The organism is Nonomuraea sp. NPDC050547, assembly GCF_044457345.1.
Lineage (GTDB): Bacteria > Actinomycetota > Actinomycetes > Streptosporangiales > Streptosporangiaceae > Nonomuraea.
In genome coordinates this window covers 110,143-165,922 of record NZ_JBITGW010000001.1, presented here as the reverse complement: position 1 = coordinate 165,922, position 55,780 = coordinate 110,143, and the positions used below count along the sequence as shown (strand labels likewise).

The following is a 55,780-nucleotide window of genomic DNA, read 5'->3' as shown; positions in this document are numbered from 1 at the left end:
GCCCGCCCGGCCATCCGGTGGAAGCCCACGCCGGGATCGGCGCGCAGCCCCGTCCTGCGGGCCCAGTCGAGGACGGCGGCCTCGATCGCGTACACCGACGGATGCATGCGGCAGGGCGCGGCCATCGCCGGGACCCGCTCGACCAGCGGCAGCAGCGCCTCGGCCGGAATGCCGCCGCGGCGGGGCGCGGGAAGCACCGGCTTCCTCGCGAGCACGGAACGCAGCGCGTCCCTCATCGAGGCGATCACCATCACAGGGGCCCGAAGAGCCAGTTGCCGCAGGCGTGCGGGTCCTCGCCGGTGTAGTACTCCTTGGCCGCCTCGACCAGGTCCGTCACTGAAAGCACCCCCTGCCCGGCGCGGTCGAGGCGGTCGAAGGCCTCGTCCACGTCGTCGTAGGCGGTGCCGAAGGCGCTCAGCATCGTGCGGAACTCGCCCGGCCTGACGAACCCGTCGCCGTCGGCGTCGCAGAGTTCCGCCACCGCCTGGATCGCCGGACGGAAGACCGGCTCGTAGCGCTCCCCGTCGATGAACGCCGCCGCCATCGCCTTGTGGAAGTCCTCCCGGGTCATGCGCGCGTCCGCGTCGCGGTCCAGCGCCCCGGACAGGGCGGCCCAGATCCCGTCGAAGCTGTCGACGAGCTTGGTGCCGGTCGCCGAGGTCGGCGACTCGCCGAAGCCCACCAGGATGCGCGCGCCCAGACCCAGAAGGTCCGCACGCTCGATCTCGCCGCCGCCACTCACGTCGATGTGGTCGAAGGCGCGGTCGAGTTTGTGATTGCGCAGGTCGATAGCCACGAAATGCCTCCCCCGAGACTGATCTGCGTGCTCACATTAGGTGGGCGCGGGTGGTTTGTCAGTGAGCCACGCACCGGAGGGGCACGTAACGTGTGCGAAACACGGACACGGCATCCTGTAAGCGACCACCGATGTCTTCACGAGGGGCTGCCTTGGACCGCCAGCAGGAGTTCGTGCTCCGCACGCTCGAGGAACGCGACATCCGGTTCATCCGGCTGTGGTTCACCGACGTCCTCGGCTTCCTCAAGTCGGTCGCCATCGCCCCCGCCGAGCTCGAAGGCGCCTTCGCCGAGGGCATCGGCTTCGACGGCTCGGCCATCGAGGGCTTCGCCCGCGTCTACGAGTCGGACATGCTCGCCAAGCCGGACCCGTCGACGTTCCAGATCCTGCCCTGGCGCAGCGAGAATCCGGGCGCCGGCCGTATCTTCTGCGACATCCTGATGCCGGACGGCTCGCCCTCCCACGCCGACCCGCGCTGGGTGCTGAAGCGCACGCTCGCCAAGTGCGCCGACATGGGCTTCACCTTCTACACCCATCCCGAGATCGAGTTCTTCCTGCTGAAGAACCGCCCGGTGACCGGGGAGAAGCCGGAGCCGATCGACGCGGGCGGCTACTTCGACCACACCCCGCACAGCTCCGGCCACGACTTCCGGCGCCAGGCGATCATGATGCTGGAGTCGATGGGCATCTCGGTGGAGTTCAGCCACCACGAGGGCGCGCCCGGCCAGCAGGAGATCGACCTGCGTTACGCCGACGCCCTCACCACCGCCGACAACATCATGACCTTCCGCCTGGTCATGAAGGAGGTCGCGCTGGAGCAGGGCATCTGGGCCTCGTTCATGCCCAAGCCGTTCACCGAGCACCCGGGCTCCGGCATGCACACGCACATGTCGCTGTTCGAGGGCGACCGCAACGCCTTCTACGAGGCGGGCTCGGAGTACCAGCTCTCCAAGACCGGCCGCTCCTTCATCGCCGGCCTGCTGCGGCACGCCGCCGAGATCACCGCGATCACCAACCAGTGGGTCAACTCCTACAAGCGCCTCTGGGGCGGCGCCGAGGCCATCGCCGGCCAGGGCGGCGAGGCCCCCTCCTACATCTGCTGGGGCCACAACAACCGCTCGGCGCTGGTCCGCGTCCCCATGTACAAGCCGCACAAGGGCGGCTCGACCCGCATCGAATTCCGCTCGCTGGACTCCGCCTGCAACCCCTACCTCGCCTTCGCCGTCATCCTCGCCGCCGGCCTGAAGGGCATCGAGGAGGGGTACGAGCTCCCGGCGGCCGCCGAGGACAACGTCTGGACCCTGACCAGCGCCGAACGCCGCGCCCTGGGCATCCGGCCGCTCCCCCAGTCGCTCGATGAGGCCATCGGGGTCATGGAGCAGAGCGAGCTGGCCGCGGAGACGCTGGGCGAGCACGTCTTCGACTTCTTCCTGCGCAACAAGCGCGCCGAGTGGCGTGACTACCGCCGCCAGGTCACCGAGTTCGAGCTGGGCCGTTACCTGCCGGTTCTGTAGCGGGTTCCGGAGGGGCCGAGGGGCGCATCCCCTTGGCCCCTTTTTTGTGAGCTTCGTTACGAAACGGGACCGTTGCGTATCGGAATCTCTTGCGATACGGTGACGTTGCGAAACTTTCCCGTATCGAAATTAAGGACCCTTCCCCCATGGAAACCACCAACGGACACCCCCGCAGATGGGCGATCCTTGGCGTGCTCGTCTTCAGCCTGCTGGCGGTCGTGCTCGACAACACCATCCTGAACGTGGCGATGAAGACGATCGCCGATCCGGTCCAAGGACTGGGCGCCACCCAGAGCGAGCTGGAGTGGGCGATCAACTCCTACACCCTCGTGTTCGCCGGCCTGTTGTTCACCTTCGGCGTCATCGGTGACCGTACCGGGCGCAAGAGGATGCTGTTCATCGGCATGCTGCTGTTCGGGCTGGCCTCCCTGGCCTCCGCCTACAGCCAGGATCCGACGCAGCTGATCCTGGCCAGGGCGGCCATGGGCATCGGCGGCGCAGCGATCATGCCGGCCACGCTGGCCATCATCTCCAACGTCTTCCCGCCCCACGAGCGCGGCAAGGCCATCGGCGTCTGGGCCGGCGGCGTCGGCCTGGCGGTGGCGATCGGCCCCATCACCGGCGGCCTGCTGATCGAGCACTTCTGGTGGGGCTCGGTCTTCCTGATCAACGTGCCCATCGTGATCATCAGCATGATCCTCATCGGCACGATCGTGCCCGAGTCGCGTGACCCCAAGCCCTCCAGGCTCGACCCGGTGGGCGTGATCCTGTCGATCATCGGCCTGGTCGCGGTCGTCTACGGCATCATCCGCGGCGGCGAACTGGGCTCGGTCGTCAACGCCGAGGTCCTGCTGCCGACGCTGTTCGGCCTGCTCGTGCTGGGCGCCTTCGTCTGGTGGGAGCGGCGCGTCGAGCACCCCGCCTTCGACGTCCGCAACTTCTCCAACGTCCGCTTCAGCTCGGCCATCGGCATGATGGGCATCGTCTTCTTCGCGATGATGGGCGGGATGTTCTTCCTGACCTTCTACCTGCAGATCGTGCTGGGGTTCAGCGCGCTGCAGGCGGGGGCCATGATGATCCCGTTCGCCGCCGCGCAGCTCATCTTCGCGCCGCTCAGCCAGCGGATCAACGAGCGCTTCGGCGCCAAGCTCTCCTCGACCGTCGCCATGGCGATCATCGCGCTGATCCTGGCCAGCTACGCGCTGTTCGACCAGAACACCCCGATCGTGCTCATCGAGATCGTCTTCTTCATCCAGGGCGCCGCGATGGCCAACATCATGCCGCCCGCGACGACCGCGATCATGGAGGCGCTGCCCCGCGAGAAGGCGGGCGTCGGCTCCGCGATGAGCAACACCGTCCGCCAGGTCGCCGGCGCGCTCGGCGTGGCCGTCCTGGGCGCGGTCCTGTCCTCCGCGTACCGCAGCGAGGTGGCCCCCGCTCTGACCGGCCTTCCCGAGGCGGTACGGCACGCGGCCGGCGAATCCATCACCAACACGGTCGCCGCGGCGCAGGGCGACCCGGCGATCCTCGGCCCCGCCTTCAACGCCTTCATCGACGGCATGCACGTGACCGCTCTGGTCTCGGCCGTCATCGCCCTCGTGGGCGTCGGGGTGGTCGCGAAGTGGATGCCGGGCAAGGCCGCGGCGGTCCTGCCCGTGGACGACAAGGAACCAGCGGTAGTGTGAGGCCGCGATGACGATTCAGGATGCAGGGGCGGCCCGTCCGGCGGGCCGGCCGCGTAGCGAAAAGGCCGAGAAGGCCATTCTCGAGGCCACTCTCGACCTCATCGGCGAGGGCATGGGCATCTCCGAGCTGTCGATCGAGGCGATCGCGGCCAGGGCCGGGGCCGGCAAGACGACGATCTACCGGCGCTGGTCGAACAAAGAGGACCTCGTGGTCGACGCCCTGGCCACGCTGAAGGCGCCGGTGCCGCCGCTGGCGGGCGAGTCGGTGCGCGACGACCTGGTCACGCTGCTCGACCAGATGCGCGACGAGTCCGGACATGTCAGGACCAAGTGCGTGATGAACATCGCGCTGAGCGAGTCGGACCGCTATCCGCACCTGTTCGAGAAGTTCAGGAAGATCGCGATCGAGCCGCGGCGGGCGGCGATGCGTAAGGTCCTGGAGCGGGGCATGGCCAGCGGCGAGCTCCGCTCCACGCTGGAGGTCGAGCTGGCCATGGCCATCCTGACCGGCACGATGGTCTGGTTCACCAAGTGGGGCGACACCGCGGAGCGCGGCCCCGAACTGGCCGAGGGCATCGTCGATCAGGTCCTGGCCGGAATCGCACCCTGAACCATCCCTTGCCGGTACGGCGGAGACGGCGCGTCGTACCAGGGATGGGGAGTGGCGTCGCTGGGCCTGGGCAGAACGTGAGCAATGTTCTAGTCTCGCGGCCATGCCCCCCATGCGCAGGATCGTGGCCTTAGGCGCCCTGACATTAGGGCTCCTGTTACCCGCCACCGCCGCACTGGCCCACGAGGAGCGCGAGGTCACGCTCCCGGACGGCAGCGGCAGTGTCCCGGCCCACCGGCAGGCCGAGCCCGATCTGCTGGTCTGCAAGAGCGACCGGCCCGACTTCGAGCGCCGCATCGAGAACTTCCCCGAAGCCCTCAAGCAGCGAAATATCCAGCTCTACGAGTTATGTCAGCAAAAGGGCTTCAGAAACCTCCAGGAAGCCGTCGACAAGGTCGGCAGGCCGGGCATGGCGATCGCCATCCTCCCCGGGCTCTACCTGGAAGAGCCCAGCCGGGCCGCCCCCACCGGCGCGTGCGCGAACCTCCCCGCCCGCTGGTCCAGCTGGGGCTACCAGATCCTCTCCTTCGAGCAACAGCAGGCCTGCCCGCACAACCAGAACCTCGTCGCGATCCTCGGCAAGAAGGATCTGCAGATCGAGGGCACCGGCGCCGGGCCGCTGGACGTGGTCATCGACGCGGAGTACCGCAAGCTCAACGCCATCCGCGCCGACCGCACGAACGGCATCTACTTCCGCAACTTCACCGCCCAGCGCACCACCTTCAACTCCCTGTACGTCCTGGAGACCGATGGCTTCGTCATCGACAAGGTGCTGACCCGCTGGAACGACGAGTACGGCTTCCTCACCTTCGCCAGCGACCACGGCCTCTACACCGACTGCGAGTCCTACGGCAACGGCGACGGCGGCCTCTACCCCGGCAGCGCCTCCAACCTCAACGACGGCCGGGGCCACGACGTCCCGCGCTACGCCATCGAGATCCGCCGCTGCAAGAGCCACGACAACGCGCTCGGCTACTCGGGCACCGCGGGCGACTCGATGTGGGTGCACGACAACGAGTTCTACGACAACATGGTCGGCGCCACGATGGACAGCCTCTGGCCCGACCACCCCGGGCTCCCGCAGAACCACGCGAAGTTCGAGAACAACAAGATCTACAACAACAACCGCGACTACTACCGGTACACGCGCGACGGCACCTGCGCGAAGCCGCCCGCCGAACGCGGTTACGAGAAGGGCGTGGTCTGCCCCCAGGTCGGCGTGCCGCCGGGCACCGGCATCCTGGTCGCGGGCGGCAACTACAACGTCTTCAGGAACAACCGGATCTGGGGCCACGCCGGCAGCGCGTTCCACCTGTTCGGGGTGCCGGCGTTCATCCGGGGCGAGGAGTCGCTCGCCAAGCAGGCCGACACCTCCAACCACAACCGCTACGAGGGCAACGTCTTCGGCCTCAGCCCGACCGGCGAACAACGTCCCAACGGGCGCGACGTGTGGTGGGACGGACAGGGCACGGGCAACTGCTTCCAGGGCGACACCGGGCCGTCCTCGCCGCAGGCGCTGCCGGTGTGCGCGGCCTCGGCGCCCGGAGTGTCGGGCGGGTCGCACCGGTGGGTGGCCGAGCCGGTGAAGATCCTCAAGCTGTACCTGTGCTCGGACTTCTCGGCCCAGGACGTCCGGCTGCCCGCGGGGTGCGACTGGTTCGGGGCTGCGGGGCTGGGGAGGGTGGAGGCGCAGCTGGCGTTGGGCGGGTCGCTGGTGCTGGGGTTGCTGGCCGTTCTGTTCTGGTACCGCGGCCCGGCCCGGCCGTCCGCCGACGCGACCCCGCAGAAGACGGCACAGGCGCCTCCCGGGACACCGAGCCTCGGGGAGAGCGCGCCCGCCGAGGTGACGGTCCCCGCAACGGCTGAACCAAGCACCACCGCGAACGCTCGGGCCACGCCAGACCCGACGCGTGGGGTGGGGCTTGTGGTGGGGACGGTGGTGGGGGTGGCCGGGCTGGTGCTTGACGTGGTGGCCGCTTCCCTCGACTCACCGCTGCTCACGGCGGTCGCGCTGGCCGGGGTGGCGGGGTGGCTGGTCTGCCTGGGTGCCGTGGCGCGGCGGGTCAGGGCGGTGTTCGGATGGTTCACGGTGGTGCTCGGGGTACTGACCGCGGCGGATGCCTTTGACCGGGCGGTTCACCTGATTCCGTTCATTCCGCTGGGTCCCGGCTGGGTGCGGGGGCTGCTCACCGGGGTCTGGGTGCTGTGGGCGGTGGTGGTGCTGGCGCCGCGCCGCCGTACCGGAGAGCGGGGGGTGGTCGGGTGAGACGGCTGCTGGTGGTGGCGGTCGTGCTGGTGGCGGGGTGCGGGCAGTTGTCCGAGACGCATCATCGGCCCGGCAACAGCCACGAGGTGGCCACCGCGCCGCCCCGTACGGTCAACGGCGAGGTCGTGGTGCCGATCGCGATCGCGCAAGGGAAGGTCAGCCCGCCGTCGGGTTGGGTGGAGATCAGGAAGGGACAGCGGGTCGCCATCACCGTGACCAGCGACGTCTCCGACGAGGTCCACGTGCACGGCTATGACGTCGAGGCCGAGCTGCTGGCGGGCAAGGCGGTCACGGTGCGGTTCACGGCGGACGTGGCCGGGGTGTTCCAGGTGGAGACGCATGAGAACAAGCTGGTGCTCACCCAGCTGGCGGTGAAGTGAGCGGGATTCTGGCGCACGGGGTGGGCAGCCGAGGTGACCTGCCGATCCCGCTGTTCTACGCGTACGCGGGGGCGTTCGCGGCGCTGGTGGTGTCGTTCCTGGCGCTGGGGCTGCTGTGGCCGGACTCGCGATTCCGCGGTGAGGTCGCGGGACGCGTGCTGCCGCTGCGTCTGCCCGCGATGTCGCGGATGTTGCGGGTGGTCACGCTTCTGATCGTCGGGTACACGGTGGGGTGGCTCGTGCTGGGGCCCGAGGAGGGCAACGCGGGGCCGCATCTGGTCTATGTGATCTTCTGGGTGGGGCTGGTGCCGGCTTCGCTGGTGTTCGGGCCGGTGTGGCGGGTGCTGAGCCCGTTGCGGCTGCTGCCGGACCGTGCGCGCCGCCCGCTGCCCCCACGGCTCGGCTACTGGCCGGCCGCCGCCGGGCTGCTGGCGTTCACGTGGGTGGAGCTCGTCTCGCCGGAGCCCGCCGCGCCGTACACACTGCTGGTCTTTCTGCTGGTGTACGGCGGCGCGCACATCCTCGCCACGCTCCGGTACGGCCACGCGTGGCTGGCCCGAGGCGAGGCCTTCGAGGTGTATTCGACGCTGATCGGACAGCTCGCCCCGTTCGGCCGGCGGGCTGACGGGCGGCTCGTGCTGCGCAATCCGTTCGACGGGCTGGATGCCGTCCGGCCGGCGCCGGGGCTGGTCGCGACCGTGTGCGTGCTGCTCGGGAGCACCGGGTACGACGGGTTCTCCGGCGCGCCGGTCTGGGTGGAGGCGCTGCAGTCGGGTGCACCGGGCCGGGTCGTGCTGGGCACCGCCGGGCTGGCAGGGGCGATCGTGCTGGTGGCGGCGCTGTACGCGGGCTGCCTGTGGCTGGCCGGGCGCATCGGCGGCGCGCGCGGGCTGGCGCCGAGGTTCGCGCACTCGCTGGTGCCCATCGCCGTCGGCTACCTGGTCGCCCACTATTTCTCGCTGCTGGTGATCGAGGGCCAGCGGGCGTTCGTGCTGGCGCTGGGGCTGCGGGCCGAGGTGGACCTGGAGGCGGTGAGCCCGGCGACGATCGCCGCGGTGCAGGTGCTGGCCATCGTCATCGGGCACGTGGCGGGCGTGGTGGCCGCGCACGACCGGTCGGTACGCCTGCTGCCGCCCGCGCGGGCGGTCGCCGGCCAGATCCCGATGTTCGTGCTCATGATCTGCTACACCGTCGGCGGCCTGACCCTGCTGCTGGCCGCATGAGGCGGGCACCGGTCCAGCGGCGCAGCGCCGAGCGGGTCGAACGCATCCTCGACGCCGCCGCCCGGCTGCTCGACGAGGGCGGCTACGAAGGGCTCAGCACCCGCAGGGTCGCGGCGGTGACCGGACTGCCGATCGGCTCGGTCTACCGGTACTTCCGCGACAAGCGGGAACTGGCCGACGCGCTGGCGGCACGGAACCTGGCCGCGTTCGTGCGCCGGGTGCGCGGGCGCGGGATCACCCACTGGGAGCCGCTGGTGGAGGCCGTGGTCGACGAGTACCTGGAGATGAAGCGGACGGTGCCGGGGTTCGCGGTGGTCGACTTCGGGGCGAACGCCGAGGTGGCCGAGGCGCTGGCGGAGGTGCTGGCCGTACAGGCTGGGCTGGTTTGTGACAGCGGAGTGCTGCTCATCGCGGTGGAGGCGGCGGACGCGCTGCTACGCGCCCACCACGACGAGCCACACCTGATCGCCGAGACCAAGACCATGCTCCGCGCCTACCTCGCACTACGACTGGACGCACCTGCCCACGATCCCGGCGGCACACGCCTCCAGGGGTAGCGGAGTTCCCCGCCTCACCGGCACCCGGAGGCCTCGACCCGGACTTCCGCGGGTGCACGTCGGCGATGTCCTGAAGCACCGAGGCCGGGGCGGTCGTCGCAGCGGTGAAAACCCGCGAGCCCGGCGGCATCACGATCGCCTGAATGTCGCCGCATTTCTAGGCGGGAACGAAGCCTGCGGGAAACGCTCAGCTGCCCCGAGGTCACCGCGCGCACGGCGTCCTAGGTGACCAGGCTGCTCCAGTATGTCCAGAAGCGGATGGTGATCAGTGCGAGGACGGCCAGGTACCACAGCGTCAGCACGATCACGTGGTTGCGGGCGAAGGGGCGGGCGAGGTTCCTGAGCGTGACGTAGAGGAAGACCGGGATCGTCACCGCCCACACGACCATGCAGTACGGGCAGAGCGCGCCGATCACGTAGAGGCTCTGGTAGATCAGCCAGTGCACGAACACGACGCCCGCGGTGACCCCGATCTGCAGCCCCGCCCAGAACCACCGCTTCGGCGCCGCCCCGGCCAGCAGCGCGGCGCCGGTGGTCGTGACGATCGCGAACCCGGCCACGCCCAGCAGCGGGTTGGGGAAGCCGAACAGCTCCGCCTGCGGCGTGGACATGATCGAGCCGCACGACAGGACCGGGTTGATGCTGCAGCTCGGGACGTACCCGGGGTTCTTCAGCAGCGCGATCTTCTCGACCGTCAGCACGAACGCGGCGACCAGCCCGATCCCGCCGCCGACCAGCAGCAGGTACGGCAGCAGCCGCGGGAACGGCTCCGCCCGCCGCTCACTTGGCGAGAGCCGCATCGATGGCCGCCTTGATGTCGTCGGTGGACTTGGGCTGGAGCTTCTGGCCGTTCAGGAAGAACGTGGGGGTGCCCTCGACGCCGAGCGCCTGCCCGTCGGCGACGTCCTTGTTGATGCGGGCCAGCGTGTCCTCGGCGGCGTAGGCCTTGTCCCAGGCGGCCATGTCCAGGCCCATGCTCTGCGCGAACTCCCTGAACAGCTTGTCAGCCGGGGTCTGCTTCTCCGCCCACTGCTTCTGCGTCTGGTACATGCGCTGGTACATGGCGTCGAAGCGGCCCTGCCTGGCCGCCGCCTCGACCGCCCGCGCGGCGCGCTCGGCGTTGAAGTGGCTGGCGATCGGGAAGTAGCGGGCGACGAAGGTGACCTTGCCCTGGTACTGCTTGCGCAACTGCTCGATCACCGGGAACGCGGCGCCGCAGGCCTCGCACTCGAAGTCCAGGAACTCCACCAGCGTGACCTTGCCGTCCTGGGCGGTCTGGAGGCGGTGGCTGTCGGCGCGTACCACCTGGGCCCGCTCGGCCGGCGCCTGCCCGCCGGATCTGCTGACCACCAGGACGGCGGCGACCACGACCGCGAAGACGGCGATGGCGGTCAGGACGAAGGCGGTGTTGCGCTTTCTGGCGCGCTGGCGGTCGTCTTCCTCGCGCATGGCCTCGACCTTGGCGCGGCGCGCCTGGGCCCGATCCTGCTCGTCCGACACGTGGCCTCCCTGGAGTTTCTACGTCACGTAGAAAGTTGGATTTCTACATAGCGTAGAAGACGAGGGCAGTGGTCGGTCCGTCGGTCGGACAACATCGGACTCAGCCGGGCCAGAAGGCGCCGCAGGCCACCGGGGCGACCAGGACCGCCACCGGGCCGCTCATCAGGACCAGCGCGGCGGTGTACACGGCGGCCGGGATCCACCTGCGGCCCCGCGACGTGCCGAGCAGGCGTTCCACCCGCTGCGCCACACCCTCATCGGCCACCCGGAAAGCCCCCTCGGGCCCCTTCGGGACGGCCATGAGCACGATCGCTCGGGCCAGCGTGCGATCGCCGCTCACCCGCCGCGCCCGGTCGTCGGCGAGCATCTCCAGCAGCACCGGTACGGCCCGCCGCGCCGCCTTCACCACCGGCAGCCACGGAAAGGCGGCGGCCAGCGCCGCGAACGGCATCAGGAACAGGTCATGCCGGCCCCGCGCGTGAGCCCGCTCGTGGACGAGCACCGCCCGGAGCTCGGCGGGATCCAGCAGATCGAGCGCCCCGCGGCTCAGCACCACCCGGGACCGCCACCCGGGCACGCAGTAGGCCACGGGCGCGGCGCCCGGCAGCACGTACACCTCACGGCCGGCCGGCAGGCCCACCTCGCGCTCGTCGACCCGTTCGGCCAGGATGTCCACGAGCGTGCGCTGGCGGCGTTGCCTGGCCACGGTCCTGACGGCGGTGCGGGCCGTGTGCGCCACGAGCCAGGCGATCAAGGCGCCCGACCAGGCCAGCGCCAGATGATGGCCGGGACCGAGCCCGTCCAGGCCGCGCCCGTCGACCACCTGGTGCCCGAACGTGTGCATCCCATGCGGAAAGGCCGCCGCCAGCGGGGCGACCGCCGCGACCAGCCCCACCCCCACGGCCCCGAGCCCACCGGCCAGCCCGATCGCCTGCCAGAGCACCAGCGCCGCCCGGGGATGGCGCCGCGCCCACTCCGCCCCGGCCAGCGCCGCGGCCACCCGCCCGCCGAACACCGCGGGCACGAGCGCCATCCCGGCCACGACCAGCCAGAACGTCACGACCCCCCGCCCCTGTCCGTACCCGGGAAACGGTCCACACCGCCGCTGTCCGCTTCCCGGGTCGCCGTCAGGTCGGGGCGGTCCACCAGGGCGGCCCGGAGGGCGGCCGCCACCTCCGGTGACACCGCGCCCACGAACCGGCTCACCGCCGCCTCCACGTCACCGGCCTCGTCCAGCGCCTCCCGCATGGCCTCGGCCACGAAGGCGTCCTTGCCCGCCGCCGCGCGGTACAGATGCGCCCGGCCGGCCCGCTCCCTGGTCGCCAGCCCCTTGCGCGACAGGCGCACCAGCACGGTCAGCACGGTCGTCACGGCGGGCGAGGAGGGCAGCGCGGCGGCGAGGTCCTGGGCCAGGATCCCCTCCGGGTGCGCCCAGAGTGCCTCCATGACCGAGCGCTCCAGGTTGCCGAGCCGCACCGCCGTACCCCTCTCGCGAGATGTCCCGCTCTACGGTAGACGCTCGCCCGCGATGGGGGGCGCAGGGGTCATCGCCGAGGTGAGGGGCGGGGCGGCCGTCTCCCCGGCGACCGGGGCGGGGACGAGGACGGCCGGGCGGCGCCGCCACAGCGGGAGGGCGATCAGCACCATGACCACGCCCACCAGGCCTGCCGCGGCGAACGCCCAGGCGGGGCCGTACCCGTCGATGAGGGCGCCCGCGATCGGCGCGGACGACGCGCCCCCGATCAGCAGCGCGGTGCCGTGGAAGCCCATCGCCTCGCCCCTGGCCGCGGCCGGGACCCAGCGGCTGGCCGTGTCGACGGTGCTTGACAGGGCGGGCGCGCACAGGACGCCCGCCGGGACCAGGGCGAGCAGCAGCAGGCGCCAGTCGCCGCCGACCAGCCCGACCGGGATCGTCAGCACGCCCATCAGCCCGATCAGCAGCAGCGGCGAGAAGCCCCGCGACAGGCCGCCGTAGACGAAGCCGCCGGCCAGCGAGTAGAAGCACCAGATCGCCACCGCCAGGCCCACCCAGCCGACGTGGCCGGCGTTCTTCATCGTGGCCACCATCGCGAGCTCGGAGGCGGTCAGGATGAACGTGGCCGCGGCGGTCGTGCCCAGCAGCGCCACGAACGCGGGCGTCAGCCACTGGCGGCGCGGCACCCGGGCCTGCTCCACCAGCAGTTCCTCGGCCGAGCGGGTGGGCGGGTTGAGCAGGGTCAGGGCGGTGCCGGAGCCGACCAGGCCGACGGCGACGACCGTCATCGTCCACGTGCTGCCGAGCGTCGTGACGCCCGCGACGGCCAGGGCTGGCCCGGCCATGTACGCCAGCTCGACCAGCATCGAGTCGAGGGAGAAGCCCATCCGGCGCTGCTCCGGCGGGACCAGGGCGGCCAGGCACTGCCTGATGACGCTGAACACCGGCAGCGCCAGCAGCCCGGCCACCGCCGCCGCGACCGCCAGCACGGGGAACGGCAGCGCCCACGCGGTGGCCCAGAACACCGCCTGGGCGAGGGTGGTGGTGATGAGGACGGGGCGCAGGCCGTACTTGTCGACGAAGCGCCCCGACAACGGCGAACCCACCGCCATGCCGACCGTGCTGGCCATCGTGACCAGGCCGGCCTTGGCGAATCCGAGGTCGAGGGAGTATGCCACGTGCAGGGTCAGCGCCATGCCCGTCGCCGTGGACGGGACACGGGCGAACAGCCCGATCAGCAGCAGGTTCCGGACACCGGGCAGCCGCAGCAGGCGCCGGTAAGGCTCGATCGCCATGATTGTTACTTACCTCCGACCCCTATTGTGACGGGTCGCACTGACACTTCCCGCCCGGGTGAGGCATCATCGATGGTGTCCGGGTACGCCACTGGGGCGACTCGAGGCTTTGTTCAGGAGGGTTGTTCCATGTCCTCTCTGTATGGCGGCGTCACGGGCCGCCGGGTCACCATCCGCGATCTGGCCCAGGCCAAGGAGCGGGGCGAGAAGTGGCCCATGCTCACCGCGTACGACGCGATGACCGCCCGCGCGTTCGACCGGGCCGGGGTGCCGGTGCTGCTGGTCGGCGACTCGGCGGCCATGGTCGTCTACGGCTACGACTCCACCCTGCCCGTCACCGTCGACGACCTGCTGCCGCTGACGGCGGCGGTGGTGCGCGGGTCCTCGCGCGCGTTGGTCGTCGCCGACCTGCCGTTCGGCTCCTACCAGGGCTCGCCCGCGCAGGCCCTGGAGACCTCGGCCCGCTTCATGAAGGAGGCGGGGGCGCACGCGATCAAGCTGGAGGGCGGGCGCCGGGTGCTGCCGCAGGTGGAGCTGCTGGTGTCGGCGGGGGTTCCGGTGATGGGGCACCTCGGGCTGACTCCGCAGTCGGTCAACGCCCTCGGCGGCTACCGCGTCCAGGGGCGCGGCCAGTCGGGTGACGAGCTCATGGCCGACGCCAAGGACCTCGAACGGGCCGGCGCGTTCGCGGTGGTGCTCGAATGCGTGCCCGCCGAGCTGGCCGAGCGGGTCACGACGTCGCTGTCCATCCCGACGATCGGCATCGGCGCGGGTGCCGCTCCTGACGCCCAGGTCCTGGTCTGGCAGGACATGATGGGCCTGACGGAGCACCCGGCCAAGTTCGTGAAGGCCTACGGCACGCTGGCCGCCGACCTCGACCGCGCCGTCCGCGCGTTCTCGGACGAGGTGGTGTCGGGCGCGTTCCCGTCCGCCGAGCACACCTACACCTGACGTCCGCGGTTCCGCAGGGCGGTACCTGGAGGCGGCTGCCGGAGGCCGGGCTGGCATGATCTGAGCCATGACAGACGTGAGCGGGCTTTCGATCGGCATTCTGGGCGGCACCGGAGACCAGGGCAAGGGGCTGGCGCGGCGGTTCGTGCTGGCCGGGCACACCGTGCTCATCGGGTCACGTAGCGCGGAACGGGCACAGCAGGCGGCCGAGCCCATCGGCGCGCGGGGCGCGGGCAACGCCGAGGTGGCCGCCCAGGCGGACGTGGTGATCGTCGCGGTCCCCTGGGACGGCCACAAGGAGCTGCTGGCATCCCTCCGCACCGAGTTGTCCGGAAAAATCGTGATTGATTGCGTCAACCCCCTCGGCTTCGACAAGCAGGGCGCCTACGCCCTGCCCGTCGAGGAGGGCAGCGCCGCCCAGCAGGCCGCCGCCGTGCTGCCGGACAGCCGCGTGGTGGCCGCCTTCCACCACGTCTCGGCCGTGCTGCTCCTGGACGAGAGCGTGGAGAAGGTCGACCTGGACGTGCTCGTCCTGGGCGACGACCGTGAGGCCACCGACACCGTCCAGGCGCTGGCGGCGGTCATCCCGGGCGTGCGCGGCGTCTACGGCGGCCGCCTGCGCAACGCCCACCAGGTCGAGGCGTTCACCGCGAACCTGATCTCCATCAACCGCCGCTACAAGGCCCACGCGGGCCTGCGCGTCACCGACGTCTGAGCGGTCCTGACGGCATCTGATCGCTCCCGACGACGTCTGAGCGGTCCTGACGGCGTCTGAGCGGTCCTGACGGCGACGACCCATCCCATACGGCTCCCGCCACCCACCCGCCTCCCGCCGACGTGAGCGGCCCCCGATCATCGGGCGCTTCTCACGTCGGACGCACTCCCCGCCGCCACGAGGCCCGTACACCGGCCAAGTGGTTCACAACCACCCGGCATCCTCGGCGATCCGCACCGCGTCGATCTTGTTCCGCGCCCCGGTCTTGGTGATGGCCGAGGTCAGATAGTTGCGTACCGTGCCCGGTGACAGATGCAGCCGCCCGGCCGTCTCCTCCGCGCTCACCCCCTGGGCCGCCTCCCGCAGGACCGTGGTCTCACGCTGGGTCAGGGGGCTCTCGCCGTACTCCATGGCCGAGCTCACCAGCTCGGGGTCCAGCACCCGCAGCCCCGCGTGCGTACGGCGGACCGCGTCGGCCAGCCGCTCCCCCGGCGCGTCCTTCACCAGGAACGCGGTGATCCCCGCCGCCAGCGCCCTGCGCACCTGACCTGGCCGGCCGAGCGCGGTCAGCACGAGGATGCGGCACTGCGGCAGCCGTTCGCGCAGTTCGGCGGCGGCCGTGATGCCGTCCACGACGGGCAGGTCGATGTCGACGATCGCGACGTCGGGGCGGTGCTCCAGCGCGGCGGGGACGATCTCGTCCCCGCGCGTCACCTCGGACACCACCGCGAGGTCGGGCTCCAGCCGCAGCAGCGCGGAGAGCGCCGCGCGGATCATGAGCATGTCTTCCGCCAGCAGGACCCGGATCACGCCGGCACCTCCACGACCAGCCGGAACGCGCCGCCGTCCGCGTGCGCGGCGACGCTGCCGCCCGCCTGCCCGGCGCGCTCGGCCAGGCCCGTCAGCCCGCTGCCGTCTTCGCGGGGCGTGCCGGCCGCGCCGTCGTTGACGATCTCCAGGCGCAGCCGGCCAGCCTGGGCCGCCGTGGTGATGGTGCAGGTCGTGGCTGCGCTGTGGCGCAGGACGTTGGTGATTCCCTCGCGTACGGCCCAGGCCAGCGCCTCCTCCGACGCCCGGGGCGGCACGGCGTCGGCGAGGTTGACCTGCACGCTCACCCCGGACGCCTCCAGCAGCGAAGCGGCCCGCTGGGTCTCGCCCCGCAGCGTCAGCTCCCGGTACCCGCGGGCCACCTGCCGTACGTCCTGGGCCGCCTCCCTGGCCACCTTCACCAGGTCGCCGACCTCTGCGCGGGCCGTACCGGGATCGCGGTCCAGGAGACGGGCGGCCAGATCGCCCTTCAGCGCGATCGCGGTGAGGCTGCGGCCGAGACCGTCGTGCAGGTCGCGCGAGATGCGCAGCCGCTCCTTCAGCACGGCCGCCTCGGCCAGCCCGGCGCGGGCCGACTCGAGTTCGCGGCTGACGGCGACCAGGCGGACGACCACGTACACGATGATGCCGCTGATCGGGATCGTCACCGCGTAGAGGGCGGCGACGACGGGGATGTTCAGGGTGACCATGATGCCGCCCAACTGCACCGCCGTCATCAGCGCGAGCAGCGGACCGGCCGCCCACAGCGGCAGGTACAGCAGGAGCGTGCCGGCGAGCAACTGCGCGGTCACCCCCGACCAGCCACTCGGCAGGAACGGGTCGGGCAGATAGGTCGCCACGGCCTGGACCACGACCGTCAGCGGGAACAGCGGGGGCCGCACGCCCCGCAGCGCGGCCCACATGTTGAGGACGTGGGGGATCCAGCAGCCGGCGAGCGCGGCGAGCACGACCAGGGTGACGTCCAGGCGGCCCGAGCTCAGGTAGATCAGTCCGAGCATCGGGTAGCCGACGGAGATCACCGCGATCAGCCAGGTGGCGAGGCGTTGGGCGGAGGAAGCGGTCATTGTCCGACAAATCTACGAGCGTCGCGGCTCCCAGCGAAACCAGAGCCGGATCGCGACCAGCCCGGCGAGCGTCCAGACCGCCAGATTCAGGGCGGGCACCGCGAACTCCCCCGTCTTCATCGCGTGTACGGCGGCGCTGGTCGGCAGCAGGTCGAACCCGGCGCGCACCCAGGAAGGCAGCAGGTCGAGCAGCGGCCCCATCGCACCGGCCCCGACCCCGCACAGCAGGAACACCGGCACCGTCATCGCCGCCGCCAGCTCCGCCCGCGGGATCGCCGCGGTGTAGGCGACGCCCAGCACCGCCACGCAGACCGCGCCACCGAGCGCCGCCCCGACGAAGACCACCGGATCGCCGGGGAACGGAACGTCCGCCACGAATCGCACCACCAGCAGGCAGCCCACCACGAGCGCGACCGTCTGCGTGACCGTGCTGGCGACCTCCCCGGCCAGGATCTGCACGTCGGTCAGCATGGTGGAGCGCAGCCGCTTGAGCACGAGCTGGTCGCGCCGCATCGACAGCGCCACGACGATGTTCATGAACCCGGTGATCGACAACACGAGCGCGGTCGAGCCGTAGAAGGTCTGGGTGGCCCAGGCGACGCCGTCCGCCTGGACGTGCCGCATGAGCAGCGGCATCCCGATGGTCAGGCCCACCGGCGTGATCACCGACCCGGCCAGCATGGACTTGTCCCGCCAGAACAGGCGGGCGCCGAGCTTGTAGGTGGCGGCGAGGCTCATGAGGTGCTCCTGTCGAGGAAGAGGTCTTCGAGGGTGGCCGCGCGTACGTCGAGCCCGGTCAGCCGCAGTCCGCGCCCGGCCGCCCAGCTCAGCAGCGTCTGCGCGGCCAGGTCGGGGTCCTCGGCGCGGCAGACGGCCACCTCGCCGTCGAGCGTGACCGGCAGCGGCAGCTCGCCGGGGGCGACTCCGGGCGGCATCCGGAACGCCACCCGGCCGCTCTGGGCGGCCAGCGTCTCGGCCATCCCGCCCGCGGCGACGATCGCGCCGCCGTCCAGGATCGCCAGCGACGAGGCCAGCCGCTGCGCCTCCTCCAGGTAGTGCGTGGTCAGCAGCACCGTGGCGCCCTCCGCGGCCAGGCCGCGCACCACCTCCCAGGTGTCGCGGCGGGCCTGCGGATCCATGCCGGTCGTCGGCTCGTCGAGGAAGAGCACCTCGGGACGTCCCAGCGTGGCCAGCGCCAGATCCAGCCGCCGCTTCTCCCCGCCGGAGAGCTGCCGCACCTTGGTGCCCGCCTTGTGCCCGAGCCCCGCCAGCCGCAGCGCCTCGTCGCGGGGACGGGCCGCCGCGGTGAAGTCCCGCCAGGTGTCGACCGTGCGGGCCACCGTCAGGTCGGGGAAGAACCCCGCCTCCTGCAACATCACGCCGGTACGGCGCCGCGCCTCCCCCCGCTGCCCCGCCGGATCGAGCCCGAGCACCCGCACCGAGCCCGCGTCCGGCCGCTGGAACCCGGCCAGCACCTCGACCGTCGTCGTCTTGCCCGCGCCGTTGCGGCCGAGCAGCGCGAAGATCTCCCCTTCCGCGACCTCGAAGGAGACGCCCTTCACGGCCTCGTACGCGCCGTAGCGCTTGACGAGGCCGGATACCTGGATGGCTGTCATGCCTCCGATCGTCGCTGGGTCAGCGTTCGGGGAACAGTGAAGAATTCACGATCCGCAACAGCGTGTCCGCCACCCCGTCCGGGTCAACGACCTGGTGAAGGTGGGCGCCGGGGACGCGGGTGACCGGCCAGCCGCGGCCCGCCGCCCGCTCGGCCACCTTGTCGTACGGCGGGCCGTACCAGAGATAGCCGCACGGAACCGCGTCCCACCCGGCCGGGACCGGCACGAGCTGGGTGTAGTAGGCCAGCGGCAGCCGAGGCTGCTCATCGGCCACGCGCCGCCTGACCTCGGGGTCGGGGAGCATCGGGGCGACGTCCTCCTCGCTCCACCAGTCGGTCCAGCGAGGCAGCCGCCCGTCCTGGCCGGCGAGGTCGCGCAGAAACGGCAGGAACGCCTCCTCCGCCGTCTTCACGAGCCCGTCACGCGGTGGCAGATGGGCGTCCGCGAACACGCAGGCCACCACCCGCTCCCCCAGCCCCTCCTTCACGACCGGCAGGAACAGCCCCGCGTTGCTGTGCCCGGCCAGCACCAACGGCCCTTCCTCCGGTACGGCGGAGCGCACCGCCTCGACCACCCTCGGCCAGTGCGGCGGGCCGCCCTCGGTCACCGCGGTCAGATCCGGCACCACGGCCCGCCTCCCCCGCCGGCCGAGCGCCTCCGCCACGGGCCGCCACGTCGAAGGACCTACCGAGGGGCTGTGCACGAGCACGAAGATCGCCTGCATGCCCGCCACCTTCCCACGCCCGCGAACCCCTCCGCCGCGATATCGCTCCCAGCGTGGCCCCCGCAGCCGAGGGCACCCGCTCCCTCCCCGGAGGCGAGGCCCGCGGCCCCAGGCAGTGACATGGCAGGGGAAGGCGTGGAGCCCTGGTGAGGGCACCCCGGAAGGGCATGGCACGAAAGCAGCCGGAGACGGCGTAGCCCGCAGAAGTGCCCCGCAGGGGCGTCCCGGGGGCCGTGGCCCGGGAGCGGTGTCCCGAAGGGACGGCCGGGAGGGGTGTCCTTTCGGGACACCCGTGGAGCGGTGACCGCGAGGCAGGGGGTCGGGAGGCAGGGGTTAGACGATCAGGGCGTGGGTGGTGGTGGGGTGGTGGGTGCCGTCGTAGGAGTGCCAGGCGGCCGACAACCCGGCCACGGCTCGGCTGAGCTCGCGGGGCGTGAACAGGAAGTGCAGCCGCGTGTAAGAGCCCTGCCCGCCCACCGGGTCGAAGGCTCGTCCGGGCGGGATGGCCACGCCGTGACGCAGGGCGACCTGGGCGAAGGCGTCGGTGTCGCCGTGCGGCAGCCGTACCCAGATCGTCTGGCCGCCCAGGGCGGGCTCGAACGACCACGACGGCAGCCGCTCGCGCAGCTCCGCGCACAGGTGGTCGTGACGCTCACGCAGTACGGCGGTGCGGTCGCGGCGGATCTCCGGCAGGCGGCGCAGCAGCGCGACGGCGGCCAGCTGTGAGACGGCCTCGCCCGCCAGATCGTGGATGGCGCGCAGCCGTGCCAGGCGGGTGGCCAGCGGGGCGGCGGCGCGGATCCAGCCGATCCGCAGCCCGCCCCACACGACCTTGCTCAGCGAGGCGATCGTGATGATCTGCTCGCCCGGGGTGAACGAGGCCAGCGGCGGCGGGGTCTCGCCGGAGAAGCACAGTTCGGCGCAGACCTCGTCGTCGATGAGCGGCACGTCGTGCTCGGCGGCGAGCGTGGCCAGGCGGCGGCGGGCGGGCACGTCCATGACGGCGCCGGAGGGGTTGCTGGCGGTGGGGACCGTGTAGGCGAGGGCGGGGCGGGAGCGCAGCGCGCCGGCCACCCCGTGCTCGGCGCCGCGCACGACGGCGGCGGCGTGGCGGAAGACCTCCAGCGCGCCCGGGTAGGTGGGCGTCTCGGTCAGGACGGTGTCGCCGGGCTGCACGAGCAGGCCGGTGAGCAGCGAGAGCGCCTGCTGGGCGCCGGTGGTGACGACGATCTCGTCCGCGGTGGTGGGCAGGCCGCGGGCGCGGTAGTAGGCGGCGACGGCCTCGCGCAGCGCGGGCTGGCCCGCGGGGTAGTAGCCGAGGTCGTGGGGGCGGGCGGCGAGCCGTTCCGCGGCCTCGGCGTAGGCCTCCACCATGAACGGCGGCGGCACGTCCGGCGCGGCGCAGGTCAGGAGCTGGACCCCGTCGGGCGGGTGGAGCATGTGCTGGATCAGCGGGTTGGCGGGGACGCCGTCGACCACGCGGGCCGCCGACAACTGGGCGGCGGCGACGCGGGTGCCGCTGCCCTGGCGGCGTACGACACGGCCTTCCTGCTGGAGCAGGTCGTAGGTGGCCACGACGGTGCCTCGGCCGACGGCCAGGAGCTTGGCCAGCACGCGGTCGGGCGGGAGCAGGTGGCCGGGCGGCAGGACGCCGTCGTCGATGAGCGCGCGCAGCCGGGCCGTGAGCAGGAGGTACAGCGGCCCCCGGCCGGTCGCCCACCGGCCGAGCAGGTCCACCAGATTGGCTCCATCCATGGACCAATTCTCCACCATTGGATCTGACATCGCAGGACATTTCTGGAGATGCTGTTGACATGGAACTTCGTCCCGAGACCCGTGCCGTCCACCTGCCCCAGCCCAAGCTCACCGGCAGCAGGCCGATCACCGTGCCGATCTACCAGACGTCCGGATTCGTGTTCGACGATCCCGCGGTCTTCGCCGACGCCATGGGCCGCCCCGACGGTTCCTTCGTGTACGGCCGGCTCGCCAACCCCACGGTCCGCTCCCTGGAGGACGCGGTCTCCGGCCTGGAAGGCGGCGTCGCGGCCCTGGCCACCGGCTCCGGCATGGGCGCCATCAACTGCGTGCTGCTCGGCCTGCTCGGCCCCGGCGACCACCTCGTCTCCCAGAAGGCCATCTACGGCGGCACCGCCGCCATGATCAACGAGTTGGTCCACCGCTTCGGCGTCACCGTCACCTACGTCCCGGAGGACGACCCGGAGGCCCTGCGCGCGGCCGTACGCCCGGAGACCAAGCTCGTCTACCTGGAGACGCTGGCCAACCCCGCCCTCCAGGTGGCCGACCTGCCCGGCATGTGCGCCGTGGCCCGCGAGCTCGGCGTCGTCTCGGTCGTGGACAACACCTTCGCCACGCCCCTGCTCTGCCGCCCGATCGAGCACGGCGCCGACATCGTGGTCCACTCCACCACCAAGTACCTGTCCGGCCACACCGACGTCGTCGGCGGCCTCGCGGTCTTCGCCGACGACGCCCTCTACCGCAAGGTGTGGCACTTCTCGGTGGAACTGGGGGCCACGCCGGACCCGTTCGCCGCGTGGCTGACGCTGCGCGGACTGCAGACCCTGCACCTGCGCATGGAGCGCCACTGCTCCAACGCCCGCTACCTGGTCTCCCGCCTGGCGGCCCACCCCGCCGTGTCCGCCGTCCACTGGCCGGGCCTGCCCTCGCACCCCTCCTACGAGCTGGCCGGCAAGCTGCTGCCCGACTTCGGCGGCGTCTTCTCCTTCGAGCTCGCCGGCGGGCGGGCGGCGGGAGAGAAGTTCATGAGCGCGGTACGACTGGCCCTGCTCGCCCCCTCGCTCGGCGGCGTCGAGACCCTGGTCATGCACCCGGCCACCACCTCCCACCGCTCGCTCAGCCCCGAGGAGCTGACCCGCCACGGCATCGGCGAGGGCACCGTCCGCGTGGCCGTCGGCATCGAGCACCCCGAGGACCTCTGGGCCGACCTCGAACAGGCGCTGTCCTAAGGTCGGATGGAACGACGACTCCGTAGCGAGGGGATGACGATGACGGTGACGCACGCCAACGTGCAGGCGGCCGGGGAACGCGTCGCGGGCCACGTCCTGCGCACTCCCGTCCTGGAGGTCTCCCCAGGGCTGATCTTCAAGCTGGAGCAGGTGCAGCGGTCCGGCTCGTTCAAGGTGCGCGGGGCGTTCAACCGCATCCTGTCGGCGGGGACCCTGCCGCCCGCGGGCGTCATCGCGGCCAGCGGCGGCAACCACGGCCTGGCCGTCGCCTACGCCGCCCGCGCGCTCGGCGTCCGCGCCGAGATCTTCGTGCCCACGGTGGCCAGCCCGGTGAAGGTCGCCGGACTGCGCGCCCTGGGCGCCGAGATCACCCAGACCGGCGCCATCTACTCCGCGGCCGCGGAAGCCGCGGCGAAGCGGGCCGCGGAGACCGGCGCGCTGACCGTGCACGCCTACGACCAGCCCGAGGTGATCGCCGGGCAGGGCACGCTGGCACTCGAACTGATGGAGCAGGCGCCCGGCGTCGACACCGTCCTGGTCGCGGTGGGCGGGGGCGGACTGGCGTCCGGCGTCTCGCTCGGCCTGCGCGAAGGCGTGAAGCTGGTGGCGGTGGAGCCCGAGCTGATCCCCGCCCTGCACCGGGCGCTGCGTGCCGGCCACCCCGTCCCGGTCGAGGTCAGCGGCGTGGGCGCGGACGCGCTCGGCGCCACCCAGGTGGGCGGCCTGGCCTTCGGCATCCTGTCGGGCGCGGGCGTGGAGAGCGTCCTGGTCTCGGACGAGGCCATCATCGACGCCCGCCTCCGCCTGTGGTCGGAGCACCGGCTGGCCGTCGAGCACGCCGGGGCCGCCGCCTACGCGGCCCTGCTCAGCGGCGCGTACCGGCCCGCGTACGGGGAACGCGTGGCCGTGGTGGTCTGCGGCTCCAACACCGATCCGGCCACGTTGACCGGCTGACACCACCTGGCGAAGGACCTCCACGGGTCATCACGTGTCACAAGGCGCGGGAGGGGGTGTGGGGTGCGGGAAGGGGTCGCGCTGGGGGGTGTGGGGCGCGACCCCTTGGTCCGCGGGTTTCAGCAGTTGCCGAAGGCGGGCAGGCCGTACATCCTCAGGGCCAGCCACTCGATCGCGAGGGGACCGCCCTCGACGGCGCCCAGCACGTGGTTGCCGCCGGGGATCGACAGCCAGCGCGCGTTCACGCCGGCCCGGCAATACTCCGAGCGCAGCGTGGAGCCGACGGCGTGCGGGATGATCTCGTCGCCTCGGGCGTGGTAGAGGAAGACGGGCACCCGCGGGGGCCGGGCGCCCAGGCGGTTCTCGGCCAGGCGGGCCAGCCACTTGGGCTGGTTCATGAGGTCGATGGGCGACAGGTCGGAGAAGCGCAGGCCGGCGAGCTTGCCGAGGTCGCCCACGCAGTCGTCGGCGGCGTCGGTCATCAGGGCCTTGCCGCGGTCGTTGAGGTCGTTGAACAGGTCGAGCTCGTCGTAGGCGGCGTCGAAGCCGACACCGGCCGCGGCGGCGAGGCCGAAGTTGGCGCCGCCGTCGAGGCTCTGCGCGACGGCCTTCAGGTCGGCGGGTACGCCGCCCGCGGCGACACCCTTGAGCCGGAGGTCGGGAGCGTAGGAGGGCTGGAGCTGGCCGGCCCACCCGGCGGAGGCGCCGCCCTGCGAGTAGCCCATGATGCCGACGGGCGCGCCGGCCGACAGGCCGGAGCCGGGCAGCCGGATCGCGGCGCGTACGGAGTCGAGGACGGCCTGTCCTTGCGAGATCCCGGCCATGTACGTGTGCCGGCCGGGCGTGCCGAGCCCCTCGTAGTCGGTGACGGCCACCGCGAAGCCCTTGAGCAGGAACAGGCTGACCAGGGCCAGCTCGGCCTCTCTGCCCTCCCGCATGGCGAGGGACGGGGCGCACTGGTCGCCGAGGCCGTGGGTGCCGACGGCGTAGCCGATGACGGGGCGGCGGCCGAACGGGTAGGAGGCCTTGGGCACGAGCACGGTCGCGGAGACGGCATTGGGCGCGCCGGTCGCGGAGGTGGAGCGGTAGAGCACGTTCCAGGCGTTCACCGGGACTTCCAGGAGCTTGCCCGGCAGCAGGTACACCGTGGTCGGCTGGGCGGAGATCACGTCTCCGGCCGAGGCCGCCTGAGCGGGTACCGGGAGCAGGATGAGCGAGATGACCAGGGATAAGATCACGGACAGTCTCATGGCGCCGTCCTCCCGCGCGAAGACCACGCTGGCCGCGTGGAAACCACGCTGATCGTTACCCGGCGGTAACCTTCTGTCAAGGCCCGAAATAACGCCGGTCAGGACATCCGTCCGGCAGTATGGTCGGATGGACTCAGGGTCTGTGGCCTTCCTCCGCGAGCTCCTCGCCGACACAGGCTGGATCGAGCGCACCCGCGAACTCGGCATGGCCCTGCGGGCCACCCGATCCCCCGGCGGCCTGCTCCTGGTCGGCACCCCCGACGACGAGCCGTGGCACCTGACCGCGCATCTGGGCGACGAGGCGCGCCTGTCCGGCCTGCCGCAGCTCGCGCCCACGCTGGTGCGCTGGCAGCCGCCCGCCGACGCCCCCGCCCACCTGCGGATCGGGCTGGAGCGCATCGAGGCGGCCCGGCGCGGCGAGACGTTGTTCGTGGTCGCGGAGCAGCAGGCGCCGGTGCCGCTGCTCGAGCGGGTGGACGACGCCCGCCGGATCGGCGCGACGATCGTCGCGCTGGAGAGCGGCGACCCGGAGCTGACCGGCCTCGCGCACGAGGCGCTGGCGATCCCGCAGCACGGGCTGATCACCTTCGACGGCGCGCAGCACCTGGTCAGCACCGCCGCGGGCGAGATCCCGCAGCGGCCGAGCCTACGTGACCGCCTCGCCAGGCTCCTCGACCGCGTGAGCGGACCGCAGGTGACCGACTAGCTCCCGCGTCGCGTCCTCGATCGCGCCGATCACGACCGCCTGCACGGGGTCGGGCTCCCCCGACCGCGTACGGCTGACGCGCGTCACGGCGTCCAGCCGCCGGGCCCCGACGTCCTTGATGTAGCTGACCCGCACCTCGCCCTCGGGCACGTCGAGCAGGGCCAGCTCGGGCACGATGGCGACCCCGTGCCCGGCCACGACCAGCGACAGCGTCGGGCCGAACTCGGTGATGACGTGCACCTTGCGCGGCTCGAACCCGTGGATCGCGGCCAGCCGGTCGAGCGCCTGCCCGCAGGCCTGCGAGGGCTCACCGGCCACCCAGGGCATCCCGGTGAGCTCGCCGATCGTGCGCGGGGCCTCGGGCCAGGCGGGCGGGGCGACGATGCGGTACTCGTCGACGTAGAGGGTCCGCGTGGACAGCGACGGCTGCGACAGCGCGGGCAGGCTCATGTCCTGCTCGGTGATCAGCACGTCGACCTGGCCGAGCCTGAGCTCCTGGAGGGCGGGCGGGCCGTACACCTCGTGGATGATCGGAATGATCTTCGGATGGTGTACGGCGAGCCGCTGGATCGCCGGAACCAGGATGTGCTTGATCACGGTCGGGAAGGCGGCGATCCGCACCGGCCCGGCCAGCCGCTCGGTGAAGCGGGTGAGCTCGCGCCGGGCCTCGGCGAGCTCGTCCTCGACGCGTTCGGCGTATCCGGCCAGCACGCGGCCGGCGGGCGTGAGCGACACGCGGCGCTGGGAACGGTCGATGAGCGCCAGACCGACCTCGCGCTCCAGGTGGGCCAGCTGCTGGGAGACGGCGGAGGGAGTGAGGAAGAGCGCCTCTGCCGCGCGCATGACGCCACCGCGGCGGGCCACCTCGTGCAGGACACGCAGGCGCCGAGGATCGATGTCCATGCAGGTCAGCTTACGCGCAGATTTAGATCTCGTTACTTGTGCTTGAGCTGGGGACATCCGGAGAATGTGCGCCATGGAGTTACTCCTCGACGCCCTCGGCTGGCTGGGCGCGGCCACCCTGCTGTACGGCTACGCCATGGTCTCCTCGGGGAGGATGTCCGGGGACGGCCTGCCGTACCAGGTGATCAATCTGTTCGGGTCGGTCAGCCTGATGATCAACAGCGGGTACAAGGCGGCGTGGCCGTCGGCGGCCCTGAACCTCATCTGGGCCGGGATCGGTATCGTCGCCCTCGTCAAGCTCTACCGTCTGGGAGTCGCCCGATGATCGTCGAACTGAGCCACCGCATCGTCGAAGGCATGACCACCTACCCGGGCGTTCCTGGGCCCGTGCTCGGCCTCCACCTGAGCAGGGAGGACTCCCGGGAGGTCTACGCGCCGGGCACGGAGTTCGAGATCGGCGTGATCACACTGGCCGCCAACACCGGCACCTACCTGGACACCCCGCACCACCGCTACCCCGGCGGCGCGGACCTCGCGCGCGTCCCGATCGAGAAGCTCGCCGACCTGCCGGGACTCGTGGTCCCCGCCGAGGGCCGCCGCGCGATCGGCCTCGACGCCTTCGACGGCCTCTTCGTCCGCGGCCGCGCCGTCCTCGTGCGGACCGGCTGGGACGCGCACTTCGGCACCGAGGCGTACACGAGCGGCCACCCGTTCCTGACCTCCGAGGCCGCCGAATGGCTCGCTGAGCAGGGCGCCGCGCTGGTCGGCATCGACTCGCTGAACATCGACGACACCCCGCCACGCGGCGAACGCCCCGCGCACACCGTCCTGCTCGCCGCGGGCATCCCCATCGTCGAGCACCTCACCGGCCTGTCCGCGCTGCCGGCCGGCGGCTTCCGCTTCCACGCCGCGCCGCCCATGGTGTCCGGCATGGGCACCTTCCCGGTGCGCGCCTACGCCGTCATCCCGTAGTCACGGCACGGCGTCTCAGTCGTCCTCGTCCTGGTCGGCCTCGTCCCACGCCTTGTTCCGCGCGGCGGCGCGTTCCAGTGCGCCCGCGGCCTCCTCCTGGGTGGCGTAGGGACCCATCCGGTCCTTGTTGGGGCATCCCTGGTCGGGCTCCACCCTCATGTGCTTGAGGCAGAACCACCACTGGCCTTCGCTCACGTGAGCAATGATGCCCCTTTGATCCCTTCCCAAGCATGAACATCAGAGGCCGAGTCCGGCCAGTTCCCCCCGCGAAGCCACGCCCAGCTTGGGAAACGCGTTGTACAGGTGATAGCCGACCGTGCGCGGGCTCAGGAACAACCGTGCCCCGATCTCCCGGTTGCTGAGCCCCTGGGCGGCCAGCCGTACCGCCTGGAGCTCCTGGGCGGTGAGCCGTTCCGCGAGGTCGGGCGCGTGCGCGCGCACCGCGCGGCTCTCCCCCGTCGCGCGCAGCTCGCGCCGTGCCCGCTCGGCCCACGGCGGCGCGCCCAGGCGCTCGAAGGCCTCGGCGGCGGTCCGCAGCCACGTGCGGGCCTCGCTCATCCTGCGCTCGCGCCGCAGCCGCTCCCCGTACAGGAGCCCGGCGCGCGCCCGGTCGAGCGGAAAGGCCTCATGGTGTACGGCCGGCGCGTAGTCGTCCAGGTCGTCGGTGAGCAGCGCCCGGTTGCGCAGGGACACGCCCCGGGCCCAGGCCTGACCGCTCTCGTGGGCCCACCGCTCGTAGGTCGCGGCCGGACCGGCGGCGTCGGCGGGGCGGCCGAGCCGTACCGCGGCCTCGACCATGATGGGCAGCGCGGCCAGCATCCCCATCGGCCGCGAGCCCGCGAGGACGGCGGCCAGCCGGTCGAAGGCCGGCTCGTAGCGGCCGAGCCCGAGGTCGAGCAGGCTGAGCGCGGCGGCGGCGTGCACCGAGCCGGGGGCGAGCCCGCGCTCCAGCGCCTCGGCCGTCAGCTCGCGGCAGCGTTCCTCCTCGCCCTCGACGGCGGCCAGTTCGGCGAGGACGGCGCGCAACTCCAGCGCGGGCCGGGTCTGCCCGGTGTCGGCGGCGATGCGCAGCCCGTCCTCGGCGGTGAGCCGGGCGTCGCGGTGCGCGCCGGTGAACAGCTGGCAGCGGGCCAGGATCACCTGGACGGCGGGCAGTGTGCCGAGCGCGCCGTGCTCACGGGCGTCGCGTTCGAGCCAGGAGACCTCACCGTAGGCGCCGGCGATGTCGCCGGTGATGAGGCGCATCCGGGCGAACAGCAGCCGGTCGCGCACGTCGGCGTCCTCACCCGGCGGGTCGGCGAGCAGGTCGCGCAGGGCGGCCAGGCCGTCGGCCACCTCGCCGCGCTCGACGCGGTTGGCGGCCAGGGCGGCGGTGGCCAGCGTGGCGACCGGGGCGCCGCCCGCCAGCGTGCTCGCGAAGCCGCCCATCATCTCGACGCACTCGAAGTCGTTGTTGCGCCAGGCCGCCGCGACCGCGTCGCGCAGCAGGACGACGGAGTCGTCCGGGGCCGACGGATCGGTCTCGTGGAGCAGGATGCGGTAGGCGTCCTGGGCGTCGTCGCGGGACTCGGCGAGCACGGCGCGCAGCTTGGCGGCGTGCACCCGCTCCTCCATCCCGGTCAGCCGCAGCAACTCGGCGGCCTTCTCGAACTGCCCGGCGTCGGTGGCCGCGCGGGCGGCGGCGACGTGGCGGCGGGCGCGTACGGCCGGGTCGGGGGTGAGCTCGGCGGCCCGCGCGTAGGCGGCGGCGACGGCCGCGTAGCCGCCGCGGTCCCTGGCCCGCTCGGCGGTGGCCGCCAGCGCGGCGGCGACGTCCTCGTCGGGTTCCTGGGTGGCGGCGGCCAGATGCCAGACGCTCCGGTCGCCGTCGAGGACGTCGGCCAGCGCCCGGTGCGCGGCCATCCGCCTGGCCAGCGGCGCGCGCCGGTAGACGGCGCTCCTGATCAGCGGGTGGCCGAAGGCCAGGCGGGCGCCGGAGGCGGTGAGCAGTTCCGCGCGTTCGGCCGGTTCGAGGTCGGCGGGCCCGGCGCCGAGCAGTCCTGCGGCGGCGAGCACGGCGGCCGCCTCACCGGTGTCGTCGGCGGCGGCCACCAGCATCAGCGTCCGCGTGGCCTCGGGAAGGGCGGCGACCCGGTCGGCGAACCCCTGCTGGATCCTGCTCTGCACCGGCACGATCCCCATGGAGTAGGGCCCGGACCGGCGCCGCGACGCCGACAGCTCCAGCAGGGCCAGCGGGTTGCCCGCCGACTCGACCAGCACCTCCTCGCGCTCGGTGGCCGACAGCCCGCCCGCGCGCTCGGTCAGCAGAGCCTGGGCGCTCTCGTCGGCCAGGCCGCCCAGGCGTAGCTCGGCCAGGCCGGCCGCCGGGAAACCGGGGGCGTGCGGCTCGCGTACCGTCAGCAGCATCACCACCCCCTCGGCCTCCAGCCGCCGCGCGGCGAACAGCAGCGCCGCGGCGGAGGCGTGGTCAAGCCATTGGGCGTCGTCGACGAGGCAGACCAGCGGTCCCGCCTCGGCCAGCAGCGTCAGCACGGCCAGTCCCACCAGGAACGGCTCGCCCTCCCCCGCGGGTCCGGTGCCGAGCGCGGCGGCCAGCGCCCTGGCCTGACCCTCCGGCAGCCGGTCCAGCCGCTCGGCGGTACGGCCCAGCAGCAGGCTGAGACCGGCGTAGGGCAGCTCGTGCTCCGACTCGATCCCGGCGCCCCGCAGCACCGGCAGCTCCCCGGCGCGCGCGGCGGCGGCCTCCAGGAGCGCGGTCTTGCCGATGCCCGCTTCACCCCTGATGACCAGCGCCGCGCTGGTGCCTTCCCGGGCTCCGGACAGCAGCCGCTCGATCATGGCCGTCTCGTCCGTCCGCCCGTGCAGCATGCCTCAGAGGCTACCCGCGAAGTCCCCGGCGTGATCGGCGGCCCACTCCCGGTAGGTGCGCGCGGGCATGCCGGTCAGCTTCTCGACGGTGTCGGTGACCCGTTCCGGCGGGAAGTCCTGGAGTGCGTCGGCGAAGTCGCCGTACAACGCGGCGATCTCCTCGCGGGTCATGTTCTCGAAGCGCAGCGGCCGCCGCAGCACCTCGCCGAGCACGCGCACCCGCTGCCCGGCGTCGAGCGGCTCCGGGCCGGTGAGCACGTAGGTCCACCCGGCGTGGCCCGGGTCGAGCAGCACGCGGACGCCGGCGGCGGCCAGGTCGGCCTCGTGGATCAGCGTCCGCTTCCAGTCACCGAAGGGCCCGCGGGCCACCTCTCCCCGCGCGAGGCTGGGTGTCCAGCGCAGGTCGTTGGTGGCCAGGCCGGTGATGCGGAGGAAGGTCCAGTCCGCTCCGGACTCCCTGACCAGGCGTTCCATCTCACCGTGGGCGGAGTTGACCGGATCGGCGGCGCCGGCCTCGGCCGAGGAGAAGTAGACGACGTGCCTGCCCGGCCGGGCGATCTTCGCGACCGCCTCCGCCTTCCTGGGGTCGCCGAGGACGGGCCAGACGAGGAAGACCTTGTCCACGCCGTCGAGCGCGGCGTCGAGGGTCGCGGGGTCGGTCAGGTCGCCGTAGACCTCACCGGGCCGCTTCGGGTCGCGGGTCAGCGCCCGCGCCTCGACACCCTGCTCGCGCAGCTGGGCGACCACCTGGCCGCCGACGCTTCCGGTTCCTCCGGTCACCAGGATCATGACGCTTCCCCGATCAGCTCGTAGAGGGTCTCGACGGACTGGGCGCCGGACAGCGTGCGCGATCCGGCCTCGAACACCGGAACCCCGGTGACCTCGATCTCCGCGAGCCTGGCCCGCAGCTCGTCCTCGCCGCCGTCCTGCCAGGTCACGCCGGTCTCGGCGGCCAGGTCCTTGAGCGTCGCGAGGTCGGACAGGTCCAGGCCGTCGGTGAAGTAGGCGCGGAACAGCCGTTCGGTCATCTCCTCGCCGCGCCCCTGCGCGGAGGCGAGGGCGATCAGCCGGTGCGCCTGGAAGGTGTTGGCGAACCGGGCGCGGTCGAAGCGGTAGTCGAGGCCCTCCGCCGCGCCCAGGCGGGTCATCCGCTCGGTCGACCTGGCGGCCTCAGGGCCGAAGGCCCGCTCGTGCACCAGGGTCAGCGGCTCGACCTCCCGCACGTCGGGAGCCAGCTGGTACGGACGGAAGACGACCTCCACCCGGGCGCCCTCGGCCCTGCGCCGCTCCAGCGCCTTCCGCAGCCGGTTGAAGCCCAGGTAGGACCAGGAGCAGGCCAGGTCGAGCGTCATCGTGACCGTGGGCGGGGCGAAGTCGGCGCGGTGGTCGGCCACCCACTCCCGGTAGGTGCGCGCTGGCCGCCCGGTGACCTCCTCGACCGTGGTGGTCACGGGCTCGGGCCGCGCGATGAGCCGGCGCATGTCCTCGAAGGTGTCGTCGACGGCCTCCGGCGGCAGCCACGTCTCGAAGTAGGCCCTGGCCTCCGTCAGCGGCATCTCCTCGAAGCGCAGCTGCCGCCCGATGACCTCGCCGATGATCTCCACCCGCTCCTGCTGTGTCTGCGCCTCGGGCCCGGTCACGTCGTACGCGGCCCCGACGTGGTCGTCGTCAAGCAGTGCCCGCACCCCCACGGCGGCCAGGTCGGCCTCGTGCACCAGCGACCTGGCCCACCCGCCGAACGGCTCCCGCACCACCCCGTCGTCCCGGATGCCCGCCACCCAGCCCAGGTCGTTGCCGGCGAAGCCGCCGCCCCGCACGAACGTCCACTCGACGCCCGACTCCCTGATCAGTCCCTCGATCATGTGGTGGGAGGCGTTCACCGGATCGGCCCCCTCCTCCGCCCCCAGCGAGGACAGGTAGACCACCCGGCGCACCCGCTCCGTGATCTTCTTCAGCACCTCGGCGGCCCGCTCGTCGGCCGACAGCGTCGGCCACACGAGGAACACCTTGTCCACGCCGTCGAGCGCGGCGTCCAAGGTGGCGGGGTCGGCGAGGTCGCCATAAACCTCACCGGACCGCTTCGGATCGCGGGTCAGCGCCCGCGCCTCGACACCCTGCTCACGCAACTGGGCGACCACCTGGCCGCCGACTTTTCCGGTTGCTCCGGTAACAAGAATCATGTCTGCGACCGTACGGGCCGGGTGCGTGACGCAACATCTGTCAACCGACTGGGGCTCGGTAGACTCGTGTCCCATGACGACACTGCTCCAGCCCGGACGGATCTCGCCCATGCGTAAGGTCCCCGCCCATATCGAGCGGCCGGAGTACGTCGGCAAGAAACGCCCCAAGACCGGTGAGTCCGACGTGAAGACGCCGGAGGTCATCGCGCGCATGCGGGTCGCCGGCAAGCTGGCCGCCCAGGCGCTCGACGAGGTCGGCAAGCACGTACGGCCGGGCGTCACCACCGACGAGCTCGACCGGGTCGGCCACGAGTTCCTGCTCGACCACGGCGCCTACCCGAGCACGCTCGGCTACAAGGGCTACCCCAAGTCGCTGTGCACCTCGATCAACGAGGTCATCTGCCACGGCATCCCCGACGACACCGTGCTGCGCGACGGTGACATCGTCAACGTCGACATCACCGCCTTCATCGGCGGCGTCCACGGCGACACCGACGCCACCTACCTGGTCGGCGAGGTCGACGAGGAGTCCAGGCTGCTGGTCGAGCGCACCCGCGAGGCCATGATGCGCGCCATCAAGGCGGTCGCCCCCGGCCGCCAGCTCAACGTCGTCGGCCGCGTCATCGAGTCCTACGCCAAGCGCTTCGGCTACGGCGTCGTCCGCGACTTCACCGGGCACGGCATCGGCACGAGCTTCCACTCCGGCCTGATGGTCCCCCACTACGAGGACCCCTCGCTGCGCGTGGAGCTGCGAACGGGCATGACGTTCACGATCGAGCCGATGCTCACGCTCGGCACCATCGACTACGACATGTGGGCCGACGGCTGGACGGCGGTGACCAAGGACGGCAGGCGCACCGCGCAGTTCGAGCACACCATCCTGGTGACCGACGGCGGCAGCGAGATCCTCACCCTCGCCTAGGCACCACTCCGGTCACCGTCGTGCCCTCGCCGCGGACGCTGCTGACCGACAGGCTGCCGCCGATCTCGACGAAGTGGGCCCGCATCCGCGTGATGCCCCGCCCCACGTCGGCCGCGTGGAATCCGTCTCCGTCGTCGCTGACCGTCATCCGCAGGCCGCTCTTGCCGGCCGTCACGGCGACGGAGACCACCCGTGCTCCGCTGTGCCGCTCGACGTTGGCAAGGGCTTCCTGGACAACCGCGAGCACCGCCCGCGCGATGGGTTGCGGGACCTCGACCGTGGGCAGCGCCCAGGTCTCCACCGTGATCCCGGTGCGTTCGCCCCAGTCGCCGAGACAGCCTTCCAGCTCCTCGGCCAGGCTCCGCCCCCCGCGCATGCGCGTCTCTTCCGCCAAGTGATCTCGCCCTTCTAACAAGCGGGCAACGCACCGGACCTGACTCCGGCATCCCGAGGCCACAGCATGCGGCCGTGAGAACTGCCCGGCTCCCCCACGTGAGAGCCTACTAGGGGCATCCGTCGCTCGTGGGGGGTGACAAGATTCTGTGACGCGGGAGTTAGTCGCCCTTGTCCGCCTTGTTGAGCCGCGCGAGATAGTCGTTGTAGTCGTTGAGCGCCGTGTCGCCCGCCGGGTTGCGGTCCGCGCGCCGGTCCTCCCGCCGCGCCGTGCGATCCTCGTCGCGATACCACTGTACGGCGATCGCCAGCAGAACGATCAAGGTCGGGATCTCGCCGAACCCCCACGCGATGGCTCCGCCGTTGTTCTGGTCGGCCAGCAGCGGCCCGCCCCACGTGCGCCCGAGCTGCTCGTACCAGTCGGCGGCCAGCACCGTCCCCATCATCATCAGCGCGATGCCGAAGAACGCGTGGAACGGCATGGTCACGAACAGCAGCAGCAGCCGCCCCACGTACGGCAGCTTGTGCGGCGACGGGTCCACACCGATGATCACCCAGAAGAACAGGCTGCCGCTCAGCAGGAAGTGCAGCGTCATCGCGATGTGGCCCAGGTGCTCCTCCATCGCGCCGGCGAACAGCGGGGTGAAGTAGAGCGCGTAGGTGGAGGCGATGAAGATCGCGGTGGCGATCGCCGGGTGCGCGATGACCTTCACGGCCCTGCTGTGCAGGATCGTCGTCAGCCACTCGCGCGGGCCCCGGTCGCCGCGGCGGGCGGCGGGCTTGAGCGCGCGCAGCGCCAGCGTCACCGGGGCGCCCAGCACCAGGAAGATCGGGACGATCATGGACAGCGTCATGTGCTCGACCATGTGCACGCTGAACATGACCTTGGCGTAGCGGGCCACGCCGCTCTGGGTGGCGATCACCAGGATGGCCACGCCGACGAACCACGACGCCGTGCGGCCCCAGGGCCACTTGTCGCCGCGCTTCAGCAGGCGGTGGACGGCGGCGCCGTACAGGATGGCGAGGGCGGCGGCGATGGCGGCGAAGAACAGATCGAACCACCACATCGACGCCAGCGTCCCCAGCGTCATCGGCGGCGGCATCGCGAAGCCCAGCAGCTCGAACGCGCGGTCGGCGGGCAGGCTCACCACCGGCGGCGGGGTGCGTGAGAGCGCCACGGCGAGGCCGACCGTGGCGAACATCAGCAGCGCCTCGCCGGCCGCCAGCCGGGTGAACGCCCCCGGCCGGCCGGCCTCCAGACTGACCATGGTGCGCTGGCGGTGGTACCAGCCGATGTAGCCGAGCAGCACGAAGCCCACGGTCTTGGCCACGATCAGCACGCCGTAGCTGGAGGTCCACAGGTCGGAGACGGCGGTCAGCCGCGCGACGACGCTGAGCAGCCCCGAGAGGCCGACGACCACGTAGAACCAGAGCGCGGCGCGGGAGAAGCGGGCGGCCGTCTGCTCCAGTTGCGGCGCCTTGCGCACCGCGTGGACCACGAGCACGACCAGCCCGCCGACCCACAGCGCGAGGCCGGTCAGGTGCAGCGAAAGCCCGGCCGTGGCCAGGTCGTGGTTGGGTGAGGAGGAGGCGTGCCCCGTCAGCGCCGGGGGAAGCAGCGCGACCAGCCCGAGCACGAGCAGCCCCGCGGCCGCCCCGGCCGTGATGGCGCCTCGCGAGAACAGCGCGATGGCCACCCCGAACAGGATCACCAGCGTCAGCGCGATGCCGTTGCCGACCTGCGTGGCGTAGCTCGGGATGTAGTTCTTGAGAACGACGTTCGCCACCGAGTCGGTGTAGAGGTCGGACAGCTGGAAGAGCATCAGCAGGAACGCGAAGCCCGACCACGACAGCGCCGTCCACGAGGCGGCCTTGACGTAGCCGAGCGCGCTCTTGCCGAGCATTCCCTTGTCGCTGGGCAGCAGCAGCGCCGCCACGAGCAGCAGTCCGACGGTCGCCACGGCCGCCGCGTCCATGCCGAGCTTCGACAGCGGCAGCCCCCAGCGCGTCAGCGCCCCCGCCACCGGAATACCGGGAATGACCCGGGGGAACGCCGCGCCACCGGCGATCAGCGCGATGACCAGCCCGGCGACGGCTGCGGCCACGGTCCCGAGCGCCACCCGGGCGGTTTTGCTCACGGCTTCTTTCTCCGCATGCTCAGCAGGAACCCGATGCCGATGCCCACCAGGGCGCCGACCACGATGATCAGCCAGATCGGGAACCCGGCCGGCTGGTCCTGCTCGGCGCTGGCCGGAGTCTGATCCGGCGTCTGCACCTGCTCGGACGGCGACGGCGACGGCGCCGCGGCGCTCGTGCTCTCCGCCGGAGTGGCCGAGGTCTCGGGCTTGGGCGCGCCCTTCACCGTGAACGGGATCTCGCCCTCGATCGGGTGCCCGTCGGAGGAGACCACCCGGTAGGCGATCGTGTACTTCCCGTCCTGCAGCGCGCCCTTGAGCACCTGCGACACCACCTTGCCGTCGAGCTCCGGCTTGCCCTCGTGGAACTCGCCGCCGTCACCCCTCACGATGACGAACGGCATGCGCACCTTGGCGGTGAACTCCAGCTTCACCTGGTCCACGGACTTGACCGTGCTGCCCTTGGCCGGGTCGCTGGTCCGCAGCGCGTCGTGCGCCAGGGCGGGGGAAGCGGTGCCGAGGAGGATCAGGGCGGCGAGAAGCGCGGCGAGCGCCGCGAGCGGGGATCTGTTCATGGCACCCCCAAGGCTACCCACGACGCCGCCCGGTCCCGCCGCCGCGCCGGACTACAATCCGGCCGACGCCAGCGCCCGCTGGTACGCCCCGACGGCCTCCTCGGTCTCGCCCAGTTGCTCGAAGCCTTCGGCCGCGGCGTACCAGGCCCCGGCGATGCGGCCGGAGTCGGGCAGCGGCGCGAGCCAGGAACGCACCGCCTGCACGCTCTGCTTGGCCGCCTTGGGGTGGCCGAGGTAGGAGTAGGCGCGGCCCAGGATGAAGTGGGCCTCGGCCTCGAGCGCCGGCGCGCCCTCCGGCAGCAGGTCGAGTGCTGCCTGCGCGGACGCCGCGGCGGCGGCCGTCTCTCCGGCGATGATCTCGGTCCTGGCGATCTCGATGCGGCAGCGGGCTCGGTCAAGGGTGCTGGCGGAGGACTGGGCGAGCTCGTCCTCGGCCTGAAGCATCAGCTTGCGGGCCTCCTCCACCTCGTTCGGACGCGCGCGCACGAGGAGAGAGGCGTAGGCCAGGCGCATGCGGGCGAGGCTGCGCGGCAGCCCGTTCTCCAGCTGCACGGCCAGCGCGCGGGTGGCGAAGGTGAGGGACTCCTCGCCGTGGCCCCCCATCTCCGACAGCAGTGCCGCGTTCCAGTTGGCCGCGACGGTGGCCCGCGGGGTGCCGAGCAGGTCGGCGGCGTTGAGCAGCTCGGCGGCGAACTGCCGCGAGCGCAGCATGTCGCCGCGGTTGAGGTAGGCGTTGAGCAGGGTCGCGCCGAGCTCGACGTGAACGTCGGTCCAGGCCGGGCGTGCGGCGGCGCCCAGGTAGCGCTCGCCGATCTCCACCGCCTCGGTGGGCCGCTCGCACTCGCGGTAGAGCCGCGACAGGGCGATGGCGACCTCGATCTGCCGCTCGGTGGGCAGCTCCTCGTCACACAGGCGCAGGTGGATGGCGATGGCGGCGTCGAGGTCGCCACACGCCTCCGTCGCCAGCGCCAGGCCGTATTCGGTGTCTTGACGGAGCTGCGTGAGACCTGTCAGGTTGTTGTCGGCCAGCAGCTCGGAGAAGCGCGTGCGGGCTTCGGCCACCTCGCCGTTCTCCAGGGCCAGGCGGGCGTAGCCCAGGGCGAGTTCGATGTCTTCCATCTGCTCGGCCGTGACCCCGTTGACCAGGTAAGACAGCGAGCAGTCCAGCTTCTGGGCGAGCAGTTCGAGTACCGCCGGCGTTGGGGTACGCTTGCCACTCTCGATCAAGGAGACATAGCTGTCCGACAGCTCAGGATGCGCGAGTTGCGCCTGCGATAGACCCCGTTGCCGCCGCACGGTCTTTATACGCAGTCCGACCAGGTCAGATGTGGTCATATCTGCCGCTCCTTGAGATGATTACCCGAGCAAAACCCCAAGGCGAGGGAGAACCCCCATGCGCAAGCGTCTTGCCCTGTCCGTGACTGCTGTCGTCCTGGCTTTACTAGCCGTTGGAGGACATGCTACGGCCAGCCTGGCAGATTCGTCTCCTTTGGCAAAGGTACGAGATTCGTCCCTTATGGCCAAGGCTATTGACGTCATCGGCTGTTGCTAGTCGCTCCGCTCTCGCATCCGCACATGAGCTGCCGCACATGAGCTGCCGCACGGCCCGGGGCGGGTCGCCGCAACGACTCGCCCCGCACGGGCGGACAAGCAGACGCTCACGGCCCCACGCTCGCGGCGTTCCACGAGCCTAGGACACTCGTCTACATTTCCTCTACACGGCGCCCGGCGCCCGCGGATTAGTCTCCATGGAGGACGGCGAACGATCCACGGGGAGGCGCGGCGTGACCCAGGACGTGTGCATCCGTCTTTTCGGATCGGTCGGCGGCTCCGCCGCGGCCGGGCCGTTCGACCCCGGTCCGCCGCGCCGGCAGGCGCTCCTCGCCATACTGGCCGCCCGCGCGCCCCACGCCGTCTCCATCCCCTCGCTGATCGACGGCTTATGGGGCGCCGGCCCGCCGCGAACCGCCCAGCAGAGCATCTACACCTACGTCGCCGGGCTGCGCCATGCGCTGGAACCCGCCAGAGGACCGCGCGAACCGTCCACGCTCATCGTCGCCGCGGGCGGCGGATACGCGCTGCGCCTGAACCCCCGCCGCGTCGACGCCCGCCTGTTCTCCTCCCTCCTCGACGAGGCGCGGCTGCTGCGGGAGGAGGGCGAGCACGCCGAGGCACTGGTCCTCATCGAACGGGCGCTGAAGCTCTACCAGGACCAGCCGCTCAGCGGCGTGCCCGGCCCGTTCGCCGAGAACGAGCGCGCCCGGCTCCAGGAGCTTCACGCCACCGCCGTCGAGGACGGGGCGCACACACTGCTGGAGCTGGAGGAGCCCGCGCGGGCCCTGCCGCCGCTGCGGGAGACGCTGGCGCGCCACCCTCTGCGCGAACGGCTGCGCGAGCTGCTCATGCTGGCGCTCCACCGGTGCGGCCGGCAGGCCGAGGCGCTGCAGATCTTCGCGGAAGGCCGGCGGATCCTGGCCGACGAGCTGGGCACCGACCCGGGTGAGGACCTGCGCCGCTGCCACGAGCTGATCCTGGGCGGGCCGCCCGCCGTATCCGGGCGGGCGCCGCGCCAGCTGCCGCGGCCGCTCGTCGGGTTCGTCGGGCGCTCCGAGGAGGTCGCCTGGCTGAAGGACGTGCTCGCGCCGTGTCGCGAGGACCCGCCGCATCCGCTGACCGCGATCTCCGGGCCGCCGGGGATAGGGAAGTCGGCGCTGGCGCTGCACGTGGCCCACCAGGTCAGGGACGACTTCCCGGACGGGCAGCTGTTCGTCAACCTGCGCGGCAAGACACACGGGGTCGCCGCGCTGACCCCGCTGGAGGTGCTGGGCCGCCTGCTGCGCGCGATGCGGACGCCGCCCCAGGCGGTGCCCGGCGACCTCGACGAGGCGGCGGCCGTGTGGCGCGGCCGGATCGACGGCAGGAGGGTGCTGATCGTCCTGGACGACGCCACCGGGCTGGAGCAGATCGAGCCCGTGCTGTCCACGCCGCTGGGCACGGCGGTGGTCGCGACCAGCCGGGAGACGCTCATCGCCGGCGACGACTGCCGCCAGCTGAAGCTGGGCGCGCTTTCCGCCGACGACTCGGCCGCCATGCTGGCCGTGCTGGCGGGCGAGCGTCGCGTGCTGGCCGACCCGGAGCAGACCGGCCTGCTGGCCCGGCTGTGCGGCGGGCTGCCGCTGGCCCTGCGCATCTCGGGGGCGCGGCTGGCCGAGCACCCCGGCTGGAGCGTCGCCGACCTGGCCGCGCGGCTGAGCGACGAGCGCAGGCGCCTGCACGAGCTGCGCATCGGCGAGCTGACGGTGCACTCCAGCCTCGCCTCAAGCTGGTCGGCGCTGGCGGGCGGCGAGCAGTCGCGCGACCGCGCCGCGGCCCGGCTGCTGGCGCTGCTCGGCGCCCTGCACGTGCCCGAGGTGACCTCGGAGGTGTCCACGGCGCTCCTGGATCGCCCCGACGTGGAGGCCGACGCGGCCCTGGAGCGGCTCGCCCATGCCCATCTGCTGGAGCGCGGCGGTCCCGGCCGCTACCACCTGCACGATCTGGTGCGCCTGTTCGCCGCCGGGCTGGAGCCGGACGGCGCGCGCGAGGCCGTGATCAGGGCCCTGACCCACTACGTGGTCTCCGCGCGTCACGCCGGCGTGCTCCTGGACCCGCACCGGGTCCAGCCCGTCGCCCGCCCGGTCGAGGGCGTGCCCGTCCGGCTGGACGACCGGGACCAGGCGTACGAGTGGCTGTCGAAGGAGGAGGCCAACCTGCTCGCCGCGGCGTCGCAGGCCATGTCCTGCGTGGACGAGGAGGTCTCCCGGCTCGGCGTGGACCTGGCCTTCGCGCTGATGTGGTTCCAGTCGTCCTCCTACCGCAGGGCCGACCTGCTGAGCTGCAACTCGCAGGCGCTGGCCGTGGCCGAGCGGCTCGGGGAACCGGCCTTGGCACTGTACGCGCACGGCCACCTCGCCGGCGCTCTCGTCATGCTCGGCCGCCTGCCGGAGGCCGCCGAGCATCGGGAGGCCGAGCTCGCGCTGGCCCGGCGGCTCGGCGACCGCTTCGCCGAGCAGCGCGCCCTGGGCAACCTCGGCAACCTCTACGTGACGTGGAAACGCTTCGACAGGTCCCTGGGCTTCGCCGAGGCGCAGCTCGCCATCGCCACGGAGATCGGCTCGGACATCGGCATCAGGTACGCCCACCTCGTCATGGGCGAGAGCCACCGCGGCCTGGGCCGGCTCGCCGAGGCGCACGCCATGTTCACCGAGGCGCTGGACAGCGCGACGCGCGACGGGGACGTTCTGCACGCGGGCTCGATCCTGACCCTGCTCGGCGAGGTCTGCCTCGACCAGGGCCGCCCGCTGGAGGCGGTCACCCACCTGGAGCAGAGCGTCCGGTTCGAGCACGACACGCGCCGGCGGATCGGGGAGCTGCGCAGCCTCACCGGGCTCGCGCGCGCCTATCGCGAGATCGACCGGCTCGACGACGCCCTGGACCATGTCGAGCGGGCGGCCCCGCTGGCCCGTGCGCTGGGCCCGTCGCCCTGGGCGGACGAGGCCGACGCCGAACGCGCCGCGGTCCACGCCGCGCTGGGCGTGCCCGGAATGTCCGAGCCCGGCCTCTCCTGATCGACTCGCCTGATCAAGGAGCGCGCAGCGCCAGGTAGAAGTCGACGCGGTCCGGCATCGTGGACAGGTCGCGGCCGGTCAGCTCCTCGACGCGCTTGATCCGGTAGCGGACCGTGTTCACGTGCACGTGCAGATGCTCCGCGCACAGCTGCCACGATCCCGCCGTGTCGAGGAAGATCCCCAAGGTGCGGATCAGGTCGGACTGGTGCCGGCGGTCGTAGTCGCGCAACGGCCCCAGCAGGCTCGCGGCGAACGAGCGGCTGACGTCGGCCGGCACGGTGGCCAGCAGCAGCCCGTGCGTGTAGATCTCGGCGCTGGTGACGACGCCGCCGCCGCGGGTCTCGGCCAGCCGGCGGGCATGGCCGGACTCCGTCACCCCGCCGCGCAGCCCCGCCGCCCCGGACAGCGCGCTGCTGAGCCCGGCGCACACGCCGGTGCCCGGCAGCGACGACAGCACGTCCATGCCCGCGCGCAGCCGGTCGGCCAGGTCGCTCACGGACCGCCCGCGCAGGGGCACGACGGCGATCGCGCCGTCCGCGCCGGCCGCCGCCACGACCTCGCGCCCCAGCAGCTCCTCGATCACCTGGCCGCCGAGCGTCACGGGGTCGGGGTCGCGTCCCTGCGCGCCGGTCGCGGTGGCGTTCACGACGGTGTACGGCTCCGCCGCGTCGATCCCGCAGGTACGCAGCCCGGCGTTGAGCTCGGCGGCGTCGCTCTCGGTCAGGGCGGCGGCGATCAGCTGCCCGGCCAGCCGGCGCTCCACCCGGCGGCCCGCGTCCATGCGGATGCGTTCCAGCGCGACGCAGGCGGCCAGCTCGTAGCCGAGGTCGGCCCGGTCGAGCAGGTCGCCGTCGCAGGCGAGGGCCCATCCGGCGGCGCGGTGGCCGCGGCCGACGGCGAAGACGGTGTGCCCGCCGGTCGTGAACGGCAGCCGGGACGCGGCCAGGTAGGCGCGCGCCAGCCGTACCGGATCGTCGAGGGTGCCGGCGATCAGCTCACCCGAGGCGGAGACGACCGCGCCCGTCACGCCGAGCTCGGCGGCCGTGAGGGCGACGAGCTCGGGCAGGTCGGCGCCCTCCGCGACGGCCGCGACGATGCGGCGGTGGCGGCCGAGCTCCTCGCGCACGTCGCCCGACAGGCGCGGCACGACGATCTCGCTGAGGGTGCGGAAGGAGACCTCGGTGGGAACCTCGATGAGCGGCAGTCCGGCGGCGGTGCAGGCGGCGACGAGGTCGTCGGGGATGTGGCCGAGCCAGGCCTGCCCGGCGCCGAGCGCGGCCACGCCCGCCTCGCGCAGCGCGGCGACGAAGCGCGGCGAGTCGCCGGGGCCCTGGCGCCACAGCATACCGGTGAGCACCAGCTCGCCGCCGGACAGGTAGCGGCCGGGCTCGGGCAGGTCGGTGATGTGCACGGTGCCGAATTCGGCGGACGGGTCGCCCGTGAGCAGGTTGAGGCGCAGCTCCGGGATCTCCAGCAAGTCACTGATGCGCACTTGGAGGAATATACAAGTGCGCCCGCCAACCGCTGACCGTGATTTCACCTGTCGCGCATAGGACGTCCGCGCGGGCCGGTGCTGTACTCGGAAGATGACGGAGACGGTCGGCACGGCGCGGCAGGGCGTCGGTGAGAGCGCGCAGCGGCCCGACGCGACGCTGAAGGTGACGGGCGAGTTCGCGTACGCGTCCGATCTGTGGCTGGACGGCATGGTCTGGGGCGTGACGCTGCGCAGCCCGCACGCCTCGGCCTGGATCAGGTCGATCGACGTGGGCCCGGCGCTGCGGATGGCGGGCGTGCACGCGGTGCTGACGCACGAGGACGTGCCGGGCGAGAAGTTCTACGGCCTGGAGCACCACGACCAGCCGGTGCTCGCCATCGACCAGGTGCGCTACCAGGGCGAACCGGTGGCGCTGGTGGCGGCCGACCATCCGGAGACGGCGCGGCGCGCGGCGGCGGCGATCTCCGTCGAGTACGAGCCGCGCCCCGCGGTCACCGATCCGAGGGCGGCGGCCGACGATCCGGGCCAGCCGCACGTGCAGCCCGGCGGCAACATCCTGCGCAGGCAGCCCGTCACGGCCGGCGACACGTTCGAGGCCGACGTGGTGGTGACCGGCGAGTACGAGGTCGGCATGCAGGACCAGGCCTTCCTCGGCCCGGAGTCCGGGCTGGCGGTGCCCGACGGCGAGGGCGGCGTCGACCTCTACATCGCCACCCAGTGGCTGCACGTCGACCGCGACCAGCTCGCCCCCTGCCTGGGCCTGCCGCCGGAGCGGGTACGGCTCACGCTGTCGGGCGTCGGCGGCGCGTTCGGCGCCAGGGAGGACCTGTCGATGCAGGTCCACGCCTGCATGCTGGCACTGCGCCTGAACCGGCCGGTCAAGATGTCCTACGGGCGCGAGGAGTCGTTCTTCGGCCACGTGCACCGGCACCCGGCCTGGATGCGCTACGAGCACGGCGCCACCCGCGACGGCAGGCTCGTCTACGTCAAGGCCGAGATCCTCCTGGACGGCGGCGCCTACTGCTCCTCCTCCCCGGCCGTCGTCGGCAACGCGGCCTCGCTCGGCGTCGGCCCGTACGAGGTGCCGAACGTGCGGGTGGTCGCCACCGGCGTCTACACCAACAACCCGCCCTGCGGGGCGATGCGCGGCTTCGGCGCCGTGCAGGCGTGCTACGCCTACGAGTCGCAGATGGACAAGCTCGCCGCCGCCTGCGGGCTGTCGCCGGTCGAGATCCGCGTCCGCAACGCCGTCTCGCAGGGCTCGCGGCTCATCACCGGCCAGCTCATCGACGCGCCGGCCCCGCTGGCGGACATGCTGCGCACGCTGGAGTCGATGCCGCTGCCCGCCGCCGCGGACGACCGCGCCGACCTGCGCGACCTGCCGGGCGGCGTCTCACAGACCACCCACGGCGAGTCGGTACGGCGGGGCGTCGGCTACGGCGTCGGCATCAAGAACATCTGCTTCTCCGAAGGCTTCGACGACTACTCCACGGCCAGGGTCCGCGCCGAACTGGTCAACGGCGAGCCGCACGTCACCGTGCACACCGCCGCCGCCGAGGTCGGCCAGGGGCTGGTGACCGTACAGGCGCAGATCGCCAGGACCGAGCTCGGCGTCGACGACGTCACCGTGGCGACGGCGGACACGGCGGTCGGCTCCGCGGGGTCGTCGTCGGCCTCCCGGCAGTCCTACGTAACCGGCGGCGCGGTGAAGGCGGCGTGCGAGGCGGTGCGGGCGCGCTTCCAGGGTCTGGAGGCGCGGGCGGCGCTGGAGAAGTTCGGGCCGATCGAGGAGACGCGGGAGTACCGGCACCGGCCGACGTACCCGCTGCACCCGGTGACCGGGCAGGGCGACTCGCACACCCAGCTCGCCCTGTGCGTGCACCGGGCGGTCGTGGACGTGGACGTCGAGCTCGGGCTGGTCAAGGTGGTGGAACTGGCGGCGGTGCAGGACGTCGGGCGCATACTCAACCCGCTCGCGCTGGAGGGGCAGATCCACGGCGGCACGGCGCAGGGGCTCGGGCTGGCGCTCATGGAGGAGATCCAGGTCAGGGACGGGCGCGTGGTGAACCCGTCGTTCACCGACTACCTGATCCCGACCATCCTCGACATGCCGCCGATGCGGCTGGAGATTCTGGAGAACGCCGACCCGGCCGCGCCGTACGGGCTGAGGGGGGCCGGTGAGCCGCCGACGCTGTCCTCGACGCCCGCGATCGCGGCGGCGGTGCGCGACGCGACCGGCCTGGCGCTTGCCCGGGTGCCGATCCGGCCCGAGGAGATAGCGCTCCTATAGGTTGTCCGGATGAGCAACATCGAGGCTGAGGCGAGAGAAGAATTCGCCAGATTCGACACCGACGGCGATGGCGTCATCACCGTCGAGGAGATCCGGAAGGTCAACGAGGCACTGGGGACGCACGGCCTCGACCACACCGAGATCGAGCTGTTCATCAGATCGGCGGACAAGGACGGGGACGGGCACATCGGACTGGAGGAGTTCGTCGCCATGGTCGGCGGCGGACGGCACGAGAAGGCATGACCGGCTCCCCCGCCGGGTAGGCAACCGGCAATCCCCCTTGATCGCTAGGGGGGGGACCGCTGTGCTCGACCGCTTCTTCGAGCTGTCCGGGCGGGGGACGACCGTCGGCCGTGAGGTACGCGGTGGCATCACCACGTTCATGGCCATGGCCTACATCATCCTGCTCAACCCGATCATCCTGGGCGGCGCCAAGGACGTCACCGGCGCGCAGCTCACCATCGCCCAGCTCACCACCTCCACGGCGCTGGCCGCCGCCATCTGCACGCTGCTCATGGCCGTGGCGGGCAACGCGCCGTTCGGGCTGGCGGCCGGGCTCGGGCTGAACGCGGTGGTGGCCTACCAGGCGGCGCCGTTCATGACCTGGGCGCAGGCGATGGGGCTGGTGGTACTCGAAGGCGTCGTGATCATCATCCTGGCCGTGACCGGGCTGCGCACACTGATCATGAACGCGATCCCGCTGGCGCTCAAGCACGCGATCAGCGTCGGCATCGGCATGTTCATCGCCCTGATCGGCCTCGTGGACGCCGGTTTCGTCGGACGCGGCACCGGAACGCCCGTACAGCTCGGCGCGACGGGCCATCTGACCGGCTGGCCCGTGGCGGTGTTCTGCTTCGGGCTGCTGCTCATGATCGTCCTGTACGTCAGGAAGACGCCGGGCGCCATCCTCATCAGCATCGTCGTCACCACGATCGTGGCCGTGGTCGTGAACGCGCTGGCCGTCATCGACCCCAAGAGCTGGGGCATCGTGGTGCCCCGGCTGCCCGAGTCGCTCGTCGCGGCCCCCGACTTCGGGCTGGTCGGGCAGGTGGACGTGTTCGGCGGCTTCGCGCGGGCGGGCGTGGTCACCGCGACCGTGGTGCTGTTCACGCTGGTGCTGTCCGGGTTCTTCGACGCGATGGGCACGATCATCGGGGTCAGCGACGAGGCGGGCCTGGTCGACGCCCGGGGCCGGGTGCCCCGGCTCGGCGCCATCCTCACCGTGGACGGCGTCGCCGGCGTCGTGGGCGGCTCCATGAGCGCCTCGGCCAACACCGTCTTCGTGGAGTCGGCCGCCGGAGTCGGGGAAGGGGCGCGTACCGGTCTGGCGAGCGTCGCGACCGGGGCGTTGCTGGGGCTGACGCTGCTGTTCACGCCGCTGGCGGCCGTGGTGCCGCCCGCCGCCGCCACGCCCGCGCTCGTGCTGGTCGGGGCGCTGATGATGACGCAGTCGCGCAAGGTTCCGTGGGAGGACCTGGACCTGGCCATCCCGGCGTTCCTGACGATCGCGCTGATGCCGTTCACGTACTCGATCACCAACGGCGTCGGGGCCGGGGTGATCGCCTACACGCTGATCAAGGCGGCCCGCGGGCGGTTCCGGGAGATCCCGTGGCTGCTCTGGGTGGTCTCGGTGATCTTCGTGGCGTACTTCGGGATCACGGCCCTGGAGGGGCTGTTCGGCTGACGACGGGCCCGCGCGGCTCAGAGGTCGGCGGAGTTGCAGGCGGTGCCGTTGTTGTCCTTGTCCACGTACCAGGTGTACTCGGTGTGCCGGCCCTTGGTGTATGGGCCGAGACCCGCGGCCACCGCCTCCTTGCAGGACGGGTGGCGCTTGTCCTTGGCGGGCAGCAGCGAGCCGCCGGTCGGGTTGGCGCCGACCGGGGTGTTGGCGGCCGGCGCGGTCGGGTTGCCGGTGCCGGGGGGCGTGGTCGCGTTCGGTGCGCCGGTGCCGGTGTTCGGCGCCCCCGTGCTGGGCGCCCCCGTGCTGGGCGACCCGGTGTCCGGCACCCCGGTGTTCGGCGACCCCGTGTCCGGCAGGCCCGTGGTCGGGGCTCCGGTGCCGGGGGCGCCGGTGCCGGCCGCGCCCAGGCGGGCCGCGAGGGCTTCGGCCTCGGCCTTCGGCAGCGGGCCGATGCTCACGCTGTCGCCGTCCATCGCCTGCAGGACGGACGGAGCGGCCACGACGACGTTCGGCGGCGTCAGCACCACGGCCAGCGGGCGCTGGTCGCCGGCGAGCTCCTGGATGATCGTGGCCACCCGCGCCTTGAAGGCGGGCGCCATCGCGATGCGGACCGAGTACGTGCCGTCGTCCTCGGCCACGGTCTCGATCTGCTGCACGGCGTTGACCGTGACGCCCTTGCCGATCAGGTAGCAGGTGGTCTTGAGCTCGTCCAGGACCGCCTCCTCGCCGGGGCAGGGCGCTTCCTTCGACTCGCGCACGGGCGCGAAGTGGATGGGGGTGGCGAGCTGCAGCGGCGGCACCGCGCCCAGCAGCGGGGCGTCGGGGCTCCTCGTCATGAGGACGGCCACCGCCCCCAGCACCCCGGCGATCACGATCACCAGGACGAGCGAGACGATCAGGACGATCGTGGTGAGCTTGCTGGCCTGCGGCTGTTCAGGCCGCGGTGTGTCGGAGACCGGCGGATTCTCCATCGACATGGACGACGACCCCATCCTGGCGTTCGCGGGCTGCCGGTGAGCTTATCGAGGACAAGCCGGACCGGGGTAATCAGCCGGAATTTCTCCACTTTCCACCATGGTGTGAGGAAGAATGGAAGAACAATTACAGATTGTCGATAGTTCTGTTTGACTGGCGAGTCGAGAGTGGTCTCATGAAGGTCGGAGTACCCCGCGAGATCAAGAACAACGAGTTCCGCGTGGCTCTCACCCCCGCGGGCGTCCACGAACTCGTACGGCACGGCCACCAGGTCCTCGTCGAGCGGGACGCGGGCACGGGCTCGGCGATCCCCGACGCCGACTTCGCCGCCGCCGGCGCGCTCATCCTGGACGGCGCGGACGCCGTCTGGGCCGAGGCTGACCTGGTCCTGAAGGTCAAGGAGCCGGTGGCCGAGGAATATCACCGGATGCGCAAGGGCCAGGTGCTGTTCACGTACCTGCACCTGGCGGCTTCCGAGCCGTGCACCCGCGCCATGCTCGAGTCGGGCGTGACCGGCGTCGCGTACGAGACCGTGCAGACCGCGAACGGCGCGCTGCCGCTGCTGGCCCCGATGTCCGAGGTGGCCGGACGGCTCGCGCCCCAGGTCGGCGCCTACCATCTGATGCGCTCCGAGGGCGGCAGAGGCGTGCTCATGGGCGGCGTGCCCGGCGTGCGGGCGGCGAACGTCGTGGTGATCGGCGCCGGCGTCTCCGGGATGAACGCGGCCGCCATCGCGCTCGGCATGCAGGCCGAGGTGCTGCTGCTGGACCGCAACATCGACAAACTGCGCCAGGCCGACGCCATCTACCAGGGCCACTGCCAGACGGTCGCCTCGAACACGCTGGAGGTCGAACTCGCGGTGCTGGAGGCCGACCTGGTCATCGGGGCGGTCCTGGTGCCGGGGGCGAAGGCGCCGAAGCTGGTCTCCAACGACCTCGTACGCAGGATGAAACCCGGCTCGGTGCTCGTGGACATCTCCATCGACCAGGGCGGCTGCTTCGAGGACTCGCGCCCGACCACCCACGCCGATCCCACCTACCGGGTCCACGACTCGATCTTCTACTGCGTGGCCAACATGCCCGGCGCGGTGCCGCACACCTCCACGTACGCGCTGACGAACGTGACCCTCCCCTACGCCCTGGCCATCGCCGACCTGGGCTGGGCGCGGGCCCTGCGCGAGGACCCGGCGCTGGCGCACGGTCTCAGCACACACGAAGGGCACCTCACCAGCCGGCCCGTGGCCGAGGCGCACGGGCTGGAGTGGGTGCCCATCGAGGACGTGCTCGGCTAGCCCTACTGGTTCGACGACGACGGCGTCGGGGCGGGGCTGCCGGTCGGCTGCTGCTGTTGCTGCGGCTCGGGCGGCAGCGGCTGCTGGTCCGCGGTCGTGGTGATCGCGTCGTTGCCGCCGCAGGTCGCGCCCGGCTCGGGGGTGTCCTTGCCGTTCTGGTACTTCTTGATGAACGCGGGCAGCTTCTCGTCCGTCGCCTTGTCCAGCTTCAGCTGGTGGCCCCAGGAGGAGGCCACGATGGGCGCGGGCAGGTTCGCGAACGGGCTGACGAGCATGTACTCGATGTTGCCCGTCTCACCGGCGACCTTCTTCAGCGCGTCGACCTCGGCCTTGGGCAGGTCGGGCCGGTAGGTGATCCAGACCGCGCCGTGCTCCAGCGAGTGCACCGCGTGCTCGGGGTGGATGGGCTTGTCGTAGATGTCGCACTTCTGCCAGTAGTTGTTGTGCTCGCCGCCCACGGGCGGGGTCTCCTTGTAGGAGACCGCCTTCCACACGTGCTGCCCGGCCTCGTACTTGACGCTGGTGACGGCGTCGAGGGAGCTGGCCCTGGACTGATTGATCAGGTAGAAGCCGACCACGCCGACGAGCAGCACGATGACCGCGCCACCCGCTCCCCACATGAGGAACGCGGTGCGGCGCTCCTTACGCCTCTGCGCGGCCCGCATCTTCTCCAGATGCTCGCGCCGCGCCTGCGCTTTCTCCTTCGTCATCGCGATTTTCCTCCATCGGCATGCCAACTGCGGGTCACCCTATGCCCTACGGGCGTATATGGAGAATAAGAAGCTTAACGACGAGCTCACGCCGGCCCTGGGTACGCTGGAAGCGACATGAACAAGCTCATCGCCGTCGCCGCGGTCGCCCTCGCGGCCATTGCCGCATTCCTGCTCCTCGGCAGGGGAGGCACTCCTTCGGAGACCTCGCCGGAGGCCGGGTTCGCCCGTGACATGGCCACCCACCACGCCCAGGCCGTGGAGATGTCGTTCACGATCAGGGACAAGGGCCCGGCCCCCGAGGTCAGGAACCTGGCCTTCGACATCATCAACACCCAGGCGAACCAGCGCGGCATGTTCCTCGGCTGGCTGCAGCAGTGGGATCTCAGCCAGACGACCGACCTGCGGCCGATGGCGTGGATGAGCGGCCACGGGCACGGCGGGCAGCCGGTGAAGGCGGGCGTGATGCCCGGCATGGCCTCGCGCGAGGAGCTGGACAAGCTCAAGGGGCTGTCGGGCAAAGAGGCCGAGGTGCTGTTCCTGCAGCTGATGATCCGCCATCACGAGGGCGGGGTGCAGATGGCCAGAGGGCTGCTGCCGCTGTCGCAGCGCGACGAGGTGACCGACATGGCGCAGAAGATCATCGACGGCCAGAACGGCGAGATCAAGTTGATGACCGAGATGCTCGGGCATCGCGGGGCGCAGCCGCTGCCGTCCATCTTGTGACCTACGACGCGGCGGTGGTCGGTTCTGGGCCCAACGGGCTCGTGGCCGCGATCACCCTCGCCGCCGCCGGACGCCGGGTGCTGCTGCTGGAGGCGGCCGGCCGGTTCGGGGGCGCGCTGCGCTCGGCCGAGCTGACGCTGCCCGGCCGCGTCCACGACGTGGGCGCCACGGTGCTGGCCATGGCGCTGGTCTCGCCGGCCTTCCGGGCGCTGGGGCTGACCACGCTCGTGCCGTTCGCGCAGCCTCAGGTCGCCGTGGCCCATCCGCTGGACGACCGGCCGGCCGCGCTGGTGCATCGCGACGCCGGCCGTACCGCGGAAGGGCTGGGGCGGGACGCGGCGGCGTGGCGCGCGTCGGTCGGGGCGGCGGCCCGCGCGGGCGCGCCGCTCGTGGAGACGCTGCTGTCGCCGCTCTCGGCGCCCAGGGCTCCGGTGGCGGCGGCGCGGTTCGGGCTGCTCGGGGCGCTGCCCGCGACCGTGCTCGGGCGCGCGCTGTTCCGGACCGCCGAGGGGCGGGCGCTGCTGGCGGGCATGGCCGCGCACTCGATGCTCGACCTGCGTTCGCCGATCACGAGCGGGTACGGCATGCTGCTCGCGGCCAGCGCGCACATGGTGGGCTGGCCACTGGTCAGAGGCGGTTCCCAGGTGCTGGCCGACGCGCTGGTGGAGCGGCTGAGAAGGCTCGGTGGCACCACGGTGAGCGGCCACCGGGTGCACGACCTGCGCGAGCTGGACGCCCCGATCGTGATGCTGGACGTGACGCCCCGGCAGTTCCTGCGGATGACCGAGCTGCCCACCGGCTACCGCGACCGGCTGCGGCGCTTCCGGTATGGGCCGGGCGTGTTCAAGATGGACTGGGCGCTCGACGGTCCCGTGCCCTGGCGTGACCCGGAAGTGGCGCGGGCGGGCACCGTGCACCTGGGCGGCACGCTGGAGGAGATCGCGCTGAGCGAGGCCGAGGTGTCGGCGGGCCGCCACTCGCCGCGGCCGTACGTGCTGCTGGTACAGCCGTACGCGGCCGACCCCACGCGGGGCGGGCACACGCTGTGGGCGTACTGCCACGTGCCGCGCGGCTCGCCGGCCGACATGAGCGCCGCCATCGAGGCGCAGATCGAGCGGTTCGCGCCCGGCTTCCGCGAGCGGGTCCTTGCCCGGCACACGATGAACACCGCCGACCTGGAACGGTTCGACCCGAACCTGGTCGGCGGCGACATCAACGGCGGCACCGGCTCCCTCGGCCAGTTCGTGAAGCGGCCCGTGTGGTCACCGGCGCCGTGGCGCACGCCGCTGCCCGGCGTCTACCTGTGCTCCTCCTCCACCCCGCCCGGCGGAGGGGCGCACGGCATGGGCGGCTACCACGCCGCCCGCCTGGCTCTGCGCGAGCACCCCTGACGGCTCAGGCCGACATCTCCTCGCGTACGGCGGCGGCGAAGGCGTCCACGTCGGCCTCGGTGGTGTCGAAGGCGCACATCCAGCGCACCTCGCCGATCGCCGGGTTCCAGGTGTAGAAGCGGAAGCGCTTCTGCAGCCGCTCGGTCACCTCCGGCGGCAGGATGGCGAAGACCGCGTTGGCCTCCACCGCCCTGGGCACCTCGACGCCGGGGATGTCACGCACGGCCTCGGCCAGGCGGCGGCCCATGGCATTCGCCTGGCGGGCGTTGCGCAACCACAGGTCCCCGGCGAGCAGCGCCTCGAACTGGGCCGAGACGAACCGCATCTTCGACGACAGCTGCATGTACGTCTTGCGGATGTAGTCGACTCCGCGGGCGGCGTCGGGGTTGAGCACGACGACGGCCTCGCCGTACAGCAGCCCGATCTTCGTGCCGCCGAAGGAGAGCACGTCCACGCCCGCGTCGGTGGTCAGCGCGCGCAGGGGCACGTCCAGCGCGGCGGCGGCGTTGGTGAGACGCGAGCCGTCCAGGTGGACCTTCAGGCCGCGCTCGTGGGCGTGCTCGCAGATCGCGGTGATCTCGGCGGGGGTGTAGACGGTGCCGAGCTCGGTGGTGTTGGAGATCGACACGACGCCGGGCTGGGCGCGGTGCACGTCGCCGAAGCCCCACGCCTGGGTGTCGATCAGTTCCGGGGTGAGCTTGCCGTCCGGCGTGGGGACGGTGAACAGCTTGATGCCGCCCGCCACCTCCGGCGCGCCGCCCTCGTCGGTGTGGATGTGGGCGGTGTCGGCGCAGACGACCGCCTGCCATGTGTCGAGCATGGCGCGCAGCGACACCACGTTGGCGGCGGTGCCGTTGAAGACCGGGTAGGCCTGGGCGCGCTCGCCGAAGTGCCGCTGGAAGACGCCCTGGAGGGCCTCGGTGTAGACGTCCTCGCCGTAGGAGATCTGGTGGCCGCCGTTGGCGCGGGCGATGGCCTCCAGGATCTCCGGGTGGACGCCCGCGTAGTTGTCGCTCGCGAACGCCTTCAACTCGGGGTCGTGCCGGGGATTCACGTGGTGAGGTCCAATCGGGTGCCGTTGATCTGCGCGGCCGGGCGCTCGTAGAGGCCGCCGATGGCCTCGGCGAGGGTACGCACGTCGGTGAAGCCGTTGAACGCGGCCTCCGGCTTGGCCGCTCGCATGGAGTCGTTGACCAGCGCCTTCACCACCAGGATGACGGCGGCCGAGCCGGTGTCCCTGAGCGCGTCGGCCAGTGACCTGGTCCACGCCTCCGAGGCGGCCTTGGCCGCGGCGTAGCAGGCGCCGCCCGCGGTGGGCGACTCGGCGGCCTTGGCGGAGACGATCGCGAACCGGCCGTTGGCGCTCTTGCGCAGCAGCGGCTCGAAGGCCAGCGTGACGTGCTGGAGGGTGCGCACGAGCAGGTCGTGCAGCAGGTTCCAGTCGTCCAGGTCGGTGTCGGCGAACGTCTTCCCGCCGCGCCAGCCGCCCACGAGGTGCACCACCCCGTCGACGCGGCCGTGCTCGATGTCGATGCGCTCGGCCAGCGCCTGTACGGCTGCGCGGTCCAGCAGGTCGACGTCGTCCTTGTCCACGCCGACGACGGTGTGGCCCTGCTTCTCGAAGTACTCGGCGACCGCCTGGCCGGTGGGCCCGGCGGCGCCGGTGATGAGGATGATCATGCGCGGATCCCCTTGGTGCTCTCGACGACGTCTGCGAGCTTACGGCGCAGCGCCTCGTAGAACATGCTCAGGGGGAACTCGTCCGACAGGACCGCGTCCACCTTGGCCTTCTGCTCCTCCGGCAGCGCCTGGATGCCCTTGGCCCAGGTCGAGGCGGGGTTCGGCTCCACGTAGGCGCTGACCAGGTCGTAGGCCGCCAGCCAGTGCGCGATCTTGGACCGGTCGATGCTGTCGCGGTAGAGCTTCTCCACCTCTCCGCGCAGGTCGGCGACGCCGTCGGCGACCCGCTCCCAGTCGATCGTGAGCCGGTTGTCGGTCCAGCGCACGACGTCGTTGCGGTGCAGGTACGCGAAGAGCAGCTGGCCGCCGAGCCCGTCGTAGTTGCGCACCCGCTCACCGGTGATCGGGAAGCGGAACAGCCGGTCGAACAGGATCGCGTGCTGCACGTAGCGGGCGTGCGGCACCCCGTCCTTCTCCAGCTTCACCGCCTCGCCGAACGCGGTCAGGTCGCAGCGCAGCTCCTCCAGCGAGTAGAGCCAGTACGGCATCCGCTGCTTGATCATGAACGGGTCGAACGGCAGGTCGCCGTGGCTGTGGGTACGGTCGTGGATCAGGTCCCACATGACGAACGTGTCCTGGGCGAGCTGCTGGGAGTCCAGCAGCCGGGCGGCGTCCGGGGGCAGGGCCAGCTTGAGCGTGGCGGCGGCGGCGCCGGAGACCGCCCGGAACCTGGCCGCCTCGCGGTCGGCGAAGATGCCGCCCCAGGTGAACCGCTGGGGCGCCTGCCGTACCGCGACGGTCTCGGGGAACAGCACGGCCGAGTGGGTGTCGTAGCCCGCGGTGAAGTCCTCGAAGGCGATCGGCACGAACATCGGGTTGTCGTAGCCGCCGGCCTCCAGCCTGGCCAGCCAGTCGGGCCAGATCGTACGGATCCAGACGGCCTCGACGTTGCGGTTGGGGTTGCCGTTCTGCGTGTACATCGGGAACACCACCAGGTGCTCCAGCCCGTCCACGCGCTGGGTGTCGGGGTGGAAGAGCTCCAGCGACCCGAGGAAGTCGGGGACGCCAAGGTCCTGCTCCGACCACTGGCGCAGGTCGGCCTGAACCGCCTGAAGGTAGGCGGCGTCGTGGGGGAAGTGCGCCGACATCTCGCCCACCTGACGGGCGATCGAGCCGACCAGTTCCTTGGCCCGCTCCTTCTCCTCCGGCACCGAGCCGTCCTTGACCTGCAGCGGGCGCAGCTCCTCGACCGTGGCCTTGAGCCTGGCGAACCCGGCCGCCTTGGCCTCGTCCGTGCCCGTTCCCGCCCGGTCGTCATCAGGTACGCGCGCGGCCCAGGTGACCACGTTGCCCCAGAGGCGGCGGTGGTCGTAGTCCTCGATGGAGTCGTCGCCGAACAGGTCGGAGTCGGCGAAGACGACCACGCGGCCCTTGCCGTACGCGCGCGCCACGGCCAGCGGGGCGCCGGCGGGGGTGGCGGACGGCGAGGACGCGAACAGGACGGTGGCCCCGTCGGCGGCCAGCACGCCCGACCGGTAGAAGCAGGCCGCCCCGACGCCCGCGAGCAGGCCGTCAGAGGTGTTCTTCGCGGCCAGGACCCAGGTGGCGACGTCCCGGTGGGCGTTCTTGGGGTCGCGGACCGTGGTGTGCTCGACGGCCACGCCGAAGCGGGCGAGCAGGTCGTCGAGGTTGTTGCCGTACTTGTCCTGCTCCTCCTCGGCCAGCACGACCAGACCGCCGCCGTCCTGGACGTAGGCGGTGATGGCGTCCAGCTCGGCGGCGGAGAAGACCGGGCTGCCGTGGCCGGTGGTGCGCTCCCAGCGCTCGCCCGACGGGTGCGCGATGACCAGGACGTCCTGGTCCTGGAGCGTTCCCGCGTCGAGGGCGCCGGTGGTGTGGGCGCCGACCGTGTGCCCAAGGTGTCGCAGCTGGGCGGCGGCGCGCGCGTAGCTGTTGTCGTCGGGGTGGCCGGGGTTCATCGCCTCGGCGACATCGCGCCGGATGGTCCACGACTCGCTGTGGGCCTCGTCGAAGAGCACCTTGGGGAAGGACTTCATGAAATATCTCCTGCCAAAGTCACCTATTGACGGAAAATATACACGACGAGAGGGGGTGCAACGCTAGTCCCTTCATGATCTGAGAGTGTGCACCGAAGACGTCGATGGTGGTGGCGGTGGCGGTCCCGCGCCCGCGGCACGCCGATGGTGGCATCCGCGACGTCCCCGGACATACGCGCCTTCTACGCGCCCGCGAAGGGGCCACCGCCGGGGATCACTCGGCGGGGCAGGTCGTGCCGGGCGCGGGGAGCTTCAGGTCGGTGAGGTACGCGGTCGCGTGCCCGATCGGGCACTTCTTGCCCATCATCCACAGAACGTGGCCGGGTCCCTCGTAGGCGACGGTCACCGAACCCGGGATCATCTGGGTGAAGGTCCTGGTCGTCTCCACGTCGCCGGACGTGGTGCCCACGCCCAGGACCGGCGGGAGGCCGTGCGGCGGGAGCGGGCGCGGAGGGTTGGCGATCTTCAGCGGCCAGCCCGTGCACCCCGGGCCGTCGAACCGCACGGAGCCGAGGTTCGGCATGGTCCTCTCCGCCGTGCGCCGGTAGTTCCGCAGTTCGGCGTAGCCGGCGAAGCCGCGGCCGTCGCCGCAGTTCATCGCCAGGATGCCGGGCCAGGCCCACGCCTGGATGCCGAGGACCGAGGGGCCGAACCCGGACCCGTCCCCGCGCCGCGCTTTGTCGACCGACTCGGCGAAGGTGAGCCAGGCCGCGTGGTCGTCGTCTGGGGCGGCGGGGAAGGCGAGCTGCCTGAGCATCCACCCGGTCATCTCACCGTCGCCGAAATGGGGAGAGGAGGCCGGGATCGGTTTGCGGTCGGCGGCTCGGACGAGTGCGC

At 72.0% G+C, this 55,780-nt stretch carries 52 protein-coding genes (2 of these 52 running past the window's edge); 22 read left to right on the top strand and 30 right to left on the bottom strand.

Features of this window, described 5'->3' with window-relative positions:
* On the bottom strand, positions 1-236 hold the 5' portion of the coding sequence (locus ACIBHY_RS00820; protein WP_397245539.1) for a terpene synthase family protein. It extends 721 nt beyond the left edge of the window; 236 of the gene's 957 nt are visible here — the first part of the coding sequence; its start codon is at positions 234-236; its stop codon lies off the left edge, out of view.
* 14 nt (positions 237-250) lie between these two features.
* Positions 251-796, bottom strand: coding sequence for an EF-hand domain-containing protein (locus ACIBHY_RS00815; protein WP_397245537.1), 546 nt, complete (start codon positions 794-796; stop codon positions 251-253).
* A gap of 152 nt (positions 797-948) precedes the next feature.
* Between ACIBHY_RS00815 and glnA the strand changes: the two genes are divergently transcribed.
* The 7 genes from glnA to ACIBHY_RS00780 all read left to right on the top strand — a co-directional run bounded on the left by glnA (position 949) and on the right by ACIBHY_RS00780 (position 9,031).
* Complete coding sequence (glnA, locus tag ACIBHY_RS00810; protein ID WP_379611505.1) at positions 949-2,310, top strand: type I glutamate--ammonia ligase; 1,362 nt, start codon at positions 949-951, stop codon at positions 2,308-2,310.
* A gap of 146 nt (positions 2,311-2,456) precedes the next feature.
* Positions 2,457-3,995, top strand: a complete 1,539-nt coding sequence (locus ACIBHY_RS00805) for an MFS transporter (RefSeq protein ID WP_397305528.1) — start codon at positions 2,457-2,459, stop codon at positions 3,993-3,995.
* A gap of 7 nt (positions 3,996-4,002) precedes the next feature.
* Positions 4,003-4,605 (top strand): TetR/AcrR family transcriptional regulator, encoded by a 603-nt coding sequence (locus tag ACIBHY_RS00800; RefSeq protein WP_397245533.1) that lies wholly within the window; start codon positions 4,003-4,005, stop codon positions 4,603-4,605.
* Positions 4,606-4,708: 103 nt separating this feature from the next.
* Positions 4,709-6,871 carry a right-handed parallel beta-helix repeat-containing protein gene (locus ACIBHY_RS00795; RefSeq protein ID WP_397305527.1) on the top strand — a complete coding sequence of 721 codons (2,163 nt, stop codon included), beginning with the start codon at positions 4,709-4,711 and terminating at the stop codon, positions 6,869-6,871.
* On the top strand, positions 6,868-7,251 hold the full coding sequence (locus ACIBHY_RS00790) for a hypothetical protein (protein ID WP_397245528.1): 384 nt from the start codon (positions 6,868-6,870) through the stop codon (positions 7,249-7,251). Before ACIBHY_RS00795 ends, ACIBHY_RS00790 begins: the two co-directional genes overlap by 4 nt.
* The gene (locus ACIBHY_RS00785) at positions 7,248-8,474 is read left to right on the top strand and encodes a hypothetical protein (protein WP_397305526.1); all 1,227 of its coding nucleotides are present in this window, start codon (positions 7,248-7,250) and stop codon (positions 8,472-8,474) included. The genes ACIBHY_RS00790 and ACIBHY_RS00785 overlap by 4 nt, the downstream gene beginning before the upstream one ends.
* The gene (locus tag ACIBHY_RS00780) at positions 8,471-9,031 is read left to right on the top strand and encodes a TetR/AcrR family transcriptional regulator (RefSeq protein WP_397305525.1); all 561 of its coding nucleotides are present in this window, start codon (positions 8,471-8,473) and stop codon (positions 9,029-9,031) included. Before ACIBHY_RS00785 ends, ACIBHY_RS00780 begins: the two co-directional genes overlap by 4 nt.
* A gap of 221 nt (positions 9,032-9,252) precedes the next feature.
* Here ACIBHY_RS00780 and ACIBHY_RS00775 read toward each other — a convergent pair whose 3' ends face one another.
* The 5 genes from ACIBHY_RS00775 to ACIBHY_RS00755 form a co-directional block, all read right to left on the bottom strand.
* Entirely contained in the window at positions 9,253-9,831 is a 579-nt protein-coding gene (locus ACIBHY_RS00775) for a vitamin K epoxide reductase family protein (protein WP_397245521.1), read from the bottom strand.
* Positions 9,812-10,531 (bottom strand): DsbA family protein, encoded by a 720-nt coding sequence (locus ACIBHY_RS00770; protein ID WP_397305524.1) that lies wholly within the window; start codon positions 10,529-10,531, stop codon positions 9,812-9,814. The genes ACIBHY_RS00775 and ACIBHY_RS00770 overlap by 20 nt, the downstream gene beginning before the upstream one ends.
* Positions 10,532-10,631: 100 nt before the next feature.
* Positions 10,632-11,591 (bottom strand): M56 family metallopeptidase, encoded by a 960-nt coding sequence (locus ACIBHY_RS00765; protein WP_397245517.1) that lies wholly within the window; start codon positions 11,589-11,591, stop codon positions 10,632-10,634.
* Complete coding sequence (locus ACIBHY_RS00760; RefSeq protein ID WP_397245515.1) at positions 11,588-12,007, bottom strand: BlaI/MecI/CopY family transcriptional regulator; 420 nt, start codon at positions 12,005-12,007, stop codon at positions 11,588-11,590. The genes ACIBHY_RS00765 and ACIBHY_RS00760 overlap by 4 nt, the downstream gene beginning before the upstream one ends.
* 30 nt (positions 12,008-12,037) lie before the next feature.
* On the bottom strand, positions 12,038-13,300 hold the full coding sequence (locus ACIBHY_RS00755) for an MFS transporter (protein WP_397305523.1): 1,263 nt from the start codon (positions 13,298-13,300) through the stop codon (positions 12,038-12,040).
* A gap of 129 nt (positions 13,301-13,429) precedes the next feature.
* On the opposite strand from ACIBHY_RS00755, the gene panB reads away from it, so the two are divergent.
* Positions 13,430-14,251 carry a 3-methyl-2-oxobutanoate hydroxymethyltransferase gene (panB, locus tag ACIBHY_RS00750; protein WP_397305522.1) on the top strand — a complete coding sequence of 274 codons (822 nt, stop codon included), beginning with the start codon at positions 13,430-13,432 and terminating at the stop codon, positions 14,249-14,251.
* 67 nt (positions 14,252-14,318) lie between these two features.
* Positions 14,319-14,966: an NADPH-dependent F420 reductase gene (npdG, locus tag ACIBHY_RS00745; RefSeq protein ID WP_397245509.1), complete on the top strand. Its 648-nt coding sequence runs from the start codon at positions 14,319-14,321 to the stop codon at positions 14,964-14,966.
* A 204-nt stretch (positions 14,967-15,170) separates the two neighbouring features.
* On the opposite strand, the gene ACIBHY_RS00740 is transcribed toward npdG, so the two are convergent.
* The 6 genes from ACIBHY_RS00740 to ACIBHY_RS00715 form a co-directional block, all read right to left on the bottom strand.
* Positions 15,171-15,776 carry a DNA-binding response regulator gene (locus tag ACIBHY_RS00740; protein ID WP_184970679.1) on the bottom strand — a complete coding sequence of 202 codons (606 nt, stop codon included), beginning with the start codon at positions 15,774-15,776 and terminating at the stop codon, positions 15,171-15,173.
* Positions 15,773-16,858, bottom strand: a complete 1,086-nt coding sequence (locus tag ACIBHY_RS00735) for a sensor histidine kinase (protein WP_397305521.1) — start codon at positions 16,856-16,858, stop codon at positions 15,773-15,775. The genes ACIBHY_RS00740 and ACIBHY_RS00735 overlap by 4 nt, the downstream gene beginning before the upstream one ends.
* A gap of 12 nt (positions 16,859-16,870) precedes the next feature.
* Positions 16,871-17,596 (bottom strand): ABC transporter permease, encoded by a 726-nt coding sequence (locus ACIBHY_RS00730; RefSeq protein WP_397245505.1) that lies wholly within the window; start codon positions 17,594-17,596, stop codon positions 16,871-16,873.
* Positions 17,593-18,474, bottom strand: a complete 882-nt coding sequence (locus ACIBHY_RS00725) for an ABC transporter ATP-binding protein (RefSeq protein WP_397245503.1) — start codon at positions 18,472-18,474, stop codon at positions 17,593-17,595. Before ACIBHY_RS00725 ends, ACIBHY_RS00730 begins: the two co-directional genes overlap by 4 nt.
* Before the next feature lie 19 nt (positions 18,475-18,493).
* A complete protein-coding gene (locus ACIBHY_RS00720) occupies positions 18,494-19,198 on the bottom strand; it encodes an alpha/beta hydrolase (RefSeq protein WP_397245501.1) in 705 nt (234 codons plus the stop codon).
* A 333-nt stretch (positions 19,199-19,531) separates the two neighbouring features.
* Entirely contained in the window at positions 19,532-20,953 is a 1,422-nt protein-coding gene (locus tag ACIBHY_RS00715; RefSeq protein ID WP_397305520.1) for a PLP-dependent aminotransferase family protein, read from the bottom strand.
* Positions 20,954-21,012: 59 nt separating this feature from the next.
* Here ACIBHY_RS00715 and ACIBHY_RS00710 point away from each other — a divergent pair, with 59 nt between their 5' ends.
* Both ACIBHY_RS00710 and ACIBHY_RS00705 read left to right on the top strand, forming a co-directional pair.
* Positions 21,013-22,182, top strand: coding sequence for a trans-sulfuration enzyme family protein (locus ACIBHY_RS00710; protein WP_397305519.1), 1,170 nt, complete (start codon positions 21,013-21,015; stop codon positions 22,180-22,182).
* Between the two features lie 39 nt (positions 22,183-22,221).
* A complete protein-coding gene (locus ACIBHY_RS00705; RefSeq protein ID WP_397305518.1) occupies positions 22,222-23,136 on the top strand; it encodes a threonine/serine dehydratase in 915 nt (304 codons plus the stop codon).
* Between the two features lie 119 nt (positions 23,137-23,255).
* Here ACIBHY_RS00705 and ACIBHY_RS00700 read toward each other — a convergent pair whose 3' ends face one another.
* A complete protein-coding gene (locus ACIBHY_RS00700; protein WP_397245493.1) occupies positions 23,256-24,386 on the bottom strand; it encodes a lipase family protein in 1,131 nt (376 codons plus the stop codon).
* 127 nt (positions 24,387-24,513) lie between these two features.
* Here ACIBHY_RS00700 and ACIBHY_RS00695 point away from each other — a divergent pair, with 127 nt between their 5' ends.
* Positions 24,514-25,092 carry a hypothetical protein gene (locus ACIBHY_RS00695; RefSeq protein WP_397245491.1) on the top strand — a complete coding sequence of 193 codons (579 nt, stop codon included), beginning with the start codon at positions 24,514-24,516 and terminating at the stop codon, positions 25,090-25,092.
* Here ACIBHY_RS00695 and ACIBHY_RS00690 read toward each other — a convergent pair.
* Positions 25,033-25,995, bottom strand: a complete 963-nt coding sequence (locus ACIBHY_RS00690) for a LysR family transcriptional regulator (protein ID WP_397245489.1) — start codon at positions 25,993-25,995, stop codon at positions 25,033-25,035. The two genes, ACIBHY_RS00695 and ACIBHY_RS00690, sit on opposite strands and share 60 nt — an antisense overlap.
* Before the next feature lie 73 nt (positions 25,996-26,068).
* Between ACIBHY_RS00690 and ACIBHY_RS00685 the strand changes: the two genes are divergently transcribed.
* Positions 26,069-26,320 carry a hypothetical protein gene (locus ACIBHY_RS00685; RefSeq protein WP_397245487.1) on the top strand — a complete coding sequence of 84 codons (252 nt, stop codon included), beginning with the start codon at positions 26,069-26,071 and terminating at the stop codon, positions 26,318-26,320.
* Complete coding sequence (locus ACIBHY_RS00680; protein ID WP_397245485.1) at positions 26,317-26,967, top strand: cyclase family protein; 651 nt, start codon at positions 26,317-26,319, stop codon at positions 26,965-26,967. Before ACIBHY_RS00685 ends, ACIBHY_RS00680 begins: the two co-directional genes overlap by 4 nt.
* A gap of 15 nt (positions 26,968-26,982) precedes the next feature.
* Here ACIBHY_RS00680 and ACIBHY_RS00675 read toward each other — a convergent pair whose 3' ends face one another.
* Genes ACIBHY_RS00675 through ACIBHY_RS00660 form a run of 4 tightly spaced genes read right to left on the bottom strand, consistent with a single transcriptional unit; the run spans position 26,983 to position 32,015 of the window.
* Complete coding sequence (locus ACIBHY_RS00675; protein ID WP_184970998.1) at positions 26,983-27,162, bottom strand: hypothetical protein; 180 nt, start codon at positions 27,160-27,162, stop codon at positions 26,983-26,985.
* Positions 27,163-27,204: 42 nt separating this feature from the next.
* Positions 27,205-29,835 (bottom strand): AAA family ATPase, encoded by a 2,631-nt coding sequence (locus tag ACIBHY_RS00670; RefSeq protein ID WP_397305517.1) that lies wholly within the window; start codon positions 29,833-29,835, stop codon positions 27,205-27,207.
* A 3-nt stretch (positions 29,836-29,838) separates the two neighbouring features.
* Entirely contained in the window at positions 29,839-30,624 is a 786-nt protein-coding gene (locus tag ACIBHY_RS00665) for an NAD(P)H-binding protein (protein WP_397305516.1), read from the bottom strand.
* Positions 30,621-32,015: a DsbA family protein gene (locus tag ACIBHY_RS00660; protein ID WP_397305515.1), complete on the bottom strand. Its 1,395-nt coding sequence runs from the start codon at positions 32,013-32,015 to the stop codon at positions 30,621-30,623. Before ACIBHY_RS00660 ends, ACIBHY_RS00665 begins: the two co-directional genes overlap by 4 nt.
* A 73-nt stretch (positions 32,016-32,088) precedes the next feature.
* Between ACIBHY_RS00660 and map the strand changes: the two genes are divergently transcribed.
* Positions 32,089-32,937 (top strand): type I methionyl aminopeptidase, encoded by an 849-nt coding sequence (gene map, locus ACIBHY_RS00655; RefSeq protein WP_397305514.1) that lies wholly within the window; start codon positions 32,089-32,091, stop codon positions 32,935-32,937.
* Here the strand turns inward: map and ACIBHY_RS00650 are convergent.
* The 4 genes from ACIBHY_RS00650 to ACIBHY_RS00635 form a co-directional block, all read right to left on the bottom strand.
* A complete protein-coding gene (locus tag ACIBHY_RS00650) occupies positions 32,924-33,313 on the bottom strand; it encodes a sensor histidine kinase (protein WP_397245474.1) in 390 nt (129 codons plus the stop codon). The two genes, map and ACIBHY_RS00650, sit on opposite strands and share 14 nt — an antisense overlap.
* 178 nt (positions 33,314-33,491) lie before the next feature.
* Positions 33,492-35,468, bottom strand: a complete 1,977-nt coding sequence (locus ACIBHY_RS00645) for a cytochrome c oxidase assembly protein (protein ID WP_397245472.1) — start codon at positions 35,466-35,468, stop codon at positions 33,492-33,494.
* Positions 35,465-36,040 carry a copper resistance protein CopC gene (locus tag ACIBHY_RS00640; RefSeq protein ID WP_397305513.1) on the bottom strand — a complete coding sequence of 192 codons (576 nt, stop codon included), beginning with the start codon at positions 36,038-36,040 and terminating at the stop codon, positions 35,465-35,467. The genes ACIBHY_RS00645 and ACIBHY_RS00640 overlap by 4 nt, the downstream gene beginning before the upstream one ends.
* 51 nt (positions 36,041-36,091) lie before the next feature.
* A complete protein-coding gene (locus ACIBHY_RS00635; RefSeq protein ID WP_397245468.1) occupies positions 36,092-37,375 on the bottom strand; it encodes a helix-turn-helix domain-containing protein in 1,284 nt (427 codons plus the stop codon).
* A gap of 449 nt (positions 37,376-37,824) precedes the next feature.
* On the opposite strand from ACIBHY_RS00635, the gene ACIBHY_RS00630 reads away from it, so the two are divergent.
* Complete coding sequence (locus ACIBHY_RS00630; protein WP_397305512.1) at positions 37,825-40,647, top strand: BTAD domain-containing putative transcriptional regulator; 2,823 nt, start codon at positions 37,825-37,827, stop codon at positions 40,645-40,647.
* Between the two features lie 13 nt (positions 40,648-40,660).
* Here the strand turns inward: ACIBHY_RS00630 and ACIBHY_RS00625 are convergent, their stop codons facing one another.
* Positions 40,661-42,139 carry a PucR family transcriptional regulator gene (locus tag ACIBHY_RS00625; protein ID WP_397305511.1) on the bottom strand — a complete coding sequence of 493 codons (1,479 nt, stop codon included), beginning with the start codon at positions 42,137-42,139 and terminating at the stop codon, positions 40,661-40,663.
* 94 nt (positions 42,140-42,233) lie between these two features.
* Here ACIBHY_RS00625 and ACIBHY_RS00620 point away from each other — a divergent pair, with 94 nt between their 5' ends.
* From ACIBHY_RS00620 to ACIBHY_RS00610, 3 genes are all read left to right on the top strand, one after another.
* Positions 42,234-44,432: a xanthine dehydrogenase family protein molybdopterin-binding subunit gene (locus ACIBHY_RS00620; RefSeq protein ID WP_397245462.1), complete on the top strand. Its 2,199-nt coding sequence runs from the start codon at positions 42,234-42,236 to the stop codon at positions 44,430-44,432.
* Between the two features lie 9 nt (positions 44,433-44,441).
* Positions 44,442-44,675: an EF-hand domain-containing protein gene (locus tag ACIBHY_RS00615; RefSeq protein ID WP_184970631.1), complete on the top strand. Its 234-nt coding sequence runs from the start codon at positions 44,442-44,444 to the stop codon at positions 44,673-44,675.
* Between the two features lie 61 nt (positions 44,676-44,736).
* Positions 44,737-46,116: an NCS2 family permease gene (locus ACIBHY_RS00610; RefSeq protein WP_397305510.1), complete on the top strand. Its 1,380-nt coding sequence runs from the start codon at positions 44,737-44,739 to the stop codon at positions 46,114-46,116.
* Between the two features lie 17 nt (positions 46,117-46,133).
* On the opposite strand, the gene ACIBHY_RS00605 is transcribed toward ACIBHY_RS00610, so the two are convergent.
* The gene (locus ACIBHY_RS00605) at positions 46,134-47,090 is read right to left on the bottom strand and encodes an excalibur calcium-binding domain-containing protein (protein ID WP_397245458.1); all 957 of its coding nucleotides are present in this window, start codon (positions 47,088-47,090) and stop codon (positions 46,134-46,136) included.
* A 173-nt stretch (positions 47,091-47,263) separates the two neighbouring features.
* Between ACIBHY_RS00605 and ald the strand changes: the two genes are divergently transcribed.
* Positions 47,264-48,379: an alanine dehydrogenase gene (ald, locus tag ACIBHY_RS00600; protein ID WP_397245456.1), complete on the top strand. Its 1,116-nt coding sequence runs from the start codon at positions 47,264-47,266 to the stop codon at positions 48,377-48,379.
* Positions 48,380-48,381: 2 nt separating this feature from the next.
* Here ald and ACIBHY_RS00595 read toward each other — a convergent pair whose 3' ends face one another.
* Positions 48,382-49,089, bottom strand: coding sequence for a DUF3105 domain-containing protein (locus ACIBHY_RS00595; RefSeq protein WP_397245454.1), 708 nt, complete (start codon positions 49,087-49,089; stop codon positions 48,382-48,384).
* A gap of 117 nt (positions 49,090-49,206) precedes the next feature.
* Here ACIBHY_RS00595 and ACIBHY_RS00590 point away from each other — a divergent pair, with 117 nt between their 5' ends.
* Both ACIBHY_RS00590 and ACIBHY_RS00585 read left to right on the top strand, forming a co-directional pair.
* Positions 49,207-49,815 carry a DUF305 domain-containing protein gene (locus tag ACIBHY_RS00590; RefSeq protein WP_397245452.1) on the top strand — a complete coding sequence of 203 codons (609 nt, stop codon included), beginning with the start codon at positions 49,207-49,209 and terminating at the stop codon, positions 49,813-49,815.
* Positions 49,812-51,206: a phytoene desaturase family protein gene (locus tag ACIBHY_RS00585; protein WP_397305509.1), complete on the top strand. Its 1,395-nt coding sequence runs from the start codon at positions 49,812-49,814 to the stop codon at positions 51,204-51,206. The genes ACIBHY_RS00590 and ACIBHY_RS00585 overlap by 4 nt, the downstream gene beginning before the upstream one ends.
* A gap of 4 nt (positions 51,207-51,210) precedes the next feature.
* On the opposite strand, the gene ACIBHY_RS00580 is transcribed toward ACIBHY_RS00585, so the two are convergent.
* The 4 genes from ACIBHY_RS00580 to ACIBHY_RS00565 form a co-directional block, all read right to left on the bottom strand.
* Positions 51,211-52,260: a threonine aldolase family protein gene (locus ACIBHY_RS00580; protein WP_397245448.1), complete on the bottom strand. Its 1,050-nt coding sequence runs from the start codon at positions 52,258-52,260 to the stop codon at positions 51,211-51,213.
* Entirely contained in the window at positions 52,257-52,886 is a 630-nt protein-coding gene (locus tag ACIBHY_RS00575) for an SDR family NAD(P)-dependent oxidoreductase (RefSeq protein WP_397245446.1), read from the bottom strand. Before ACIBHY_RS00575 ends, ACIBHY_RS00580 begins: the two co-directional genes overlap by 4 nt.
* The gene (locus tag ACIBHY_RS00570) at positions 52,883-54,943 is read right to left on the bottom strand and encodes a DUF6421 family protein (RefSeq protein WP_397245443.1); all 2,061 of its coding nucleotides are present in this window, start codon (positions 54,941-54,943) and stop codon (positions 52,883-52,885) included. Before ACIBHY_RS00570 ends, ACIBHY_RS00575 begins: the two co-directional genes overlap by 4 nt.
* 214 nt (positions 54,944-55,157) lie before the next feature.
* A protein-coding gene (locus ACIBHY_RS00565) for an alpha/beta hydrolase (protein ID WP_397305508.1) crosses the window boundary here: on the bottom strand, positions 55,158-55,780 show its 3' portion. It continues 817 nt past the right edge of the window; 623 of the gene's 1,440 nt are visible here — the last part of the coding sequence; its start codon lies off the right edge, out of view — the gene reads right to left on this strand; its stop codon occupies positions 55,158-55,160.

Bases quoted from the DNA above. Each gene is read 5' to 3' on its own strand.
- ACIBHY_RS00735 (WP_397305521.1), bottom strand. From the start codon at position 16,858: ATGACCGCTTCCTCCGCCCAACGCCTCGCCACCTGGCTGATCGCGGTG.
- ACIBHY_RS00650 (WP_397245474.1), bottom strand. From the start codon at position 33,313: ATGCGCGGGGGGCGGAGCCTGGCCGAGGAGCTGGAAGGCTGTCTCGGC.
- ACIBHY_RS00695 (WP_397245491.1), top strand. From the start codon at position 24,514: ATGGACTCAGGGTCTGTGGCCTTCCTCCGCGAGCTCCTCGCCGACACA.
- ACIBHY_RS00715 (WP_397305520.1), bottom strand. From the start codon at position 20,953: ATGGATGGAGCCAATCTGGTGGACCTGCTCGGCCGGTGGGCGACCGGC.
- ACIBHY_RS00660 (WP_397305515.1), bottom strand. From the start codon at position 32,015: ATGATTCTTGTTACCGGAGCAACCGGAAAAGTCGGCGGCCAGGTGGTC.
- ACIBHY_RS00595 (WP_397245454.1), bottom strand. From the start codon at position 49,089: ATGACGAAGGAGAAAGCGCAGGCGCGGCGCGAGCATCTGGAGAAGATG.
- ACIBHY_RS00640 (WP_397305513.1), bottom strand. From the start codon at position 36,040: ATGAACAGATCCCCGCTCGCGGCGCTCGCCGCGCTTCTCGCCGCCCTG.
- ACIBHY_RS00570 (WP_397245443.1), bottom strand. From the start codon at position 54,943: ATGAAGTCCTTCCCCAAGGTGCTCTTCGACGAGGCCCACAGCGAGTCG.
- ACIBHY_RS00720 (WP_397245501.1), bottom strand. From the start codon at position 19,198: ATGCAGGCGATCTTCGTGCTCGTGCACAGCCCCTCGGTAGGTCCTTCG.
- ACIBHY_RS00665 (WP_397305516.1), bottom strand. From the start codon at position 30,624: ATGATCCTGGTGACCGGAGGAACCGGAAGCGTCGGCGGCCAGGTGGTC.
- ACIBHY_RS00725 (WP_397245503.1), bottom strand. From the start codon at position 18,474: ATGACAGCCATCCAGGTATCCGGCCTCGTCAAGCGCTACGGCGCGTAC.
- ACIBHY_RS00635 (WP_397245468.1), bottom strand. From the start codon at position 37,375: ATGACCACATCTGACCTGGTCGGACTGCGTATAAAGACCGTGCGGCGG.
- map (WP_397305514.1), top strand. From the start codon at position 32,089: ATGACGACACTGCTCCAGCCCGGACGGATCTCGCCCATGCGTAAGGTC.
- ACIBHY_RS00590 (WP_397245452.1), top strand. From the start codon at position 49,207: ATGAACAAGCTCATCGCCGTCGCCGCGGTCGCCCTCGCGGCCATTGCC.
- ACIBHY_RS00620 (WP_397245462.1), top strand. From the start codon at position 42,234: ATGACGGAGACGGTCGGCACGGCGCGGCAGGGCGTCGGTGAGAGCGCG.
- ACIBHY_RS00605 (WP_397245458.1), bottom strand. From the start codon at position 47,090: ATGTCGATGGAGAATCCGCCGGTCTCCGACACACCGCGGCCTGAACAG.
- ACIBHY_RS00575 (WP_397245446.1), bottom strand. From the start codon at position 52,886: ATGATCATCCTCATCACCGGCGCCGCCGGGCCCACCGGCCAGGCGGTC.
- ACIBHY_RS00775 (WP_397245521.1), bottom strand. From the start codon at position 9,831: ATGCGGCTCTCGCCAAGTGAGCGGCGGGCGGAGCCGTTCCCGCGGCTG.
- ACIBHY_RS00705 (WP_397305518.1), top strand. From the start codon at position 22,222: ATGACGGTGACGCACGCCAACGTGCAGGCGGCCGGGGAACGCGTCGCG.
- ACIBHY_RS00795 (WP_397305527.1), top strand. From the start codon at position 4,709: ATGCCCCCCATGCGCAGGATCGTGGCCTTAGGCGCCCTGACATTAGGG.
- ACIBHY_RS00690 (WP_397245489.1), bottom strand. From the start codon at position 25,995: ATGGACATCGATCCTCGGCGCCTGCGTGTCCTGCACGAGGTGGCCCGC.
- ACIBHY_RS00685 (WP_397245487.1), top strand. From the start codon at position 26,069: ATGGAGTTACTCCTCGACGCCCTCGGCTGGCTGGGCGCGGCCACCCTG.
- ACIBHY_RS00800 (WP_397245533.1), top strand. From the start codon at position 4,003: ATGACGATTCAGGATGCAGGGGCGGCCCGTCCGGCGGGCCGGCCGCGT.
- ACIBHY_RS00780 (WP_397305525.1), top strand. From the start codon at position 8,471: ATGAGGCGGGCACCGGTCCAGCGGCGCAGCGCCGAGCGGGTCGAACGC.
- npdG (WP_397245509.1), top strand. From the start codon at position 14,319: ATGACAGACGTGAGCGGGCTTTCGATCGGCATTCTGGGCGGCACCGGA.
- ACIBHY_RS00805 (WP_397305528.1), top strand. From the start codon at position 2,457: ATGGAAACCACCAACGGACACCCCCGCAGATGGGCGATCCTTGGCGTG.
- ACIBHY_RS00615 (WP_184970631.1), top strand. From the start codon at position 44,442: ATGAGCAACATCGAGGCTGAGGCGAGAGAAGAATTCGCCAGATTCGAC.
- ACIBHY_RS00755 (WP_397305523.1), bottom strand. From the start codon at position 13,300: ATGGCGATCGAGCCTTACCGGCGCCTGCTGCGGCTGCCCGGTGTCCGG.
- ACIBHY_RS00700 (WP_397245493.1), bottom strand. From the start codon at position 24,386: ATGAGACTGTCCGTGATCTTATCCCTGGTCATCTCGCTCATCCTGCTC.
- ACIBHY_RS00710 (WP_397305519.1), top strand. From the start codon at position 21,013: ATGGAACTTCGTCCCGAGACCCGTGCCGTCCACCTGCCCCAGCCCAAG.
- panB (WP_397305522.1), top strand. From the start codon at position 13,430: ATGTCCTCTCTGTATGGCGGCGTCACGGGCCGCCGGGTCACCATCCGC.
- ACIBHY_RS00680 (WP_397245485.1), top strand. From the start codon at position 26,317: ATGATCGTCGAACTGAGCCACCGCATCGTCGAAGGCATGACCACCTAC.
- ald (WP_397245456.1), top strand. From the start codon at position 47,264: ATGAAGGTCGGAGTACCCCGCGAGATCAAGAACAACGAGTTCCGCGTG.
- ACIBHY_RS00730 (WP_397245505.1), bottom strand. From the start codon at position 17,596: ATGAGCCTCGCCGCCACCTACAAGCTCGGCGCCCGCCTGTTCTGGCGG.
- ACIBHY_RS00670 (WP_397305517.1), bottom strand. From the start codon at position 29,835: ATGCTGCACGGGCGGACGGACGAGACGGCCATGATCGAGCGGCTGCTG.